Source organism: Rhizobium sophorae (genome assembly GCF_013087515.1).
Taxonomy (GTDB): domain Bacteria; phylum Pseudomonadota; class Alphaproteobacteria; order Rhizobiales; family Rhizobiaceae; genus Rhizobium; species Rhizobium sophorae.
Map to the genome: position 1 here is coordinate 115344 of NZ_JABFCN010000066.1, position 57276 is coordinate 172619.

51 protein-coding genes and 2 tRNA genes (2 of these 53 running past the window's edge) are annotated in these 57276 nt (G+C 60.5%); 25 read left to right on the forward strand and 28 right to left on the reverse strand.

Annotation, left to right across the window (positions count from 1 at the left end; translation table 11 throughout):
- From G9X64_RS36880 to bfr, 5 genes are all read left to right on the forward strand, one after another.
- A protein-coding gene (locus tag G9X64_RS36880) for an ImuA family protein (RefSeq protein WP_246271132.1) crosses the window boundary here: on the forward strand, positions 1-545 show its 3' portion. It extends 400 nt beyond the left edge of the window; the window shows 545 of its 945 coding nt (coding positions 401-945); its start codon lies off the left edge, out of view; the stop codon is at positions 543-545.
- 10 nt (positions 546-555) lie between these two features.
- The gene (locus G9X64_RS32825; protein WP_312864222.1) at positions 556-2001 is read left to right on the forward strand and encodes a Y-family DNA polymerase; all 1446 of its coding nucleotides are present in this window, start codon (positions 556-558) and stop codon (positions 1999-2001) included.
- On the forward strand, positions 1998-5462 hold the full coding sequence (locus tag G9X64_RS32830; protein ID WP_171378232.1) for an error-prone DNA polymerase: 3465 nt from the start codon (positions 1998-2000) through the stop codon (positions 5460-5462). Before G9X64_RS32825 ends, G9X64_RS32830 begins: the two co-directional genes overlap by 4 nt.
- Positions 5463-5584: 122 nt before the next feature.
- Positions 5585-5983, forward strand: coding sequence for a (2Fe-2S)-binding protein (locus G9X64_RS36885; RefSeq protein WP_240603957.1), 399 nt, complete (start codon positions 5585-5587; stop codon positions 5981-5983).
- On the forward strand, positions 5949-6434 hold the full coding sequence (bfr, locus tag G9X64_RS32840; RefSeq protein WP_003543950.1) for a bacterioferritin: 486 nt from the start codon (positions 5949-5951) through the stop codon (positions 6432-6434). Before G9X64_RS36885 ends, bfr begins: the two co-directional genes overlap by 35 nt.
- Positions 6435-6601: 167 nt before the next feature.
- Here the strand turns inward: bfr and G9X64_RS32845 are convergent, their stop codons facing one another.
- The 6 genes from G9X64_RS32845 to rsfS form a co-directional block, all read right to left on the reverse strand.
- Positions 6602-7135, reverse strand: coding sequence for an RNA pyrophosphohydrolase (locus G9X64_RS32845; RefSeq protein ID WP_168309203.1), 534 nt, complete (start codon positions 7133-7135; stop codon positions 6602-6604).
- 36 nt (positions 7136-7171) lie between these two features.
- Positions 7172-8368, reverse strand: coding sequence for a divergent polysaccharide deacetylase family protein (locus tag G9X64_RS32850; RefSeq protein WP_168309202.1), 1197 nt, complete (start codon positions 8366-8368; stop codon positions 7172-7174).
- A gap of 76 nt (positions 8369-8444) precedes the next feature.
- Complete coding sequence (locus G9X64_RS32855) at positions 8445-9767, reverse strand: S41 family peptidase (RefSeq protein WP_003543943.1); 1323 nt, start codon at positions 9765-9767, stop codon at positions 8445-8447.
- Entirely contained in the window at positions 9757-11172 is a 1416-nt protein-coding gene (locus G9X64_RS32860) for a murein hydrolase activator EnvC family protein (RefSeq protein ID WP_168309201.1), read from the reverse strand. Before G9X64_RS32860 ends, G9X64_RS32855 begins: the two co-directional genes overlap by 11 nt.
- A 172-nt stretch (positions 11173-11344) precedes the next feature.
- Complete coding sequence (gene rlmH, locus G9X64_RS32865; protein WP_112905560.1) at positions 11345-11827, reverse strand: 23S rRNA (pseudouridine(1915)-N(3))-methyltransferase RlmH; 483 nt, start codon at positions 11825-11827, stop codon at positions 11345-11347.
- A gap of 116 nt (positions 11828-11943) precedes the next feature.
- On the reverse strand, positions 11944-12387 hold the full coding sequence (gene rsfS / locus G9X64_RS32870) for a ribosome silencing factor (protein WP_032984631.1): 444 nt from the start codon (positions 12385-12387) through the stop codon (positions 11944-11946).
- A gap of 210 nt (positions 12388-12597) precedes the next feature.
- Between rsfS and G9X64_RS32875 the strand changes: the two genes are divergently transcribed.
- Positions 12598-12975: a winged helix-turn-helix domain-containing protein gene (locus G9X64_RS32875; protein WP_168314924.1), complete on the forward strand. Its 378-nt coding sequence runs from the start codon at positions 12598-12600 to the stop codon at positions 12973-12975.
- Here G9X64_RS32875 and modC read toward each other — a convergent pair whose 3' ends face one another.
- The 7 genes from modC to obgE all read right to left on the reverse strand — a co-directional run bounded on the left by modC (position 12976) and on the right by obgE (position 20502).
- Positions 12976-14043: a molybdenum ABC transporter ATP-binding protein gene (gene modC / locus G9X64_RS32880; RefSeq protein WP_168314923.1), complete on the reverse strand. Its 1068-nt coding sequence runs from the start codon at positions 14041-14043 to the stop codon at positions 12976-12978. It lies immediately after the preceding gene.
- Complete coding sequence (gene modB, locus G9X64_RS32885) at positions 14040-14741, reverse strand: molybdate ABC transporter permease subunit (RefSeq protein ID WP_138389362.1); 702 nt, start codon at positions 14739-14741, stop codon at positions 14040-14042. The genes modC and modB overlap by 4 nt, the downstream gene beginning before the upstream one ends.
- Before the next feature lie 242 nt (positions 14742-14983).
- The gene (gene modA / locus G9X64_RS32890; protein WP_168309198.1) at positions 14984-15775 is read right to left on the reverse strand and encodes a molybdate ABC transporter substrate-binding protein; all 792 of its coding nucleotides are present in this window, start codon (positions 15773-15775) and stop codon (positions 14984-14986) included.
- Between the two features lie 527 nt (positions 15776-16302).
- Positions 16303-17001, reverse strand: a complete 699-nt coding sequence (locus G9X64_RS32895) for a nicotinate-nucleotide adenylyltransferase (protein ID WP_168314922.1) — start codon at positions 16999-17001, stop codon at positions 16303-16305.
- On the reverse strand, positions 16976-18259 hold the full coding sequence (locus G9X64_RS32900; protein WP_168309196.1) for a glutamate-5-semialdehyde dehydrogenase: 1284 nt from the start codon (positions 18257-18259) through the stop codon (positions 16976-16978). The genes G9X64_RS32895 and G9X64_RS32900 overlap by 26 nt, the downstream gene beginning before the upstream one ends.
- Entirely contained in the window at positions 18252-19421 is a 1170-nt protein-coding gene (proB, locus tag G9X64_RS32905; protein WP_168309195.1) for a glutamate 5-kinase, read from the reverse strand. Before proB ends, G9X64_RS32900 begins: the two co-directional genes overlap by 8 nt.
- Entirely contained in the window at positions 19408-20502 is a 1095-nt protein-coding gene (gene obgE, locus G9X64_RS32910) for a GTPase ObgE (RefSeq protein ID WP_168309194.1), read from the reverse strand. Before obgE ends, proB begins: the two co-directional genes overlap by 14 nt.
- A gap of 84 nt (positions 20503-20586) precedes the next feature.
- Here obgE and G9X64_RS32915 point away from each other — a divergent pair, with 84 nt between their 5' ends.
- On the forward strand, positions 20587-21453 hold the full coding sequence (locus G9X64_RS32915; RefSeq protein WP_168309193.1) for an endonuclease/exonuclease/phosphatase family protein: 867 nt from the start codon (positions 20587-20589) through the stop codon (positions 21451-21453).
- A gap of 37 nt (positions 21454-21490) precedes the next feature.
- On the opposite strand, the gene G9X64_RS32920 is transcribed toward G9X64_RS32915, so the two are convergent.
- The 4 genes from G9X64_RS32920 to rplU all read right to left on the reverse strand — a co-directional run bounded on the left by G9X64_RS32920 (position 21491) and on the right by rplU (position 23478).
- Positions 21491-22078 carry a GNAT family N-acetyltransferase gene (locus G9X64_RS32920; protein WP_168309192.1) on the reverse strand — a complete coding sequence of 196 codons (588 nt, stop codon included), beginning with the start codon at positions 22076-22078 and terminating at the stop codon, positions 21491-21493.
- The gene (locus tag G9X64_RS32925; protein WP_027668026.1) at positions 22075-22731 is read right to left on the reverse strand and encodes a GNAT family N-acetyltransferase; all 657 of its coding nucleotides are present in this window, start codon (positions 22729-22731) and stop codon (positions 22075-22077) included. The genes G9X64_RS32920 and G9X64_RS32925 overlap by 4 nt, the downstream gene beginning before the upstream one ends.
- 126 nt (positions 22732-22857) lie before the next feature.
- Positions 22858-23127, reverse strand: coding sequence for a 50S ribosomal protein L27 (gene rpmA / locus G9X64_RS32930; protein WP_003543909.1), 270 nt, complete (start codon positions 23125-23127; stop codon positions 22858-22860).
- 33 nt (positions 23128-23160) lie between these two features.
- Complete coding sequence (gene rplU / locus G9X64_RS32935; protein WP_003543907.1) at positions 23161-23478, reverse strand: 50S ribosomal protein L21; 318 nt, start codon at positions 23476-23478, stop codon at positions 23161-23163.
- 304 nt (positions 23479-23782) lie between these two features.
- On the opposite strand from rplU, the gene G9X64_RS32940 reads away from it, so the two are divergent.
- A tRNA-Ser gene (locus G9X64_RS32940) sits at positions 23783-23872 on the forward strand.
- Between the two features lie 83 nt (positions 23873-23955).
- Here the strand turns inward: G9X64_RS32940 and G9X64_RS32945 are convergent.
- The 4 genes from G9X64_RS32945 to G9X64_RS32960 are packed head-to-tail and all read right to left on the reverse strand — an operon-like array spanning position 23956 to position 27066.
- The gene (locus G9X64_RS32945) at positions 23956-24591 is read right to left on the reverse strand and encodes a hypothetical protein (protein ID WP_168309191.1); all 636 of its coding nucleotides are present in this window, start codon (positions 24589-24591) and stop codon (positions 23956-23958) included.
- 16 nt (positions 24592-24607) lie between these two features.
- Positions 24608-24934 carry a hypothetical protein gene (locus G9X64_RS32950; RefSeq protein ID WP_168309190.1) on the reverse strand — a complete coding sequence of 109 codons (327 nt, stop codon included), beginning with the start codon at positions 24932-24934 and terminating at the stop codon, positions 24608-24610.
- Positions 24935-24987: 53 nt separating this feature from the next.
- Entirely contained in the window at positions 24988-25752 is a 765-nt protein-coding gene (locus tag G9X64_RS32955; protein ID WP_168309189.1) for an LEM-3-like GIY-YIG domain-containing protein, read from the reverse strand.
- Positions 25753-25761: 9 nt separating this feature from the next.
- Complete coding sequence (locus tag G9X64_RS32960) at positions 25762-27066, reverse strand: PAN domain-containing protein (protein ID WP_246271134.1); 1305 nt, start codon at positions 27064-27066, stop codon at positions 25762-25764.
- Positions 27067-27555: 489 nt separating this feature from the next.
- Between G9X64_RS32960 and G9X64_RS32965 the strand changes: the two genes are divergently transcribed.
- Positions 27556-27825 carry a hypothetical protein gene (locus G9X64_RS32965; protein ID WP_210259761.1) on the forward strand — a complete coding sequence of 90 codons (270 nt, stop codon included), beginning with the start codon at positions 27556-27558 and terminating at the stop codon, positions 27823-27825.
- 114 nt (positions 27826-27939) lie between these two features.
- Positions 27940-28029, forward strand: a tRNA-Ser gene (locus tag G9X64_RS32970).
- 120 nt (positions 28030-28149) lie between these two features.
- Here G9X64_RS32970 and G9X64_RS32975 read toward each other — a convergent pair.
- The 4 genes from G9X64_RS32975 to G9X64_RS32990 all read right to left on the reverse strand — a co-directional run bounded on the left by G9X64_RS32975 (position 28150) and on the right by G9X64_RS32990 (position 34074).
- Positions 28150-29598, reverse strand: a complete 1449-nt coding sequence (locus tag G9X64_RS32975; protein WP_168309188.1) for an adenylate/guanylate cyclase domain-containing protein — start codon at positions 29596-29598, stop codon at positions 28150-28152.
- Between the two features lie 513 nt (positions 29599-30111).
- Positions 30112-31740: an ArnT family glycosyltransferase gene (locus tag G9X64_RS32980; protein ID WP_168309187.1), complete on the reverse strand. Its 1629-nt coding sequence runs from the start codon at positions 31738-31740 to the stop codon at positions 30112-30114.
- Between the two features lie 300 nt (positions 31741-32040).
- Positions 32041-32601: a DsbA family protein gene (locus G9X64_RS32985; protein WP_168309186.1), complete on the reverse strand. Its 561-nt coding sequence runs from the start codon at positions 32599-32601 to the stop codon at positions 32041-32043.
- Between the two features lie 36 nt (positions 32602-32637).
- The gene (locus G9X64_RS32990) at positions 32638-34074 is read right to left on the reverse strand and encodes a DUF6880 family protein (RefSeq protein ID WP_168309281.1); all 1437 of its coding nucleotides are present in this window, start codon (positions 34072-34074) and stop codon (positions 32638-32640) included.
- A 200-nt stretch (positions 34075-34274) separates the two neighbouring features.
- Between G9X64_RS32990 and G9X64_RS32995 the strand changes: the two genes are divergently transcribed.
- Positions 34275-34529: a DUF2934 domain-containing protein gene (locus tag G9X64_RS32995; protein ID WP_130718321.1), complete on the forward strand. Its 255-nt coding sequence runs from the start codon at positions 34275-34277 to the stop codon at positions 34527-34529.
- Positions 34530-34562: 33 nt separating this feature from the next.
- Here G9X64_RS32995 and G9X64_RS33000 read toward each other — a convergent pair whose 3' ends face one another.
- Positions 34563-35132 (reverse strand): GNAT family N-acetyltransferase, encoded by a 570-nt coding sequence (locus G9X64_RS33000; protein WP_168309185.1) that lies wholly within the window; start codon positions 35130-35132, stop codon positions 34563-34565.
- Positions 35133-35189: 57 nt separating this feature from the next.
- Complete coding sequence (locus G9X64_RS33005) at positions 35190-35834, reverse strand: ThuA domain-containing protein (RefSeq protein ID WP_168309184.1); 645 nt, start codon at positions 35832-35834, stop codon at positions 35190-35192.
- 247 nt (positions 35835-36081) lie between these two features.
- On the opposite strand from G9X64_RS33005, the gene galE reads away from it, so the two are divergent.
- On the forward strand, positions 36082-37065 hold the full coding sequence (gene galE, locus G9X64_RS33010) for a UDP-glucose 4-epimerase GalE (RefSeq protein WP_168309183.1): 984 nt from the start codon (positions 36082-36084) through the stop codon (positions 37063-37065).
- On the forward strand, positions 37043-38587 hold the full coding sequence (locus G9X64_RS33015) for an alkaline phosphatase family protein (RefSeq protein ID WP_168309182.1): 1545 nt from the start codon (positions 37043-37045) through the stop codon (positions 38585-38587). Before galE ends, G9X64_RS33015 begins: the two co-directional genes overlap by 23 nt.
- A gap of 110 nt (positions 38588-38697) precedes the next feature.
- Here G9X64_RS33015 and G9X64_RS33020 read toward each other — a convergent pair whose 3' ends face one another.
- Entirely contained in the window at positions 38698-39195 is a 498-nt protein-coding gene (locus tag G9X64_RS33020) for a DUF1993 domain-containing protein (RefSeq protein WP_168309181.1), read from the reverse strand.
- 374 nt (positions 39196-39569) lie between these two features.
- Here G9X64_RS33020 and G9X64_RS33025 point away from each other — a divergent pair, with 374 nt between their 5' ends.
- From G9X64_RS33025 to G9X64_RS33080, 12 genes are all read left to right on the forward strand, one after another.
- Positions 39570-40499 (forward strand): sugar ABC transporter substrate-binding protein, encoded by a 930-nt coding sequence (locus G9X64_RS33025; RefSeq protein ID WP_168309180.1) that lies wholly within the window; start codon positions 39570-39572, stop codon positions 40497-40499.
- 69 nt (positions 40500-40568) lie between these two features.
- Positions 40569-42110 carry a sugar ABC transporter ATP-binding protein gene (locus G9X64_RS33030; protein WP_168309179.1) on the forward strand — a complete coding sequence of 514 codons (1542 nt, stop codon included), beginning with the start codon at positions 40569-40571 and terminating at the stop codon, positions 42108-42110.
- 34 nt (positions 42111-42144) lie between these two features.
- On the forward strand, positions 42145-43170 hold the full coding sequence (locus G9X64_RS33035; protein ID WP_011653996.1) for an ABC transporter permease: 1026 nt from the start codon (positions 42145-42147) through the stop codon (positions 43168-43170).
- Between the two features lie 148 nt (positions 43171-43318).
- Positions 43319-44377: a dipeptidase gene (locus G9X64_RS33040; protein WP_168309178.1), complete on the forward strand. Its 1059-nt coding sequence runs from the start codon at positions 43319-43321 to the stop codon at positions 44375-44377.
- A gap of 98 nt (positions 44378-44475) precedes the next feature.
- Positions 44476-46119 (forward strand): ABC transporter substrate-binding protein, encoded by a 1644-nt coding sequence (locus G9X64_RS33045; protein WP_168309177.1) that lies wholly within the window; start codon positions 44476-44478, stop codon positions 46117-46119.
- 18 nt (positions 46120-46137) lie between these two features.
- Entirely contained in the window at positions 46138-47205 is a 1068-nt protein-coding gene (locus tag G9X64_RS33050) for an ABC transporter permease (protein WP_168309176.1), read from the forward strand.
- Positions 47202-48137 carry an ABC transporter permease gene (locus G9X64_RS33055; RefSeq protein ID WP_171378234.1) on the forward strand — a complete coding sequence of 312 codons (936 nt, stop codon included), beginning with the start codon at positions 47202-47204 and terminating at the stop codon, positions 48135-48137. Before G9X64_RS33050 ends, G9X64_RS33055 begins: the two co-directional genes overlap by 4 nt.
- Positions 48134-48967: an ABC transporter ATP-binding protein gene (locus tag G9X64_RS33060; RefSeq protein WP_168309174.1), complete on the forward strand. Its 834-nt coding sequence runs from the start codon at positions 48134-48136 to the stop codon at positions 48965-48967. Before G9X64_RS33055 ends, G9X64_RS33060 begins: the two co-directional genes overlap by 4 nt.
- Positions 48964-49713, forward strand: coding sequence for an ABC transporter ATP-binding protein (locus G9X64_RS33065; protein ID WP_168309173.1), 750 nt, complete (start codon positions 48964-48966; stop codon positions 49711-49713). Before G9X64_RS33060 ends, G9X64_RS33065 begins: the two co-directional genes overlap by 4 nt.
- Before the next feature lie 162 nt (positions 49714-49875).
- Complete coding sequence (locus tag G9X64_RS33070; protein ID WP_168309172.1) at positions 49876-50064, forward strand: hypothetical protein; 189 nt, start codon at positions 49876-49878, stop codon at positions 50062-50064.
- Positions 50065-50191: 127 nt separating this feature from the next.
- Positions 50192-50356, forward strand: coding sequence for a hypothetical protein (locus tag G9X64_RS33075; RefSeq protein WP_168314902.1), 165 nt, complete (start codon positions 50192-50194; stop codon positions 50354-50356).
- Between the two features lie 678 nt (positions 50357-51034).
- Positions 51035-57276 carry the 5' portion of a glycoside hydrolase family 94 protein gene (locus G9X64_RS33080; RefSeq protein WP_171378235.1) on the forward strand. Its footprint extends 2278 nt past the window's final position, so only the first 6242 of its 8520 coding nucleotides appear in the window; it begins with the start codon at positions 51035-51037; the stop codon falls past the right edge of the window.

Consider the following 57276-nt stretch of genomic DNA (forward strand, 5'->3'; position numbering starts at 1 on the left):
GACTGAGCCCGGAGCGGTTTCTCCATGCCGCGCCGCGCAAGCTGGACGAGGCGCTCTGGCTGGCGGAGGTGGCGGTGGAAAGCGCTGCCTTCTCGGCCGTCATCTTCGAAGTGCGGGGCAATCCCGCCCATTTCGGCCTGACCGAAAGCCGCCGGCTCAGTCTCAGGGCGCATGCTGCCCGCCGTCCGCTCTTTCTTGTCCGTCAGGCCGGAGCGGAGGAGGCAAGCAGTGCGGCCTTCCGTCTGCATGTCGAACCAGCCCCGTCCGCTCTGCGGTCGTTGCCGGATGGATCGAAACTTTCCGGCAGCATCGGCAATCCGATTTTCCGTCTGACGCTGGAGAAGAGCCGAAATCCGGCCCCGCTCTCCTTTCTTCTGGAGTGGAATCCCCATGAACGAGAATTTCTCCCTGTCGCCGAACCAAACCTCGTTCGTCCTCCAGGCGAACAGTCAGCGCATTCTGGCGCTCAGCTTCCCACATCTGCCAACGGACCGCATCGCCCGCAAGCGATGGGGGCTCTCCTGGCGTTCGAAAGGGCGTCCTGAGACGCCGCCTATCGTCTGTTCCGGCAAACTCAACAATGCCATGCGGCTGACGGCGCTGGACGAGTTGGCCGAGAGGCTGGGGTTGAAGAAGGAGATGGGCGTTGCCGAAGCGCGCGCCATGTACCCGATGCTCGAGGTCGCGGAAGAGGATCCGGCGGCCGACCGCCGGTTGCTGGAGGCAATTGCCGACTGGTGCGACCGCTATACGCCGCTGGTGGCGTTTGACGGCAAGGACGGCCTGTTTCTCGACATTAGCGGCTGCGCCCATCTTTTCGGCGGTGAAAAGGCGCTTCTCAAGGATGTGCTGTCGCGGCTTTTTCATATGGGGTTCGATGCCCGCGGCGCGATCTCATCGTCGCCCGGTCTTTCCTGGGCCGCGTCCCGCTTCGGGCAAGGCGGCGTGATCGAGGACGAAGAGACGGAACATGTGCTGGTGTCCTTGCCGGTTGCAGCTTTGCGGCTGGAAGGACAAACCGTCGATGCCCTGAAGAAGCTCGGTCTGAAATATATCGGCGACGTCATCGATGCACCGCGAGCGCCGCTGACCCGACGGTTCGGCCCGGAGCCGCTTCTGCGTCTCGACCAGGCGCTGGGACGTGAAGAGGAGCCGGTCTCGCCTCGGCGTCCTGTTGCCAGCCTCTCGGCCGAAAGCCGGCTGATCGAGCCCATCGGGACGGAAGAGCAGATCCTTGCCGTCACCAGGCAGCTCGCCTTATCGCTGCAGCCGTCGCTGGAGGCGCGGGGGGCTGGCGGGCGGGTATTCGAACTGGTGCTGTTCCGCGTCGACGGCAGGGTCTTTCGTATCTCCGTCGGCGCTTCGCAGCCGCTTCGCGAACCAAAATTCATTGCCGGGCTTTTTTCCGAGCGATTGCAGGCGGTCTATGACGATCTCGATGCCGGCTATGGTTTCGAGATCCTGCGGTTGAATGTGTTGCGGCACGATCCCTTCAACGAGGCGCAGGGTGATTTCGAGGGCGGCCGTCAGGGAGAGATCTCGCTTTCGGCCTTCGTCGACCGGGTCTCGGCCCGGCTTGGTGCGGATTGCCTGCAAAGCTTCCAGCTCCGCGAGAGCCATGTGCCGGAACGCGCCGTCATCACGGTTCCTGTGATGGAGAGCCTTCCCAGGCGGAAGGCGGCGCAGGACATTCCTCTTCCTTTCCGCGAAGAGCGCCCGCTGCGGCTCTTTGCAACGCCGGAGCCCGTCGAGACCATACTTGCCGAAGTGCCCGATGGTCCGCCGCAGATCTTCCGCTGGCGACGCATGCAGCATCAGGTGGCAAGAAGCGAAGGGCCGGAACGGATTGCCATGGAGTGGTGGATCGATGGGGATGATGCCGAGGCGCGTGACTATTTCCGCATCGAGGACGAGACCGGACATCGCTTCTGGATCTATCGTCGCGGCTTCTATGGTCAGGAATTCCATCCTCGCTGGTTCATGCACGGTGTTTTCGCATGAAGAGCGAACCCGCATTTTTCGAGATCGGCACGAGAACGAATTTCTCGTTTCTCGAAGGCGCCTCCGGCCCGGAAGAGATGGTCGTACAGGCCGCTCATCTCAGGCTCGGCGGCCTCGGGATTGCGGACCGGAATTCGGTTGCCGGCGTGGTGCGGGCGCATGCACAGGCGGAGCAGCTTGAGGAGAGATACAAAAACAAGGATGCGATTTTAGCCGAGACGAAGAAGAAAGGAAAAACGGAGGTCATTCTCGATCCTATCCGGGTTCAACCGGGCGCCCGTCTCGTCTTTTCCGATGGAACGCCTGATATCCTCGCTTATCCCTGTAATCGGCGAGGCTGGGCAAACCTTTGCCGTCTTCTGAGCGCCGGCAATCTGAAGGAGGAATCGGTCAAGGGAAGTTGCATTCTGACGGAAGCGGAACTCATGGAATGGGGGGACGAGATGATGCTTGCCCTCGTTCCCGATCGGACTCTTGTCGAGAGCCAGGCCGGGCAGTCGGCACTGGAGGATTATCTGGAGCGGTTTCGCAGACGGTTCGGCAAGGCTTTTTTTATGGCGCTGGCGCCAGCCTATGACGGCCGCGATAGGCAGGTCTTTGCGGTGCTTGCCATGCTTGCGGTACGAAATCGTCTGCCGCTGATTGCGACCAACCAGCCGCTTTACCATCATCCTGAACGCCGGCCGCTTTCGGATGTCGTCATCGCGATCCGGGAGCATGTGCAGATACCACAAGCCGGATTTCTGCTGGCGCCGAATGCCGAGCGCTACCTCAAGGATTCACGTGAAATGGTCCGGATCTTCCGGGACTATCCTGATGCGATCGAAAATACGCAGGTATTTTTCGACAGGCTGACCTTTTCGCTGAAGGAACTGGAGCACAATTATCCGCCAGAAAACGATCCCGGCGAAACGCCGCAGGAGACACTCGAAAGGCTGACGAGGGCGGGAGCGGCAAGACGCTATCCCGAGGGTATTCCGCCCAAGGTTGCACCGCAGATCGAGTATGAACTCGATCTGATTGGAAGGAAGAAATATGCCTCCTATTTCCTGACGGTTCACAGGATTATCCAGCACGCCCGCTATGAGCTCAAGGTTTTGTGCCAGGGACGCGGATCGGCGGCAAACTCGGTCATCTGCTATTGCCTTGAGATAACGGAAGTCGATCCTCAAAAGAGCACGCTGCTCTTCGATCGTTTCATTTCGATGGATCGGGATGAACCGCCGGATATCGATGTCGATTTCGAACATGACCGGCGCGAAGAGGTCATCCAGTTCATCTACAAGAGATACGGCATAGAACATGCCGGACTGACGGCGGGGGTGACCACCTACCGGACCCGTTCGGCCGGCCGTGAGGTCGCCAAGGCGTTCGGACTGTCGGAGGATGTGCAATCGGCGATCAGCAGTCTCGTCTGGGGCTGGTCCGAAGACAATCTCTCGGAACGGGATGCCAAGGCAGCTGGCCTCGACATCAAGGATCCTGTGTCACAGAACGTGCTGAAATATGCCTCCGAGCTTCTCGGCTTTCCCCGCCACCTCACCCAGCATGTCGGCGGCTTCGTCATCACACGGGACCGGCTCGACGAGGTGGTGCCGATCATGAAGACGGCGATGCCGGATCGCTACATGATCGAGTGGGACAAGGACGACCTCGACAACGTCAAGATCCTCAAGGTGGATGTGCTGGCGCTCGGCATGCTGACCTGCCTGCGGAAGGCCTTCTCGCTGCTTGAATTGCATTACGACGTGAAGAAGACGCTCGCAGACCTCGGCAACAAGGAGCATGGAGACGAAGGCGAGCCGGTTTACGAGATGATGGGCCGGGCCGATACGCTCGGCGTCTTCCAGATCGAAAGCCGGGCGCAGATGAGCATGCTGCCGCGTCTGAAGCCGAAGCTATTCTACGATCTCGTCATCGAGGTGGCGATCGTGCGGCCAGGGCCGATCCAGGGCGACATGGTGCATCCCTATCTGAAGCGCCGGGAGCAGCGGGCCAAGAACATCCCGATCGAATATCCGAGCAAGGAGCTGGAAACGGTTCTGGAAAGAACCCTCGGCGTGCCCTTGTTCCAGGAACAGGCTATGCAGATCGCCATTACCGCCGCAGGCTTCAAACCGGCGGAAGCCGACAAGCTTCGCAGAGCGATGGCGACATTCAAAAGAACCGGTACGATCGGCAATTTCGAAAAGCGGTTCATCGAGGGAATGGTCTCAAGGGGCTATGCCCAGGAATTCGCGCAGCAGTGTTTCAACCAGATCAAGGGCTTCGGCGAATACGGCTTCCCGGAAAGCCATGCCGCTTCCTTCGCGCTGCTCGTCTATGCCTCCTCATGGCTCAAGGCCTATTATCCCGACGTCTTCTGCGCGGCGATGCTGAACTCTCAGCCGATGGGCTTTTATGCACCGGCGCAGCTGGTGCGGGATGCACGCGAGCACGGGGTAAGGATCCTGCCGGTCGATATCAATGAATCGAACTGGGATTGCGGGCTGGAAGAAGCTGTCTTCGATCAGAATGCCGTCGATTTCCGGCATGAGAAGATGCGCGCGATCATCAAGTCCCGGCATGCGGTGCGGCTCGGCTTCCGGCAAATCAAGGGCCTTTCGACAGACGATGTGGAACAGCTGATCAGTCATCGAGGCGAAGGCTACAGCTCGGTGCGGGATCTCTGGCTACGCTCCGGTCTGCAGAAGTCGGTCATCGAGCGACTGGCGGATGCCGATGCGTTCCAGTCCCTCAAACTGTCACGACGCGACGCGCTCTGGGCGGTACGGGCGCTGGATGTGAAGAGCGCGGCCGAGGAACTGCCGCTTTTCGAGCAGGTCCGTCATGTCGACCTCCAGGCCGAGCCTGTAGCGAAGCTGCCGGAAATGCTACCGGGAGAGCAGGTCATCGAGGACTATCGTTATCTCTCACTGTCGCTGAAAGCGCATCCCGTCTCCTTCCTGCGTGAGGAATTGCGCAAGGCCGGTGTGACGCGCAATGTCGATCTGTTGAAGGTCACGAACGGAAAGAGGGTGACGATCGCGGGCCTCGTGCTGGTGCGCCAGCGGCCGGGTTCGGCCAAAGGTGTGATCTTCATGACGCTGGAAGACGAGACCGGGGTTGCCAATGCGATCGTCTGGAACAAGATATTCGACAAATACCGCTCGGTCGTGATGGGCGCCCGGCTGGTGAAAATCCGCGGCAGGCTGCAAAGCCAGAGCGGGGTGATCCATACCGTCGTCGAGCATATCGAGGACATGACGCCGGCGCTCGGTATCCTGCGACGCGAGGCCCGGCGTTTCGGCGTCTGCAAGCGGGCAGACGAGGTGCTGAGGCCGGGTGCCGATCAGCGGCAGAAAAAGCTTGCGAATGTGCAGGAGATGGCCGAGCTGGAAAAACGGATTGTTGCCACAGGCCGCCATGCTGGCGCGGCAGAAACCGCCCAAGTGATGCCGCGCGGACGCAACTTTCATTAAAAATGCATCGCACCGATAAGGACCATACGGCGCGCCTTTATTTGCTTATGGCGTCATCATCCTGAAACCGCTGCATAATCCCGGACGATATGCATGGAGGTCTCACCGGACACCGCTGTTCAATGATGCAGGACTCGAATTTTTTCTTGACAGCCACCATCTTCTTTAGCAGAAAACACGATAGTCAGTGTCATGTTTGGAATGAAGACGTGCTCGTCTGCAGCTGCAATTATATAACCGATAAAGAAATCCGGGAGGTTATCACCAACCTTCTCGATGAAGACTGTTGGCAGCTTATCGTGCCTGCGAAGGTCTACCACGCCATGGAAAAACGCGGCCGCTGCTGCGGCTGTTTCCCCAACGTCGTCGACATCATTATCCAGACGACCGAGGAATATCACGCCCGTCGCCACTCGACGGAGACCGAAATATTTGATTTCATGTCCCGCTTGAAACAATTCCATGAGGAAAACAGGAGAGCGGACATTGAAAGGCGACAAAAAGGTCATCGAGCGGCTTAACGAGGCGTTGTTCCTCGAACTCGGTGCGGTCAACCAATACTGGGTTCATTATCGTCTTCTTGAGGACTGGGGCTACACCAAGCTCGCCAAGAAGGAGCGCGCCGAATCCATCGAAGAGATGCACCATGCCGACCGGCTTGTCGCACGTATCATCTTCCTCGAAGGCCATCCCAATCTGCAGACTCTTGCACCTCTGCGCATCGGCCAGAACGTCAAGGAAGTTCTGGAAGCCGATCTTGCGGGCGAGTACGACGCCCGCGCGGCCTACAAAAAGTCGCGCGATATCTGTCATGACGCCGGCGACTACGTTTCCATGAAACTTTTCGAGGAGCTGCTGGCGGACGAGGAAGGTCATATCGACTTCCTCGAAACACAGATCGACCTGCTCGAGAAAATCGGCGAGAGCAAATACGGCCAGCTCAACGCCGATTCCGCCAACGAAGCCGAATAGTATTCGAACGAGATACCGGCCGCCTATGGCGGCCGGGGTTACCTATCGAATTATCCGCTGCCAGCCACCGCGATCGGCTGCATCAAACCGGATCGAAACCGGTGCCCCTTATTTCCATTTGCTGAAATCAAAAACGGACCTGATCAATCGCGATCATGCTGTATCGATCAATCTTCGGATTGTAGGGCTGCCAGATGCTGGAACTCGGCCACAACCTGGTCGTAGACGGCGCGCTTGAAGGGCACGATCAGCCCCGGCAGTTGCTGCATCGGCTTCCATTCCCAGGCATCGAATTCCGGCTCGTGGCCGCCAGGCGGCGGATTGATAGCGATCTCGCTGTCATCGCCGTCGAAGCGGAAGGCGAACCAGCGCTGCGTCTGGCCGCGGAATTTCCCCTTCAGCCCGATGCCGATCAGTGCCGGCGGCAGATCGTAGTTGATCCAATCTCTCGCTTCGGCAAGCAGGGTCACCGTCTTGATGCCGGTCTCCTCGTAAAGCTCGCGATAGGCAGCGTCCAGTGGATCCTCGCCCTTGTCGATGCCACCCTGCGGCATCTGCCAGAGCTGCGGCGAGCCGTCATATTCGGAATTGCCGTCGGAGATGCGTCTTCCCGCCCAGACAAGGCCATCGCGGTTCAGGATCATCACGCCGACGCAGGGGCGGTAGGGCAGATCCTCGGCCTTCACGGTCGCCTGGCTCATCTTGTTCTCCGTTCTGGATTCTTCTCAAGGATACTCTCAAGGATTCTTGGGGTCGTTGGAAAGGGCGGCAACGCCGACGATCTCGATGCCGCGCATCGCGGCCTCCTCGCTCCACTTGGCGATGGCGTCAACGCTCTCATCGAAAGCCGAGGCGACGCCGATCGCCTGGCCGTTCTTGCGGGCGATGCGCTCGAGCTCGTCGAGCTTTTTCAGGACAGCGTTGATATCAAGCTGGCCGTCGAGCTGCAGGTCGGCGAAGGCATAAGGCAGTTCGGTTCCCTTGGCGATCGCAGCCGTCTTCGACTGCGCCGATGTGCCGTCGTCGAGAAACAGCAACCCGCGCTTGCCGATGTCGCGCATGACAGGCTCCATGGCGGCGGGATCAGACAGGAAACGGCCGCCGAGATAATTCATGACGCCGGTATAGTTGGTGATCTCGCCCATCGCCTTGTGCAGGTTCTCGATGTTGCGGGCGGCCGGTTTCGTGGTCAGCAGCGTTTCGGGGCCTGGATCGTTCGCCGGGTAATCAAAGGGTTCGAGCGGCACCTGCAAAAGGATCTCGTGACCGCCGCGGCGGGCTTCCTGCATCCAGCGCTGCAGGCTGTTGCCGCTTGCGGCAAAAGCGAAGGTGATCTCTTCCGGCAATTCCGCGATGGCGCGCTGCGTTCCGGTCTGGCTGAGCCCGAGGCCGCTGACGACGATGGCGATGCGGACGCCGCGCGCGCCGGACGAGGGACGCGCATATTGATCCATCGGCCGCCGGCCATCGGGGCCGATGATCGGCAGCCTGCCAAAAGGCGTCTCTTCGAGCAGCGCTTCATTAGGCTGGGCTGCCATGCGCGGATCCTGGCCGATCTGCATGGCGTCGACCAGCACCGGCCCGCCGCCGTCGCGCGAGCGGGGACTGTACTTGGTGACCACCGAGCCGTCGCCAGTGACCATCTGCTCGACATTGGCGCCCGAACGCGGCTCGGCGCGGGGCATGCCGTCTGCCGCTTGGCTCGTGGTGGCCGTCGGCGGCTGAGGGCTATTGGCAGGGGGTGTTGCGGCTTGTTCGGCCGCCGGCGGTTTGGTGCGTTCGAGCCCATCGCCGCGAAATGCCGTATAGAGCGAAAAGCCGCCTATCGCGAAAAGGCAAAGACTGGCGGCGATACGACCGAGGCGCAGGACACCTGGGCGCCGGCGGCCGGTTTTGCGGTTGCGGCCCAAAGGCGCATGCAGGTCCGTTCCCAATTTTTTGCCCGCTCCAAAACCGGGAAACAGCAGAAAAACTCAAGGCCGGGCGAGTGCCCGGCCTTGAGTTGATCGATCACTTGGCGACGACGGCCTTGTCCGGGTTCGGCGGGAAGGCCGGATCGGTCTTCTTGCCGCGCAGAAGGTCGAGCGCGTAGTTCAGCTGAACGTCGTCCTTCGGGTCCGGCGGGACGTAGGCAACGGAGCCCGAACCTTCGTCCGTCTCGCTCTGGCCCTTGATGTGGCCGCGCAGGCTAGATTCGCCTTCGGTCACCATCTTGCCCTGCAGTTCCTCCGGCAGCGGCTCCTCGACCTTGATGTCGGGAGTGATGCCGGTGCCCTGGATCGAGCGGCCCGACGGCGTGTAATAGAGCGCCGTGGTCAGGCGCAGCGCGCCGTTTTCGCCGAGAGGAATGATCGTCTGGACGGAGCCCTTGCCGAAGGAGCGCGTGCCGAGAACGGTGGCGCGGCGCAGATCCTGAAGAGCGCCGGCGACGATTTCCGATGCGGAAGCCGAGCCGCCGTTGATCAGCACGATCACCGGCTTGCCATCCGTCAGGTCGCCCGGGCCGGCATTGAAGCGGCGGGTTTCATCCGGATTGCGGCCGCGGGTCGAAACGACTTCACCACGCTGCAGCAGGGCATCGGAGACGTTGATCGCCTGGTCGAGCAGACCGCCCGGATTGAGGCGCAGATCGAGAACATAACCCTTCAGCTTGTCGGCCGGAACGGTGTCCTTGATCTTCTTGATCGCCTTTTCCATGTCAGGATAAGTCTTCTCGGTGAAGGAGATGATGCGGAGATAACCGACATCGTCCTCGACACGCGACTTGACCGCCTGGACGGCGACGACGTCACGAACGATCGTCAGTTCGATCGGCTTATCGGCACCCTTGCGGATCAGCGTCAGCTTGATCGGCGTGTTGACGGCGCCGCGCATCTTCTCGACGGCGTCTTCCAGCTTCAGGCCGCGCACGGACTGGCCGTCGATCTCGGAGATGTAGTCGCCGGCGAGAACGCCGGCCTTGGCGGCGGGCGTATCGTCGATCGGGGTAATGACCTTGACGAGTTCGTCTTCCATCGTGACTTCGATGCCGAGGCCGCCGAACTCACCCTTGGTCTGGGTGCGCATGTCCTCGGCGTCCTTCGCATTCATGTAGCTCGAATGCGGATCGAGCGACGACAGCATGCCGTTGATGGCGTTCTCGATCAGCTTGTCTTCCGCAGGCGGCGTCACATATTGCGCACGCACACGCTCGAAGACATCTCCGAAAACCGAAAGTTCCTTGTAGGTCGAGGATCCGGCCGCTTCTGCCGGCACACCTGCCGAATAAATGACGCTCATTGCGGTCGCACCCATCAATGCGCCGACCAGAACAAGAGAAGCCCTACGAATCATTGCGTGCCTTTCCAGTGTCTTTGGCGGTCCACCACGGCCGGGAATCGACCGGTTTACCGTCCTTTCGAAATTCAATGTAAAGCGTTGGCCGGTTCGTTTCCAGCGCCAATGCAGTTGCGCTTGCCACTCTTTTCGCGCCCATCACGGCAAGTGGCTCGCCGGAGAAAACGAACTTTCCCTGGCGGGTATTGATCGTATCCATTCCCGAGAGAACCAAGTGGTATCCATCGCCCGCGTCGAGAATGATCATCTGGCCGTAACTGCGGAATGCGCCGGCGAAAACCACCAGACCATCCGCAGGCGCCGTCACCACTGTCTCTGGATTTGTGGCGACCGTCATTCCCATGGCCTCGTGCCCGGTGCCGTCGGCATCGCCGAACTGGCGCAGGATATCGCCCGCAACGGGCACCTCCAATTTCGCCTTCAATTCTCCGAAGGGATATGCGGGCGCAATGCGGTTTTTATCGGGCACGCCGCTGTCGGCAAGCGCCTTGGCCTGGGCGCGCTGCTCGTCGGTCATAAGCTTGCGGTTCTCCTCGGCCTGACGGGCGGCAGCGGCGGCATCCCGCACCGAAGCGATCTCGGATTCCATCGAGGCGACGAGGCCTTCAAGGCTCGTCGCCTTGCCCGCCAGCTCCTCGGAACGTTTTCTTTCGGCCTGGAGTTCAGCAGCATTGTTGCGGCTGAGCTTGTCGTTTTCGGCAAGCAGCAGGTCCATGCGCCGCTCTTCCTCGATGCCATTGGTCATCGTCGCGGTCAGCGAGGCCTTCTCGGCAGCACTTGCAGTCTGCAATGCCGCGAGGCTTGCAAGGTCTGCGGCAAGCTTGTCGGTCTCCTTGCGGATTCCGGGTACGACGGCGCCGAGCAGAATGGCGCTGCGCACGGAGGCAAGCGCGTCATCGGGGGTGACGAGCAGAGCGGGCGGCGGGTTGCGGCCCATGCGCTGGAGTGCTGCCAGCACCTCGGCCAGCAGGCCGCGTCGATCGTGCAGGGAGCGGCGGATGCCATCCTCCTTGACACCGAGATCGGCAAGCTTCTTCTCGCTTTCGAGGATTTGCTTTTCGAGCGTCTTGCGGCGGGCGGCGGAATCGATCAGTGCCTGGCGGATGCTTTCCGTGCTCTTTTCGAGATCGGCGATGCCCTGCTGAAGCGCGCTCACCTTGTCGGTGGAGAGGCTGATCGTTTTTGACAGGATTTCGAGTTCGGCACGGGTCTGGTCACGCTTGGCGGCAAGTTCGGCGGCCGGATCGGGCGGCGGCGGCTCGGCTGCCGGCGGAGGTGCGGCCAGCTCGGTCGAAGGCTGTGCTGCTTCGGGCGCGGCATCCTGCGCCCGGACGCTGAACGGATTTGCCGACACGACAATCGCCGTCACACCGACGCCGGCCGCGATAGCCGGCAGGATCATGCGGTGTCGCCTGGTGGATGCTCTCGTCATGCGTGTTGGGGCACTTTCTCAAATCGCACGGAGACTAAGCTGATTTGGTGCGCTTTGCCATAAGGTTTGCAGGAGAACGGGCTGCCTAGCAAAACACGGCTGCGTGACATTACGATTGTCGACGCATCGGGCCGACGCGGCATCAGACGCGGTGATAGGGGTGGCCGGACAGGATGGTGACGGCGCGATAGAGCTGCTCGGCGATCAGTGTGCGCACGAGTTGGTGCGGCCAGGTCATTTTGCCCAGGCACAGCGTGGCGTCGGCACGGTCGTAAAGGGAAGGATCGAGGCCGTCGGCGCCGCCGATCGCAATTGTCAGCTCGCGCTTGCCCTGGTCGCGATAGGAGCCGAGCAGATTTGCGAAGGCTTCGCTGTCGAGCGCCTTGCCGCGTTCATCGAGAAGAATGAGGATACTGCCATCGGCAAGCGATTTCAGAAGCATCGCCGCCTCTTCGCGCTTGCGGGTCTCCGCGTTGGAGGCCCGGCTTTCGCCAACTTCGGCAACACGGGTCAGTTCGAGACCGACGGCAGGGCCGGCCTTGGCGAAACGGTCGAAATAACGGGCGGCAAGATCCTTTTCCGGGCCGGACTTCAGCCGTCCCACCGCAAAAAGACCTATTCGCATTCATCCGCTCCCGCTCATGCAGCACATCGGGCGCACACCACGCCACCGGCCGGCTTATCTGTTGCCGGCCAGCCAATGCTACGTCTCAGGCGCCGGACAGAATGCCGGCTCGCCTGTCAGTGCCGTGTTTCTTCATCCATATCCGGAGCCGCCCACATCTTTTCGATGTTGTAGAACTCGCGGATTTCGGGCCGGAACACATGCACGATAATGTCACCAGTGTCGATCAGGACCCAATCGCCGCCTTCCTGACCTTCGACGCGAGCCGTACCGAGGCCGTCATCCTTAAGGTCAGTGAGCAGGTGATCCGAGATCGCCATGACATGCCTGTTCGAGCGGCCGGAGACGACGATCATGTAGTCTCCCAGCGCCGATTTTCCGGCAATGTCGATGGTAACGATATCTTCAGCTTTGGAGTCCTCGAGGCTGGCGAGGACGGTTTCTAGGGCACGGGCGGCGGCATCGGCGCCACGTTCCGCACTCTTCGGGATAACGGCGAGCGTTTTTCCCTTGGCGTGTACTGTTGTCAGTGCTTTCCCTTTCCTGGAATGACAAACTATGCACAACACGGATCCGATCGAGACCGGATCATGGTTAAGATAGGCATCAAACCATTAATGTTTCAAGACATGCTAAGGTACGGAACGGCCGAAAATCCGATCTGCCGTTCGAATTGAAGTATTTGACTGCTCGGGGCGGCCTTGTGCGGGCGGTGTACAGTTTCCCTGCCGCAGCGTAAAGTGCGGCAAATTCCACGATCTCCAGATTCAATGACCGACTCAGCCGCAAAAACACTCGTGCCCGTCTTGCGAATCAGCTTCCCGGACGAGGATCGTCTCGGCCATGGCAAGATGGAACTGCTGGAGCATATCCGCCAGACGGGATCGATCTCAGCGGCGGGGCGGGCGATGGACATGTCCTATCGGCGGGCATGGCTGCTGGTCAGCGAGATGAACCGGATGTTTAACGAACAGGTGGTGGAATCGCAGCGCGGCGGGCAAAAGGGCGGCGGCGCGGTGCTGACGCCGTTCGGCGAGGAACTGCTCGAGCGTTTCCGCCGGATGGAAAAGACGGTGCAGACCAGCCTTGCGGAGGACCTCGCCTGGCTCGAGGCCAAGCGCAACCTGCAGCAGGGCGAACGCGGCTGATCAGGCCTCCAGGGCAACCGTCTTGATGACGGCGAAGACCACTCTTCCCGGTCGAAGATCGAGACGCTCGCAGGAGAGCGTCGTGATCCGGGAAAGAATGATATCGCCGTCGCAATCGAGCCGGATTTCCACCGTTCCGTCCTCGGTCGACGACATCCCGTCTATCTTTGCCTCCAGGATATTCAGCGCGCTCAGCCCCTCGGGTCTTGCGGTCGCCAGCATGACATCGCGGGAGGGAATGCGGATGCGGACCGATTTGCCGGGCGCAAGGGCGGCACCCGGAATATGGAGCCGACAGGATTTCAACGCAACCGTCGATAGACGGTGACGCGCATCGAAGCTTTCCACCGTGCCTTCCAGCAGTGCGCCCGCTTCCCGCCGGTCGGCGGAGGTTGAGGGACGGCTCAATATGTCGATAGCGGGGCCCGTCGCTTCCACCGTGCCGTCACGCATGACGACGACCTGGTTTGCGAGCCGGGCCACCTCGGCGATCGAATGGCTGACATAGACGATCGGGATGTCGGTTTCGTCGCGCAATCGCTCCAGATAAGGCAGGATCTCGGCCTTGCGCGCCTCGTCGAGGGCGGCGAGCGGCTCGTCCATCAACAGCAGGCGAGGCGAGGAGAGAAGCGCGCGGCCGATGGCGACGCGCTGCTTCTCGCCGCCGGAGAGTTTCGAGGGGCTGCGCTCCAGCAGCGTCTCGATGCCGAGCAGGTCGACGATGCGATCGAAGCTCTCGCCGCGCGCCGTTCTCGCCGCGAACCAGCGGCCATAGAATAGATTGGCGCGAACGCTGAGATGCGGGAAAAGCCGCGCTTCCTGAAAGACATAACCGAAGCGGCGGCGATGTTTCGGGACGAAGAGGCCGGTTTCGGTTTCGGTCAAGGCCTCGCCGTCGAGGACGACGCGGCCTTCGTCCGGGCGGGCGAGGCCGGCGATGATGCGGATCATCGAGGTCTTGCCGGAGCCGGAGCGGCCGAACAGCGCGGTGACGCCCCGCTCGGAGGTGAAGGCGGCATCGAGCGAAAAGGCACCGAGCCTCTGTTTTGCCGCGACGATCAGCGTCATTCCGGGTCGATCCTCCGGCCGGCGAGACGGGCAAGGAATTCGGAGGCGAGCAGGGCGGCCATGGAAATGACGACGGCGACAAGCGTCAGGCGGAGCGCGCCTGCATCGCCGCCCGGCACCTGGGTGAAGGTGTAGATCGCCGCCGACAGCGTCTGGGTTTCGCCCGGAATGTTGGAGACAAAGGTGATCGTCGCGCCGAATTCGCCCATCGCCTTGGCGAAGGAAAGGATCATACCGGCGATGATGCCGGGCAGGGTCAGCGGCAGGGTGATCGTCAGGAAGACCCAGACCGGGCCGGCGCCGAGCGTTCCGGCCGCCTCTTCCAGCTTGCGGTCGACCGCCTCGATCGACAGGCGGATGCTGCGCACCATCAGCGGAAAGGCCATGACGGCGCAGGCCAAGGCCGCGCCCGTCCAGCGGAAGGAGAGAACAATGCCGAAATACTGGTCGAGCAGGCTGCCGATCGGACCGCGGCGGCCAAACAGAATGAGGAGAAGGAAACCGGTGACCACCGGGGGCAGGATCAACGGCAGGTGAACGACGCCGTTCAGCACCGACTTGCCCCAGAACCGGCCGCGGGCAAGCAGGAGGGCGACGAGGATGCCGAAGGGCAGGCTCGCCAGCATCGCGACAATCGAGACGCGCAGGCTGAGCAGGATCGCCGTCCATTCCTCATTGCTCAAGCCGAAGATGTCCAAATGCGGTGGTCTCCCGGAAAATCGAAGGTTCGCCGAAACGTGCCTCAGTGATGACAAGCCTCGCTCTTCACTCGGCGTCATCCTCGGCCCTGTGCCGAGGATCTGCTGCACCGGCTGCAGATGCTCGGGACAAGCCCGAGCATGACGAAGGAGAAGTTGGCCGACTTTTGTAGTAGTCTGCGCTCGCGAGGCGAGTCTCCACGCTAAGCTGCGACAATCGTTTCTGCAATCACCTCAGCTTATCACTTCAGGATGGTGAAACCCTGCGCCGTGAAGAAGGCGGCTGCCTTTTCGGATTTCAGGAAGTCGAGATAGGCTGTCGCATCCGGGTTCTCGCTCTCGGCAAGAATTGCGATTGGATAGATGATCGGCGGATGGGAATCGGCGGGGAAGGTGCCGACGACGGCGACACCCTTATCGGCTGCCGCATCCGTCTGGTAGACGATGCCATAAGGCGCTTCGCCGCGGGAGACGAGGGCCAAGGCGGCGCGCACGCTTTCGACGCCGGCGACCTTGGTTTCGACCGATTTCCAGACGCCGAGCTTTTCGAGAGCGGCCATGCCGTATTTGCCGGCCGGAACCGATTTTGGCTCGCCTATGGCAAGCCTGCCGTCACCCAAAAGCCCCGCGAGATCGAAGCCTTGCTTGATCTCGACCGGTTTTGCCTTGTCCTTTTCGGCAATGAGCACGATGCGGTTGCCGACTAGGTTGAAACGGGTATCGGCCTTGATCAGTTTCTTCTTGGCGACGTAATCCATCCAGTCGAGGTCGGCCGAGATGAAGATATCGGCGGGTGCGGCGTTTTCGATCTGTTTGGCCAGCGCGCCGCTTGCCGCGTAGGATACGACGGCTTCCTTGCCACTTTCCTTTGCCCAGGCGGCATTGGCGGCGGCGAGCGCATCCCTGAGGCTCGCCGCCGCAAAGACGGTAAGTTTTTCGGCTGCGGCGGCAGGCGCCGGGAGCGCTGCTGCGCCAAGCCACAGGGCTGTGATCGCGGCGGTTGCCAGTTTCATCCATCGGCGGCTGTTTTGCATGATTCATTGCCCGAGTTCGAAATATTGCGAGGAATATAACGGACGAGGCGTCTTGACTAGGGATATATCCAGGAAAATATAACAGTATTGGACCGCGGTGTCCGCAATGACCCAATAGTTGAGCGTTGTCGAAGTGCATGGCTTGAGCCGCAGCGTGAGATCCATAGGGTTGAAATACCCGCGGGACAGCTTGGCAAACCGCAGGGATTCCCGGCGGCAGAGCATCTCCGTCGATTTCTGCCAAGAAAAACGGCAATGCCAAAGCCGCAAGGCTGCACAGGATTGCAGGCAGTGCATTGCTGCAATGCACCAATCGATATTCATCTTCCTGCGAAATATGCTACAACACACTCATCGACACGGCTTCTCCTCCTCCCATAGCCGTTCGATAGGGTCGACAACACTCCTCCTCCCAGTTGTCGATCGAGTTTATAAGCCCGACGGATCTCCTCCCCCGTCGGGCTTTCTCGTTTTCGGGATCTTCTGAAATCAGGCTGGCGCATGCGTCTTGCGGGGCGCGCAGCGCTCTATTCGGCGTCGCCGTGCGAAGAGCCGTTGCGGATTGCCGTCGAGCTCAGGCCGGAGCGCGGCCCGTGGATGAAGGTCCAGGCCGGGGCACGTTTCTTCCAGAGAACACGGGCGTCATCCTCGTCGACACGGGCGAAATCGAAGGTCCTTGTCATTTTCGAGGACAGGAAGGACAGCGTCGCGCCCGGCCGATCGATCACCGCGATCGGGAAGGTGCGGGCAATCTCCTGCCACTTCTGCCATTTGTGAAAGCTCTGCAGGCTGTCTGCGCCCATGATCCAGATGAAATGCACATGCGGATTGCGGGCCTTAACGCGGGCAAGCGTGTTGGCGGTGTAGCTGGTGCCGAGCGTCTGTTCGAAGGCGGTGACCTTGACGCGGGGATCGGCGGCAACACGCTCGCTTTCGGCAATGCGTTCGGCAAGCGGAGCGAGCTGGTTGCGGCTCTTCAGCGGATTGCCCGGGGTGACCATCCACCAAAGCTGGTCGAGGCCAAGCCGCTTGAGGGCGATCTCGGCGACGAGCGCGTGGCCCTGATGCGGCGGATTGAACGAACCGCCGAACAGACCGACGACCATCCCGCGCTCGCTGTGCGGCATGCGGAGATAGTGCCGGTCCACATTCTCAATCACCACGTTAGGCTCAATCGCCACGTCAGGCTCGGTCGTCACGTCAGGGCCGCGTCTGTCCGGCACCATGCACCCGATATTTGAAGGAGGTGAGCTGTTCGACGCCGACCGGGCCACGGGCATGCATCTTGCCGGTGGCGATGCCGATTTCCGCACCCATGCCGAACTCGCCGCCATCGGCAAACTGCGTCGAGGCATTATGCAGCAGGATCGCCGAATCGACCTCGGTGAAGAAACGCGCGACGACGTCAGGGTCTTCGGCGATGACCGCCTCGGTGTGGTTCGAGGAATATGTCTGGATATGGGCGATGGCGCCCGATAGGCCGTCGACGACGGCAACCGAAATGATCGCATCGAGATATTCAGTCGACCAGTCCTCCTCGGTCGCGGGCTTCATGCCGGGTGCAACCTTCAGCACTGTTGGCGAAGCGCGGACCTCGCAGCCGGCCTCCGTCAGAACCTCGAGCAGCGGCGTCAGATGCGTGCCGATCGCAGCACCATCGACGAGCAGGGTTTCGACTGCGCCGCAGATGCCGGTGCGGCGCATCTTGGCGTTGACGATGATCTTTTTCGCCATCTCGATATCGGCCGAGGCATCGACATAGATGTGGCAAAGACCTTCGAGATGGGCAAAAACCGGCACGCGGGCCTCGCTCTGCACGCGGGCAACTAGGCTCTTGCCGCCGCGCGGCACGATGACGTCGATCGCGCCGTCCAGGCCGCGCAGCATGGCGCCGACGGCGGCGCGATCGGTGACCGGCACAAGCTGGATAGCATGCTCTGGAAGTCCCGCCGCCTTCAGGCCCTCGATCAGGCAGGCATGGATAGCCTGCGATGAACGGCGCGAATCCGAGCCGCAACGCAGGATGACGGCATTGCCTGCCTTGAGGCAGAGGGCGCCGGCATCTGCGGTGACGTTCGGCCGGCTTTCGAAGATCACGCCGATGACGCCGAGCGGCGTGCGGACACGCTCGATCTTCAGCCCGTTCGGCCGGTCCCAGGCAGCGATGACTTCGCCGACCGGATCGGCAAGGGCGGCAATGGCGCGGATTCCCTCGGCCATTTCGGCGACGCGTTTGTCGTTCAGCGTCAGCCGGTCGACGAAGGAAGCGAGCATCTCGGTGCCTTCGATGTCCTTCAGGTCCTTGGCGTTCTCGGCAAGAATATGCGCCTTGTTTGCCAGGATCGCATCGGCCATGGCATTCAACGCCCTGTTCTTGGCCTCGGTGGACGCAAAGCCCAGCGGTCGTGCGGCAGCCTTTGCCTTGCGGCCGATGTCGTTCATCAGCACGTCAATGTCAGGGCCTGGCGCAACGGTATCAAGCATAGCTCGCGTCCTTCTTCTGCCTTTCCGATTTCGAACCGATCTGCGCGGTCATCACCATGTCGTCGCGATGGACCATGGCGGCTCGCCCGGCATAACCGAGAATGGCCTCGATTTCCGCCGACTTGCGGCCGGCAATCCGACGGGCGTCGTCGGCATCGTAGCTTACAAGGCCGCGGGCGATCTCGCGGCCGGCCGGGCCGATGATCGCCACCGTATCGCCGCGGCTGAAGAGGCCGGAAACGCTGCGCACGCCGGCCGGAAGCAGGCTCTTGCCGGCACCGAGGGCGACGACGGCGCCGTCGTCGACATGCAGTTCGCCGGCCGGCTGCAGCTGCCCGGCAATCCAGGTCTTGCGGGCGGTAACGGGTGTGCCCGACGGCGCGAACCAGGAGGAACGCGCGCCGTTTTCGATTGCCGACAGAGGGTTGTCGGTCTTGCCGGAGGCGATGATCATGGCGCAGCCTGATGCCGTCGCAATCTTGCCGGCATCGATCTTGGTGCGCATGCCGCCGCGCGAGAGTTCGGAGGCCGCACCTCCGGCCATCGCCTCGATCTCCGGGGTGATTGCGGCAATCGTTTCCAGGAACGTCGCGTTCGGGTCGAGATGCGGCGGCGCGGTGTAGAGGCCGTCGATGTCGGAGAGAAGGATGAGCAGATCGGCGCCGGTCATCGTCGCGACGCGGGCGGCCAGCCGGTCGTTGTCGCCATAGCGGATCTCGCTGGTGGCGACGGTGTCGTTCTCGTTGATGATCGGCACGGCGCCGATCTTCAAAAGCTGATTGATGGTGGCGCGGGCATTGAGATAACGGCGGCGCTCCTCGGTATCGCCGAGCGTCAGCAGGATCTGGCCGGCGACGATCTCGTCGCGTGACAGGCTTTCCGACCAGGCGCGCGCCAGCGCGATCTGGCCGACGGCCGCCGCTGCCTGGCTTTCCTCCAGCTTCAGCGCACCTGACGGCAGGTCGAGCACCGAGCGCCCGAGCGCGATTGCGCCCGAGGAGACGACGAGCACATCGATACCCTTGGCCTTCAGGCCGGAGATATCGGCGCACATGGCGTCGAGCCAGGCCTTCTTCAGCCCGGCCTTGCGATCGACCAGAAGCGCGGATCCGATCTTGATGACGATCCGGCGGTAGCGGCCAAGCGGCTTACGGCTGGTCATCGTCCTCGTCCCCACGCTTGTCCTCGCCCTCATCGGTGACGACCATGTCGCGATGGCGCAGCTTCGGCACCTTGGCCGGCTTCTCCTCGGTATTGGCTTCGACGATGATGTCGCGGAGTGCCCGCAGCACCTCGGTCATGCCCTTGCCGGTGACGGCCGAAATCTGGAACGGCGTCTTGCCGCAGGCCTTGGCCAATTCCTTGGACTTCTTCTTCAGTTCGGCATCATCGAGCACGTCGATCTGCGACAGCGCCACGATCTCGGCCTTGTCGGTCAGATCGTTTCCATAGGCTTCGAGCTCGTGCTTAACCGTCTTATACGCCTTGCCGACCTTTTCCTCCTGGGCGGAGATGAGGTGGAGCAGAACGCGGGTGCGCTCGACATGGCCGAGGAATCGGTCGCCGATTCCGACACCTTCATGGGCGCCTTCGATCAGGCCCGGAATGTCGGCCAGGATGAATTCGCGCTCGTCGATGGTGGCGACGCCGAGATTAGGATGCAGCGTGGTGAAGGGATAGTTGGCGATCTTCGGCCGGGCGCGGGTGACGGCAGCTAGGAAGGTCGACTTGCCGGCATTGGGCAGGCCGACGAGGCCGGCATCGGCAATCAGCTTCAGGCGCAGCCAGATGGTTTTTTCCTCGCCGGGCAGGCCGGGATTGGCCCAATCCGGCGCCTGGTTGGTCGAGGTCTTGAAATGGGCGTTGCCGAAGCCGCCATTGCCGCCATGGGCCAGGCAGTAACGCTGGCCCTCGACGGTCAGGTCGCAGATCAGCGTTTCCTGATCTTCCTCGAAGATCTGGGTGCCCACGGGAACCTTCAACGTCACGTCGCTTCCATTGGCGCCGGTGCGGTTCCTGCCCATGCCATGGGTGCCGATCGTCGCCTTGAAATGCTGCTGATAGCGGAAATCGATCAGCGTGTTCAGGCCGTTGACGGCCTCGACCCAGACGTCGCCGCCGCGTCCGCCATCACCGCCATCCGGGCCGCCGAACTCGATGAATTTCTCGCGCCGGAAGGAAACGCTGCCGCCGCCGCCGTCCCCGGACTTGATATAGACCTTTGCTTCGTCGAGAAATTTCATTTTACTTCCAATATTCAGTGGCAGTTGGACGGCCCGTCTTGGCCCATTCGATATAGGCGGTTCCGACGGAGGTCAAAGATTATCGTGAATTTTGCGAGCTATAACATACAGTACGGCTTCGGTCTCGACGGCAGATACGATCTGGTGCGGATTGCCCGGAGCCTCGAGGGTGCAGATGTCATCGCATTGCAGGAGGTGACCCGCGGCTTCTCCCGCAACGGTTTTGCCGACATCGTGGCCGATGTTGCAGCCTTCTTTGCCGACTATTTCTGGGTCTATGGGCCGGCCTGCGACATGCATATCGAGGCTGATGAAGGCGGGCTCCAGCCGGTGCCCGGCACCCGTTTTCAGTTCGGCAATATGGTGCTGTCGCGCTGGCCGATCCTCTCGACCCGAACGCTGCTTCTGCCGCGCAGCCGGACGATCGGCAAGATCAACCTGCAGCGCGGCGCAACCGAGGCGGTGATCGACGCACCCGGCGGTGCGGTCCGCGTCTATTCCGTGCATCTCGACCATGTCTCCGCCGACGAGCGCATCCGCCAGCTGCAATTCTTGAACACGCATATCAATGCCTTCGTCCAGGAGGGTGGGTCGCTGACGGGAGGTGGTGAATTCGACCTGCCGGAGCCGCCGCTGCCGGAGGATTATATCATCATGGGTGATTTCAACATGGAGCCGGAATCGCCGGAATATTGCGCGCTTGCCGGGGCTGGCGGCGGATATTACGGCCGCGTGGCGAGGATCGGCACGCCGGTCGACGCCTTTGCGGCGCTGGAGGCCTACTCTCCGGAGAGCTACAGCTGGATGGATCCCGAAGATCACGGCAAGCGCATGCATCTCGATTATTGCTTCGTCAGTTGCGGCCTGCAGAGCCGGTTGAAATCCGCCCGGATCGATACGCAATCCGTCGGTTCCGACCACTTCCCTCTATGGGTCGAGATCGGCGATTAAAGGAGACGCCGCCGGTGCGGCGACGTCTCGATCTTGATCAGGCAACCTTCCGCGGCTGCAGCATGCCCGGCTGCAGCACGGTTTCGATGTGCGACACCATGGTGTTGCGGGCGAAACAGTAGATTTCGCCGCAACCCGTCATGCGGAAACCGAGTTTCTCCTGCAGTCGCAGCGAAGCCGGGTTGTCGGCGAAGACGCCGGAATAGATCGGCGTCTCCGGCATGCGGCGCGAGAAGCGCTCGATGATCGCCGTCACCGCCTCGCTCATATAGCCGCGCCGCCAGTAGTAGCGGTTCAGCCAGTAGCCGAGGTGCCAGCGGCCGTGGCGCAGCTCGATCGAGACGTTGCCGATATGGACATCGTCCTTATCGGTGATCGCCAGCGGCCAGTCGGGCAGGGTGCCCGAGGTGACCGGGACCAGCCAGTCCAGCGCATCCTGCCGGTCGAACGGCGCGGGTACGCGGGACAGCATGCGCGTGACCGCGAAATCGGAGAGCGATTCCGCGATCGCAGGCGCATCGCTCAGCCTGTGGGGGCGGAGCGTCAGGCGGGCGGTCGAGATGACCGGCGCGGGGCCGGGCATCATCGGCTTGACCTCGGGCCTTTGCAGCGCAGTCGTGCTCATGCGATGTTCCCCCAGCTTCGGAGGGACATCCAGGTCTTGCGGTCGAGCCTGTACCATTCGACCGGCACGTTGCTGCCGAGCGCCAGCGAGGCGGCGAGCCCCGAACCCTGGAACTGGAAGCCGCACTTCTGGATGACGCGGCGCGAGGCGACATTCATTACCCGGCAACGGGCGTCGATCTGATCGACGTCCTGGCGGGTCCTGAATACCATATCGACCAGGGCATGGCAGGCCTCGGTCGTATAACCCTTGTTCCAATAGGGCTCGCCCAGCCAGTAGCCGATCTCGACGGTCTTGCCGTCCGTCTGCGGTTCCACACCGCAGCAGCCGATAAAGGCGCCGTTTTCCGCCTTGGTGATCGCATAGACGCACTTGCCAATCTCGCCATTTTTCGTGCGACGCACGAAGTCGGCAGCATCATCGGCGGTATAAGGGTGCGGCATACGCGATACCATGGTAGCGACTTTGGCGTTATTGGCGAGATGGGCAAGGGCGTCGATGTCTTCTTCGTGGGGCGCGCGCATGACGAGCCTTTCCGATAACAAGACAGGGCAATCGGTCCTTAACCGTTCCGGCCTCAGCCGCTCCGTGGAAGACCGCTGGTCTTCCCGGGGAGACCGTGATTGGTCTACCCTTAACAATTCGCCTTGCATGGTTCAGTCCTCCTTGAGGGGTAAAGAAAAAGGGGAGATGGCGCCCCATCTCCCCTGTTTTCTAGACTGAACCTGATACGGCCAGCCGGGTCGATGAGACGCCGGCTGTTTTTGAGCGCTACCGGCTTATTCCGCTGCTTCCGCTTTCGGCATGACAGACACGTAGACGCGACCGTTGGCCTTCGTTCGGTAGTTCACATTGCCGGCGGTAAGCGCAAAAATCGTGTGATCCTTGCCGAGGCCGACGTTGGAACCCGGATGCCACTCAGTACCGCGCTGACGCACGATAATGTTGCCTGCGATGACGGCTTCGCCGCCGAACTTCTTCACGCCAAGGCGCTTGGACTGAGAATCGCGACCGTTGCGCGATGAACCGCCAGCTTTTTTGTGTGCCATTGGAGTTCTCCTTTAAACCTTGTCCCGTTGATCTTACTTGGCAGCCACGATGTCCGTGATACGGACGACCGTGTGATGCTGACGATGGCCGCGCGAACGCTTCGAATTCTGACGGCGGCGCTTCTTGAAGGCGATGACCTTCTTGCCGCGGTTCTGTTCGACGACTTCTGCCTTGACAGAGGCGCCGGTTACGAAGGGCGCACCGATCGCAGCGTCGGCGCCTTCGCCGATCACGAGCACTTCGGTGAATTCAATGGAGTCGCCAGCGGTGGCTTCCAGCTTTTCGATGGTCAGCACGTCGTTGGCTGCCACACGGTACTGTTTACCGCCGGTCTTGATGACTGCGAACATTTTTTATCCTTTCATGTTCGTTCCAGCGCTCCCCGCAAATCCAGCAGGTGGCTGTCTTTTTATCAGTCGAAGTTAAGCAGGGATTTCAGAGGTCTAATCCTCGAACTCGTCCTGCCGGTGAAGCCCCGCGCGAGCGCGGGACGGCCAAGGCGCGGATTTCTCCAAACCTATTGCGCAGCCGAGATACGCGAGTGACAAAAAGGTGTCAAGGCAAAAGGATGGAATGCTTCGACTTTTCGGCTTGCCAGCCTGTCATTTGCCCGTTATGAGAACGCCCGCGCCAAACAAGCGCCGACCAGACCGCGGAGAGGTGGCAGAGTGGTCGAATGCACCGCACTCGAAATGCGGCATACCTGCAAGGGTATCGTGGGTTCAAATCCCACCCTCTCCGCCATTCGGTTTCCCTTTCGGATCAAGCGCTTGTGGCGTGACGACTCACTCGGTTCAGGCGACTTTTGAGCGACGTGTCGGCATTCTTCATCGCAGAGCCACGACCCCGGCACTAAACGGGTCTGCGCCGTAGTATTCAACGGCTCCGGTCGCCGAGACAAGCGCTATGGCGATACCTGCCTGATTCGCTCGTGATGTCATCTTGCGTGCGAGATCGCGCGTTGTGATCGTGTTTGGGACCACCGCGATGTTAATCTCACCTTCTCCTGCCCTCGTGAGGAGTTGTCCGGCTGCCTCCTGCAGTCCCTTCCGCAGACGAGAGACCTGCCCGGCGTGACGTGTGTTGATGATGCCGCCTTTGCATTCCGCAATAACCGGGCAACCTCCGATCGTCGCAACGACGTCACCCTGTCCTGGGTTCACATGAACCTCAAGAATCAGGTCGCCGTTCATATACCGACCAGCATAGCTCGTCGTTCCCCAGCCTTTGTGCCAAGTGAAGCCGTGCATAATCAACCAAGCTTGAATCTCGAACCGCTTGCCGTGCTCACCGTCGGGGTGAACGGATACCTTCTGAGCGCCGCGTGAGAATAGATGCATCGCAAAGGCGAGCATGACCGCGGCTTCACTCATATGCCGCTCCATGCTGCCGTCGGCTTTGGATAATCTCTTCTCTGGAGGATCCTTTTCGAGGATGAGATGCTGCAGTTCTACAAAAGCCATCGATGCTCTTCCAAAGCTAAACTTTTAGACCTTTGTGTTCCTCCAAATACTCGAGGACTTCATTCAGCGCGTGAATAATCTGAAGGCGATTGGCGCCGAATGCGTAGTAGCCTGATGATAGAATTTGCGGTGAAACGTCCGTCGCAGCTGGAGAGCTTCTCTTAATCTTCTCGCCGTTCTCATCAATCATTGTTAGGGGATAGCGAAAATCGCGACCGGATCCTTCATAGAATCCACCCGGACCGTAATTCTGTATATTTCCGTTATAGCAATTGCTACCAATGATATGTTCTAGTCTCGCGAGAAGTTGCGCCCGTGGTTTACTTATCTTAAACTTCGCCATTCTGCTGCTCCAATGAAAAACGATAAGTTAATCCGATCATTCAACCATGTCTTTCAGCAATTCCAAAACCGGACGGGATTTTGAACGTGCTTGAGCTCGGGGGCCGTTATCCGCTTGCCTCTCGCGCCAACGTAGAGATCCCATATCTCTTTCGGTGCGTCCCGCCCGACAAAGCCGAGCCTGTGTGCCTCGGATCCATCGGCATAAGGAATGTCAGGGAAGTTGTCGGCAGTTGCGGCCATCCACCTCTCGGCCTCAAAGGCTCCTACAACCACACCGCGGATAACAGCGAGCACATACTGAGCATTCTCAGCGCGTAACCTTGAAATTCTCCAGCAATAGCGGACGAGATTGTAGATTGCTCGACGATCGAACCTATCATCAAGCTTGTTGATGTTGATCAGCACAAGGCGATGCTTAGGGATCGAAGGAAATGTCGGCAGGCTATACTTGTCCACGATCTCGGCATGGTTCATGGGACCGCGGTCGCTGCTGGCGTGGCCACCCTGGATGTTGGTGAGGCCTGGATAGGCATCGATCAATGCAGCCTCGACTTCAAAGATCGCTGCCTCAGGTATCTCATGACGATGGATGACGTGAAGCACCTCAAGCCCAGCGTTCTTTATCGCCCGGATGCGATCGAGCTTTGATCCAAGTGTTTGGCTGTCGTCATCTGTTAAGTCTGCGACGCCAGCGGCATGATCGAATACGCGATTGTTACGACCTTTACCGACGTAAAACGTCTCGCCGTTCCGCGGATCGATGAGGCGATAGACATAGTTGCCAAGCCGCTCGCATACTTCCTCAGAAAATCGCACGGCCGCCCCTTAGTTCAAGCTGATGATCTTCGCGGGCGAGAAGTTCTGAAACTTCTTGAACCCGCTGACCATTCCCTTGCTTGGCATGGGTGTGCCAACCGACCCTTTCAGCCAGCACTGCTTCTTCGCATAGTTATAGGAGAATGCCATGCAGCGATTGTCGTCAACGCAGGCGAGGCGACAGTCGAGCGGCGTCTTGGCGGTGCTATGAGGGCGTGGGGAGAGATCGCCGCCTCGAAAGTCAACGTCGTGAAAGAGTGCGCTCTGCGGGTCGATCGTTCCAAGAGCAAATGTGGGCGGGTCGGCGTCGGCCCCGCTGAGGAATCGGCCTGAGAAGGCGACGCTATTTCCATCTGCCCGGTCCGCACTGGATTTGAGGAAGCAGTTCGGCCCTTTTGTGATCTTTGGGTTGGCGTTGAAAGTGAACGCCTTGCATTGACCGTTCATCACCAGACAACTCTGAGTACATTCCGCAGCGTCGCTTGCGCGGATAGAAGAAATGTCGTCGCCGAAGAGATCGAGGCCGGTATAGACGGCGATTCGGTTTGGGCGCTTCGTGAATTCTTCGATCGTTGAGAGTTTCGCTTGTGTCTGCGGCGTCGGCGTTGTGCTTACCGTTGTTTCTGTCGAGCGCGGCTGCTCCGGTGTCACCGGCTGCGCAGTTGATTCCTTTGTGCTCGTCGCGTTCGGGGCGGGCGGAGATGTATCTGGTGCTGCCGACGTGCCCGCTGCAGAGGGCTTTGACCCATCGCCAGTGCGATTGAGTTTATACCGCTCAATCTCTTCTGGAGTGAAGACGTGCATGTCATTCGGCGGTGTCTTGAACATGACGCTCAACACGTCCACGGGAGTATCGAAGCGGTTGAGGACGTCAATGATGTCCGAAATCGTGAGCTGCGCTCCCACGAGATCCGAGGTATCAGACGAGATCTGGTGCACGCCGAGCTTGCCCTCGACCTTCCGCTCGATACCCGCAAGAAACATATAAGCACATGCGGATAGGCATGCGCTGTCTTTCGGAATGTAGGTCGCGAGCTTTCGCTCATGAATGTCGTCTGCCATCAGCAGACCCATCTGCACGGCGCCGCCTGAGCTGTTCAAGGTAACAAGTTTAGCGCCGGGGGCTGCATGAAGAGCCCGCCGGAAGTTGAGCGCTGAGCCGACGTCGATATCGCCGTTCATCACAATGACATCTGGCTTGGCGTCATCCACGACAAACGGACCAAAGGCCTTCTCAGACGCGGCGGCAGGGCTGACAATTGTCATTCCGCATAGCGCAGCGCTCACCGCGGCAGATCGAAGCAACTTACGCATGAACAAGCTCCCAGCCCGAGATTATCAAACTACATACGCCTGAAGCTGACAAGGTTGTTGCACGCTCAACACTACTTATTCTGGATTGCGGTTAATAGACCGCCTTTGGGCCGGGATATCCTTGGCTCCTTCCACGGGCATTCTACTCGTGATCGTCACCGTCGATGGAGATCATATGGGGATGATCAGAAAGCTCTGATGTCGCTAGCAAGCCCAGGGCGTCGTGGTGGTGTGCTGTGAGCGCCGAGAAGTCGTTCGGCGTGATCAGGCGCCTGACCTCGGGTGGGTAGCAATTTCCACCGCCGATGTAGTCTCGAAAGGTGGCGCACGCCTGGGCGTTAGTCAGCACATAGAACGTTGGCGTGAGAGTTCTGAGATCCAGTTCGATGAAGATGAATAAGTCGGCGTTGAAAGAAAGGTTACAACTGTGCTTTCAATGAATCCAACCATGCTGGCCATATCTGGGATCGACGTGACGCAAACGGAAACATGGGCGCGACTGCTTGCATCGTTGTGTCAAGTTTCTGGGATCGATTCCAGGCGGAAGGCAATTGGCAAAAGATGGCGTGGTGGATTCACGATCATCTGCCCTACTCCGAACTTCAATTCTATCCGCGATATTGGGCGTTCAATATCACTTGGAGTGAAAAGCCGATAAGGCGCATCGACAGTTTTACTAAGCCGACCGGCTGCTTGACAAAGCCGGGCATGGAGAATCACGTTGGATCCCACGAACACCTGTGGGCAGGTATTCGTTGACCTGACTTTCGGCACGCTGCTGCCACATTGCCGTTGCCGCAGCCATTAAAATTGCCAGCCTGTCATTTGCTCGTTATGTGAACGCCCGCGCCGAACAAGCGCCGACCAGACCGCGGAGAGGTGGCAGAGTGGTCGAATGCACCGCACTCGAAATGCGGCATACCTGCAAGGGTATCGTGGGTTCAAATCCCACCCTCTCCGCCATAAACATAATTATCATGCAATGGAGCACGTGCGAAAACGTACGGTTGGCGACGTCACATTCGATTGCAGGGCCGCATCCGCGGCGTGAAGCAACCCGTCCCCAAGAGGCGACGCAGGCGGTTATGGCCCGTTGATGATGCGATACACGGAAGCATTGCCCTCAACTCCGTGGAGTGAGGAACCAAATTCCACGACATGGTGGCCGGTCAGGAGATGAATGACGCCTGGCGCCGTATAGAGCGCTTCCGAGATACAGATCTCGCCAGCATCTGCCAGAGATTGCACGCGGGCGGCAACATTTACGGTCTGACCAAAATAGTCGAGATTATCGTTTAGCGTCACAGCTATCGATGGGCCGCAGTGTGCGCCGATTTTGAGGATGATGCCGGGCTCACCATGTTCGAGATTGAAACGCTCGATTTCCTTTAAGATCTGCAATGCGGCCGAGACTGCGTCTGTTGGGCGAGAGAAGACGGCCATCACCGCGTCGCCGATCGTCTTTACGATGGCGCCGGAATGTTGCTGTGCCGTCAATTCGAGGAGAGCAAAATGCTCCCTCACCAAGGCGTAGGCGTTCAGGTCGCCCAAGCGCTCATACAGAGCCGTTGAACCTTTTAGGTCTGTGAAGAGGAAAGTCACCTGGCGAATGCCGAGCCCTTCCCGCTCGTCGACTCGCTCGGACCGGAACAGGCGCCTGAAGGTCTGCCTTGCCAGCAACATCCCGCCGGAGATATACGGCTCGAATTCGAGCTGCGGCTTGATTGTCAGGGCTGCCACCTCGGGCGGCCAATTTATCAAAAGCAGCGAGCCGCGAACGGGTCCTGTATTTTCCACCTCGATAATACAAGGACCCGGCGATAAAACGGCGAGGGCCGGGGAAAAGCGTTGCCCATCATACCTGACCCGCAGCAGCGTCGGCGCTGTGGCCGGCTCACCCGATATCGGCGTCATGAAGGCGGCCTGCGTTTGGACATTCACGCCGGAGAGAATACCAGGACCCAGCTCCGCCCGTAGCGTGACGCTCGAGTTCGGCGGCAGATAGGTGAGGCCGCGGACCAATCCGCGTAGGTAGTCGAGAAATCGGGCTTGCTGGCCGGGCAGCCTCCCGTCGTTGGCGAAGCGAAGCTTCCAGTGGAAGTCTTCGACCGAGAGCGAGTCGGGATCATGAAACGGCAGCCGCCGAAGATGCGGCGACACGGAGAACGTAACTTCGATGAAGTCATCGAGGTCAGTTTCGCCCGATACGTCGCACAAGCCACAGACATAATGGGTCTTGAGCGTGCGCAACGCGCCGAAGCTGTCGAGCACCATTCCAGATTGCGGACAAAGCACATCCCAGGTCATCTCGAACAGGCCGCATCGGGTGGCATGGAGGAACAGGTCAATGGATTCCGTATCAGTTATCGCGCGGTCACGTGCGAACGCCAGCGGATTGACACGATAAAGGGCGAGGTCGTTGCCGTCCCTGATTAGCGCTTCGAACTTTGAGATCACGCGCGGGCTCCAGGATCGAGCCTGCTCGATCTGGATCATCTTGCTTTCGAGAAGCCGATCGTCGACGCCAGTCATGGTCAACTTGTCCGAAGGCATTACGAGCGGAATTTTGGTGCGCCACCGGGGTCGAGTTCCCAATGACCTGCATACTCGAACCTTCACCTGCCGCTGTAGATTGCCGGCCCCGATTCTACCGAATGAACGCTGCTGACACAAGGTCGTGACCAGAGCGGGGTTTTGCGAATACGCTTCCAGAGGCGCACTATGTGGATCTTCACCAAGTTGTTGGAGACCAGATGGCGGACGATCCGAAAACTAGGAAGCCGCTGGCAAGCCTGGGTCCGGCGGCCTGGCAGGCAGCTACATGTCTGCATGGCTGTTTAGCTTGCGAAACCAGTCTTGAATCAGGGAATAAGCAGATTGGGAAGATCGCGACACATGAGATTCATGGCGGTCGAGAACTGGCAGCAGACAAATAGGCGGGGAGATAGTCACTGGCACACGGCCGGCGTCAGTTGCCCAGCGCCTTCTTCACCCAGACTCGATCATGAAGGTCGGCAAGACATGGATGCCAGACTGTCGCAGCTCTCATGGACGGGTGATCCTATAGATCAGCAAATTATTCAAATCCGCAAGTTTGGTTGCGGTCTTGTCCAGATGGTCGATAACCCCAACATGATGTTCGACGAACAGCCGGCCCTCCTTGTCGGTGGCGTTCTTGGTCACGCCGAACAGATCCGCGCCCTGCGCGCGCAGTTCCTCGAGCTGCGCGATCGCAGTGGCGTCATCCCCAACGAATTTCGACCATTCCGCATCACCTCCGCCAGGCGGGAACACCCAACCGCGCGCCCTGCTGTAGTAGACTGCGACGGGATCGCCGACCTCAGGCGCGATGGCGACGACAAGGTCGCCCGGTTGCGCCAATCGCGCCAGTTCCTCACCTAGCAGCTTGCCGTTCATGGCGATTGGCTTCTTCATCGTCCTGACGAGGGGCAAGGTTGACCAGGCAAGCGCGATGGCCACGATGAAGACCGAGCGAAGCATCACAGCCGGCGTCAGAACGGTTCTCGACCCAAGCGTTGCCAGAAGAAGCGCGCCGTGGCCGCAGAACATCGCGATCGGCACATGGAAGATGTGGAGATTCCACACATTGCTGGTGATCTCGCCGGCCGCCGCCAGATAGAGGATGGTGGCCGCGGCCAGCCACACATAGGGAATTGCCGAAAGGACGCGTTGCTTCGGGTCTTCGGCGGGACTGCGCGGCATCCACAAGCCGACGGCCAGCAGCACCAAGAACGGATAGCCGTAGAACCACAAGACCGAGGTGTTCCACAAGGAATTGAAGTAGAACCTGTCCCTGACATATGTCCAGAAGCCGTCATCCCAGATATAGCCGCCGGTGCCGGCGATATGAAACGGCGGATAGCTGCGGCCGAGATAAATCGCCCAGATGTAATAAGCGCCGATGATGGCCAGGCTCAAAAGCCCCGACAGGAAAACCCAGCTTGCCTGCTTTCGTTTCTTCTCCAGAATCCAGTAGACCATCAGGTAGAAGATGACGGCGCCGGCAGCGATGCCTGGCAGCTTTGACAGCACGCCGAGCGAGAAGCTGAGCGTGGCGAGCGGCAAGAGCCAGCCGCTGCCGCCGGCCCAGTATCTGACGAACAGCCAAACACCAAGAGTGACCAAGGCCAGCATCGCGGGATCGGGAAGAAACGAGCTGTCGATCATGATCGCCGCCGGCATCAGTGCGTAGGCGAGTGCCGCCGCGTGGGCGTGCATCTCGCCCCAGCATAGCGCCGTCAGCCTGTGTAGCGAAAACACCGTCACCAGACCGAAGAAGGCCGAAACCACGCGGCCGAACCAGTCCTGCCAGCCGAAGAGTTGGTAGAGCAAGGCCGTGAGATAGCTGACGATCTGGAACTCGCGGCCCTGATAGCTTGGCCCGGGCCCGGTCCAGCTGACCTCAGGAAAGAAGATGTTCCAGCTGCGCTGCTGGAAATTGTCGGCCATCATTGCGGTGCTTATCTCGCGCCAGCTGAAGCCGTCGACCAACGGCAAGGTGATCTTATGAAACCTGAAGACGATGGCAATAAACAGGATCCCCAGCAAGATCGCAGTGTCGAGGCTCGGGTATTTGCGAGCAACCATGTCCCAGTCGCTCGTCTGCTGCCATTGCGGACCTTTGGCTCGATTCAATTTCGGGTCGTCGCTCATCTGAACCGTGCCCTCCCCACTGACGCCCGACACGGCGCGATACGCGCCGGCATCTGATTGATAGGAAGATTTGGTTGAGCGGGATTAGGCCGTCGGCGCTGTCGGCTGCGAAGTGGCTCGTAGGCTTCACCGAGCAGCGGTTTGAGAGGCTTGCGAGGCGGCTTTTTCATGAGGGCAGTTCACCAGCAAAGCCTTAAAAAGCAATTAGCCCAGATTCATTACTGATTCCATCCCCGTACGAACACAATAAGGGCATCGGTGAGATGGCTCCCCTTGATAGTCTCTGGCACGTGGCCAGCGTCAGCTCCCCAGCGCCTTCTTCACCCAGGATCCAACCTCATCGCCGCTGCTCATGTCAGGCTGCACCAGCCCGTCGATCATGAAGGTTGGCGAGACATGGATGCCGTTCTGCCGGGCATATTTGCAGTGCCATTTGATCTCCCGGTCGAGATCGGGGATTGCGAAGGCTTCCTTCAGCTTGACGCCGCTGTAGGCTTCCAGGCGTTCGATGATCTGGTTCGGCGTCACATCCATATTCGGGCCGCCGGCATGACGCTCGAATTCGAACTCCTCGCGATGGGCTGCGATGGCGGCCATTACTTTCTTTGCTGTCTGCTTGCCGTCTTCCAGCGTCGAGGCTGCGATGATGCAGCGGACGAGGACGCCGGAATACATGTGCCAAGGTTGCGACTGCAGGCGGATCTTCACGGTGATCTTGTCTTCGCCCGCCTGGCTCAGCAGTTCGTCGAGCTTGTTGAACGCCCTGACCGAATAGGGGCAAGTCGGCTCCAGAAAGGCTTCGAAGATGCGGGGGCCGGTTCCCCAGTTGAGCGGATCGGCGTGCCAGGAAGGGGTCGTCATGGGATTCCTCTCTGAAGGTAAAACATCCGAAGCGACTTAAGGTACCAGTCTCCAGAAGCCATGCTTCTTGCCGTGCCGGCGCTTGAGTTCCGCGACATAGGCGTCATGGGATCTTATGTTGCTGAAGTCATCGATATGAGGCGCAAGCGACGCGCAGTCCGCAAGATGCCTCGCCGCGTGTTTATAGCGGCTGGGCCGGCTGTTATCGAGCGCGAAATCAATCATGGAGCGCAAGACGATGGTCGCTGCGAGCGGATGTTTCTCCGCCAGAGCTTCGGCCGCCGGCGTCATCAGCTCATAGAGATCGCCGTTCAGTTCCGCTTTCCTGATCGCCACCAGTTTTGCCGCCTCGGCAAGTGCCGGCCAATTCAGAAAAAAGACAAGTGCCTGGTGGACGTCCGGGAAAGCCCGGGCATGGGCAAATGCCTTCTCCTCGGCCTCAAGATCGTCGAAATCCGGCAATCGCTTGAGGAAGGCCTTGAGGTGCCCGGCATGCAGCGACCGCTCGAAGCACGCCCATCGATAGGTCTGTGCCTCCTCTGCGCGCCCCAGAGCCTCAAGCGTCTCGACGCGAGCAAGCTGCCACTCGAATGGCATTTCGGCCCAGCCTCTCCTGTCGGCCCCATCCAGCGTCTGCAGCGCTTCCTTCGCCCGCCCGGCCGAAAGCAGACGATTGGCGATGTCGGCCGCAATCATCGGCGCCTTGCGTGTCTCCTCGGGATGCTGGCCAATGTAGGCATCAACATCGCCCTGAGCGTCGGCAATTTGCTGCAAGGCTATGCGCACCGTCAGATCCCGGTGAGTGCCGGCGATCTCATCTTGGTAAATCGCGCCGCCGCTGCCCCAGCCAATGACCTTGCGCTCCTCTTCCGCCGGCTTGTCTTTCGGCTCCTTGGACCATTGGGCGACGAGGGTTTTCAAGCGATCGAGACCATCCTTGCCGAGGGCTGGCACCATCGCAGCAATCAAGTTGTCGTACTGGCCGTAGCTATCGTCCTGCACGGCTTTGAACACCTTATCGGCCAGAACATGGGCGTCGATTTTGGCGGACCCAGCAATTGCAGCAGCATCCTCGCAAGCCTGGTGAAAACTTTGGATAAGCGAACCGCCGCGGTCGTTGGACCTCTCAAAGATCGAATCGGCCAGTGCGAGGAACTGCCATATCAGTTCGAAAGCTTCCTGGGGATCATCGGCGGCAACCGTCTCTGCGATCGTCTTGCGCTGGGTTTCGAGATCGTTCTTCAGCGCCTTCACTTTGTGCCAGTTGATGAGGGTGCGAGCCCGGGCAATGCTCGCAAGCCGCTTTCGCACCTCACGCGCCACCTCGGCGCTGCCGTGATTGCCGGCAAGCTCCATTCGAAGCCGTCGCTTGTGGGCGGCACTGCCCATGCTGACCTCGATCAGCAGCTCGGCAAGGCGCTGCGCTCCAAGGGATTCGAGATTTTTCGCATTGAGTGTCGTCTTGGCTGCCATCGTCATCGCTGTCGTTTCTGCGGGTGACCCTACCCTGCAGGCAGTACGAGGCCAAGGTCCGGGAATGTGTACACGGGATAATCCTTCGGCGCCTCGCTATTAGCTAAAAACTAACGCTGCCTCGTAACGACTCCTAAAGCCGGTTTTGGCACCTTGTTGCCTGTCGAATATTGCTTCCAAATTTCTCGCTGGGGTTGATTATGAGTCATAATAAAGACGCCTGGGTCAGCCAGCGCGCTTATTCGTTGTGGGAATCGGAAGGCAGGCCGGATGGCCGCGGGGAAAGCCATTGGGCGCAGGCGTTGAGGGAGTTCGAGCAGCTTGAGCTGACGAAGGCCTCGCCTGACGGAAACGATCTCATCGAGAAGCTGAAAGCAGCCGGGCGGCTGATGCGGATCTATGATCAGGCAGCGCCCGCCGTCGAGAACGACCGGCAGATCAAAGCGGCTCGCTAGACCATGTTGCCACTCCCCTGAATGCCGAAATGTTCAGCGGCATTCCAGGCGGACGATCGGCCTTGCCGGCAGGCGTCTTGCCACTTCGGCGAAACCGGCATCGAGAAACATCGAGAGCGCTCCCGGATAGAGCTCGGCTCCGTTCGAAGCACGGGCGGCCTGATCAACAGGGTAGGCTTCGAGACATTCGGCTCCGTTCGCGCTTGCGAATTCGACGGCGTGTTTCAATAACAGTCGCGACAGGCCCCGCCGCCGGAACGGCTTGCGGACGATGAAGCAATTGATCGACCAGGCCGGCCTGTCATCGACCGGAGCAAAGGGTTTTGAACGGCGCAGCCGGTCGAATACGGCGCGTGGCGCGACACCGCACCATCCGGCCGGCTCATTCTCGTGATAGCCGAGAATGCCCGGCGGGCGCGGCCCGGCGAGCAGGCTTCGGAACCAGTTGCGATTTCCCTCGCCCCAACCTGCCTTGTAGTCGGCATTCGGACGATACCAGTAGGCGCAGCGACAATTCCGGCCGCCGGAGCAATCGTCGAAGACTGCTTCTATATCGGTCAAGCGGTCGGCAGTGGCGGGAAGGAAAGAGAAGCGATCCGGCATACGGGGAGATTAGTCGCGGGTGGGCGATTGGCAAGACTGCTCACCCGCCCTCCAACGCTACTGACGGGCGGCCCAGCTCAGACCACGCCGCAGGATGAGCGGCATGTAGGGATGGTCGAATTCGGCCGCGACATGGCCGAGGGCGGAATAAAAGATGCGGCCGGCGCCGAAATGGCGCTTGAAGACGACGGGCATCACGACATTGCGGGCTGCCGGATCGTAGGCGCCGGTGAAGGTGGTCGTCGCCAGGATTTCGACGGTCGGATCATAGTGGAGATAATATTGCTCCGAACGATAGTCGAAGTCCGGAATGCCCTCCATGACGGGATCGTTCTGGCGGGTGACGGCGACGCGGAAGTCGATGATGTTGCCGGGATGGGCGACCCAGGTGACGCCGGAGACATAGCGGAAATGCGCGCTTTCCTTGAAGGATGTGGCGAGCGCGCCGTGATGGCCGGCAAGCCCGAGCCCGCCACGCACGGCTTCGACGAGGGCAGTGGCATGTTCCCTCTCAAGCTTTTCGCCGGTGATGATGGGCACCAGCAGATCGGCTTTCGCCAGCGTCGGAGATCCGAATACGCCGAGATCGCTGGTCACCTCGACCGTAAAATCGTCCTCGCGCAGGAGATCGGCGACGATATGAGCGCATGGCTCCGGCTCGTGGCCGTGCCAGCCGCCCCAAACGACCAATGCCTTCCTCATTCGCGCTCTCCCTGCCTGATGGCTGCAGACCGTTGATCATCACATGGTGGTGCAAGCCCCTTAGATCGGGCGGCTATGCAAATCACGCGAATAATTCATGAATATTGCCGACCCGGCACAAAGGACACGGGCGGGCGGCTTCGGCATTTGACGTATTGTCCGTTGACGCCGATCGCAGTTCCTTCTTTTTATTGACGTGTATCTCGTCTAGGTTTCTCTCATCTCTCGTGAAGAATAAGGGTGGTGTATGGCAGGTGAAACGGTTCTTGTCGTCGGCGGTGCCGGCTATATCGGCTCGCATACGTGCCTCGACCTGGCGAACAAGGGCTATAGGCCTGTCGTCTTCGATAATTTTTCGAACGGTCATCGCGAGTTCGTCAGATGGGGGCCGGCCGAGGAAGGCGATATTCGCGACCGCGCCCGGCTGGATGAGGTGCTGGCCAAACACAAGCCGGCGGCGATCCTGCATTTTGCGGCGCTGATCGAGGTCGGCGAATCGGTCAAGGATCCGGTTTCCTTCTACGAGAACAATGTGATCGGTACTTTGACGCTGCTTTCAGCAGCCCAGGCGGCTGATATCAACGCCTTCGTCTTCTCCTCTACCTGCGCGACCTACGGCCTGCCGCAGAGCGTGCCGCTCGACGAAACGCACCGGCAGGTGCCGATCAATCCCTACGGGCGGACGAAATATATCGTCGAGCAGGCGCTTGCCGATTACGACCAGTACAGGAGCCTGCGCTCGGTGGTGTTGCGTTATTTCAATGCGGCTGGCGCCGATTTCGAAGGCCGGATCGGCGAATGGCATCAGCCGGAAACCCATGCGATACCGCTAGCGATCGACGCGGCGCTCGGCCGCCGCCAGGGTTTCAAGGTGTTCGGCAGCGACTACGAGACCCGCGACGGCACCTGCGTGCGCGACTATATTCATGTGCTCGATCTTGCCGATGCGCATGTGCGCGCCGTCGAATATCTGCTGAAGGGCGGCGATTCCGTCGCGCTCAACCTTGGCACCGGCACCGGCACGACAGTCAAGGAATTGCTGGGCGCCATCGAGGACGTGTCGAACCGGCCTTTCCCGGTCGAATATATCGGCCGTCGCGAAGGCGATTCGCATACGCTGGTCGCCAATAACGACAAGGCGCGCGACGTGCTCGGCTGGGTGCCGCAGTATGATCTGTCCGAGATCATCCGCTCCGCCTGGGACTGGCATGCAAAATCCAACCAGCATTGAAAAGGCGCGTCGGCCGAACATCCTGCTGATCACGGCGGACCAGTGGCGCGGCGATTGCCTGTCGGCCGTCGGTCATGCCTGCGTGAAGACGCCTGGTGTCGATGCGCTGGCGCGTGAAGGCACGCTCTTCCGGCGGCACTATGCCGGGGCGGCACCATGCTCGCCGGCGAGGGCCACACTCTATACCGGTCTCTATCAGATGAACCACCGGGTCTGCCGCAACGGTTCGCCGCTCGATGCCCGCTTCGACAATTTGGCACTGGCGGCCCGGCGGGCGGGATACGACCCGACGCTGTTCGGCTATACGGATACGGCGCCTGATCCGCGCGGCATGGATGCCGGCGATCCGCATCTGACGAGTTATGAAGGCGTGCTGCCAGGTTTTACCGCCCGCCAGCTTCTGCCCGAACATGAGAAACAATGGCTCTCCTGGCTCAGGTCCCGCGGCCATGCGGATGCCGTCAGCCGCGATATCCATATTCCTGTTGGTGCCAGAGCTGGAGAAATTTCCGATACGGCGCCGGCCTATTCCAGCGACGAGACCCAGACGGCGTTCCTGGCCGGCGAGTTCATCCGCTGGATGGGCGAACAGGACGGCCCGTGGTTCGCGCATGTCTCCTTCTTACGTCCGCATCCGCCATTCTCCGTGCCGGAGCCGTTCAACCGAATGTTCAAGCCGGGGGACGGACCGGTTTTTGCACGCGCGGAAGACCGCGAAGCGGAAGAGAACAGTCATCCCTATCTCGCCTATGCCATGCCGCGCGTTGAGAAGGGCAACTTCATCCACGGCGCAACGGGACCGCTCGGCGACTGGAACGCCGAGGATTTCGCCATGATAAGGGCGATCTATTACGGGATGATATCGGAGGTCGATGCGCAGCTCGGCCGCATCTGGCAAGCCCTGAAGGATGCGGGCGCTTGGGACGACACATTGATCGTCTTCACCTCCGACCATGCCGAGATGGCGGGCGATCACTGGACGCTTGGCAAGGGCGGCTTCTTCGACGGCAGTTATCATATTCCGCTTGTTATTCGGGATCCCGCAAGCGGTGCTCGGGGCGGGATCGTCGACGATTTCACCAGTGCTGCGGATATTTTTCCGACCCTTTGCCAAAGGCTCGGCATCGACGCGAAGAACGGGCTCGATGGCCGGTCGCTCATGCCGTTCGTCAACGGCGGTAGCGGACAGGGTTGGCGGGATGCGGCATTCTGGGAATTCGATTTCCGCGACATTGCGCATTGCGGGGCCGAGCGGCATTTCAGGCTCCGGTCCAACCAATGCAATCTCGCGGTGATCCGCGACAGACAGTTCAAATATGTGCATTTTACCGCATTGCCGCCGCTGCTCTTCGATCTTCGCAACGATCCGATGGAGCTCGACAATGTCGCAGCGGATCCGGCCTATGCGGCGATACGGCTCGCCTATGCCGAGAAGCTGCTGTCGCTGCGGGCACGGCATCTCGACCAGACGCTTGCCTATACCGAGCTGACGGAAAGAGGGCCGGTGACGCACCGGCCCTGACATTACAGCGCCGCGCGTCTTTTCAGACGCGCAGAGGACGCTGTAACACTTTGAATCGCTGCATAATTTTATCCTTAAATCGATTCCGATTTAAGGAATTATGCAGTGGCTCAGCCGAGATAATCGCGCTTGCCGATCGGGACGCCCTGGTTGCGCAGAATGGCGTGAGCCGTTGCGACGTGGAAATAGAAGTTCGGCAGGGCGAAGGTGGCGATATATTCGTCACCGGGGAGCACGATACCGCTCTTTCCCGGCAGGGTGATCTCACGGTTTTCCGCGCCTTCCAGCGCTTGGGCCGAGAAGCCGGCGAGATAGGCTTCGGTTTTTGCCAGGCGCTCGCGCAGGGCATAGAGCGTCGTTTCGTTGTCTTCGAACTTCGGGGCGTCGGTGGCGGTCAGGCGGGCGAGCGCGAATTTGGCGCTGTCGCTGGCGCGCTGATACTGGCCGGAGAGCGGCAGCATGTCGGGCGCAAGGCGAGCGGCGACCAATATGGCAGGATCGATATTCTTTTCCGTGGCATAGGCTTCGGCCTTGTCGAGGTAGGTTTTCAGGCCGGCGAGGCCGCGCTGGAACATCGGAACGGTGAGGCGATAGATCGAAATGGACATCTGTCCTGTCTCCAAAATCTTCAAATGATTGGGGCCGCAGCGAGAGATCAAAGACGCCTGCGACTCTCGGCCTGTCTTCGACCACGCATAGATGGATGCTCGCTTCGCCTTTCACAACGCAGGAAATGCAGGCGCCGGCCGTGAAGGCCCATGGCATTGCGCTTCATCCGTATCTGGTCGCCGCTAAAGAGACTTGACGCCGTTCCCAGAAAATGGAATGAATATTCCGCAGAGCGGATTTGACGGTTTGTTTGTTCCGTTTTGCGGAGCGCCGCGGGAGAGGTGGCGCGGGGAAATTGCGGCTTCAGAGCAAATGCCTGGAGCTCCGGCGTGAGGAGGGTGCAGCCGGGCACCGCTTTGTGGAGGAAGTGAAAATGAAAAAGTTTATCCTGGGCACTGCGATGGCGCTCGTCCTGTCGACGGCCGCTCACGCAGAAACCGTCGGCGTCTCGATGGCGAAATTCGACGACAATTTCCTGACCGTTCTGCGCAACGGCATGACCGATTATGCAAAGACACTGAGCGGCGTGACGCTGCAGGTCGAAGACGCGCAGAACGACGTTTCCAAGCAGCAGAGCCAGATCCAGAATTTCATCGCCTCCAAGGTCGATGCAATCATCGTCAACCCTGTCGATACCGATGCGACCACGGCAATGTCGAAGCTCGCGGCCGATGCCGGCATTCCGCTGGTTTACGTCAACCGTCAGCCGGTCAACGTCGACACGCTGCCGGACAATCAGGCCTTCGTCGCTTCCAACGAGCAGGAATCCGGCACGCTGGAAACCAAGGAAATCTGCCGCATTCTCGGCGGTAAGGGCAAGGCCGTCGTCATCATGGGCGAGCTCTCCAACCAGGCTGCGCGCATGCGGACCCAGGACGTTCATGACGTCATCAAGACGGATGAATGCAAGGGTCTGGAGATCGTTGAAGAGCAGACGGCGAACTGGGACCGCACCCAGGGCGCCGACCTGATGACCAACTGGCTCTCCAGCGGTATCGAATTCGACGCCGTGATCTCCAACAACGACGAAATGGCGATCGGCGCCATCCAGGCGCTGAAGGCGGCTGGCAAGGATATGAGCAAGGTCGTCGTCGGCGGCGTCGACGCCACGCAGGACGCGCTTGCCGCCATGCAGGCGGGTGATCTCGACGTCACCGTCTTCCAGGATGCTGCCGGCCAGGGCAAGGGCTCGCTCGATGCAGCGCTCAAGCTTGCCAAGGGCGAAAAGGTCGACAAAAAGGTCTACATTCCCTTCCAGCTCGTGACGCCTGAGAACGTCAAGGACTTCGTCACCAAGAACTGAGGCGAATGCCAAGCAGGATGCGGGCTTTGCCCGCATCCTTTCCGCCTGTCCGTATCCGGAGGAGATGATATGGCCGTCAGCCCGACAACCATGGCCGCCGTGCGCGCGAGTGGTGCAGTTCCGAATGCGGAATATCTCTTGAGCGCCGAGGGCGTTCGCAAGGAATTTCCGGGTGTCGTCGCACTCGACGACGTGCAGTTCCGGCTGAAGCGCGCCTCCGTGCATGCGCTGATGGGCGAAAACGGCGCCGGCAAATCGACGTTGATGAAGATCCTCGCCGGCATTTATATCCCCGACAAGGGCGATATCCGCCTGAAAGGGATCGAGATCCGGCTGAAATCTCCGCTTGACGCGCTGGAGAACGGGATTGCCATGATCCATCAGGAACTGAACCTGATGCCATTCATGACGGTCGCGGAAAATATCTGGATCCGCCGCGAACCGAAAAACCGCTTGGGTTTCATCGATCACGGCCGCATGCATCGCATGACCGAGGAGCTGTTTGCCCGGCTCAATATCGACATTGATCCCGATATCGAGGTTCGGCACCTCTCGGTCGCCAACCGGCAGATGGTTGAGATCGCCAAGGCGGTTTCCTATAATTCCGACGTGCTGATCATGGACGAGCCGACTTCGGCACTGACGGAGCGCGAGGTCGAGCATCTTTTCCGTATTATCCGCGACCTCAGGGCCCAAGGCATCGGCATCGTCTACATCACCCACAAGATGAACGAGCTTTTCGAGATCGCCGACGAGTTCTCCGTCTTCCGCGACGGCCGATATATCGGCACCCATGCCTCGACCGACGTCACCCGCGACGACATCATCCGCATGATGGTCGGGCGCGAGATCACCCAGATGTTCCCTAAGGAAGAGGTGCCGATCGGCGAGGTCGTGCTCTCGGTCAAGGATCTTTGTCTCAACGGCGTCTTCAAGAACGTCTCCTTCGAGGTCAGGGCCGGCGAAATCCTCGGCGTGGCCGGCCTCGTCGGTTCCGGGCGGTCGAACGTCGCCGAAACGCTGTTTGGGGTGACGCCGGCAAGTTCCGGCTCGATCGAGCTCTACGGCAAGCCGGTCACCATTTCTTCGCCGACCGAGGCCATCCGCAATCGGATGGCGTTCCTGACCGAGGACCGGAAAGATACAGGCTGCCTGCTGATCCTCGATATTCTCGAGAACATGCAGATCGCCGTTCTGCAGGACAGATATGTCAAGGGTGGCTTCGTGCAGCAGGGCGCAGTCGAGGCAACCTGCGAAGACATGGCAAAAAAGCTGCGCGTGAAAACGCCCAATCTTTACGAGCGGGTGGAAAATCTTTCGGGCGGCAATCAACAGAAGGTGCTGATCGGGCGCTGGCTGCTCACCAATCCGCGCATCCTCATCCTCGACGAGCCGACGCGCGGCATCGATGTCGGCGCCAAGGCGGAAATCCACAGGCTGGTCGTGGAGATGGCGCGAGACGGTGTGGCGGTGGTCATGATTTCTTCCGAAATGCCCGAGGTCCTCGGGATGAGCGACCGCATCATGGTCATGCACGAGGGGCGCGTGACCGGTTTCCTCAATCGCGACGAAGCAACGCAGATCAAGGTGATGGAGCTGGCTGCGCAGTGATGCGTTGACGGCGATCGTCCAAGGGAGGTTTGACATGACTACCAAGGCAGCAGAGGGCGCGGCTCCGCTCGCAACCCGGCAAAGGCGGCGGCGCATACCGACGGAACTCAGCATTTTCCTCGTGCTCGTCGGCATCGCGCTCATCTACGAAGTGCTCGGCTGGATGTTCATCGGCCAAAGCTTCCTGATGAATTCGCAGCGTCTGACGATCATGATCCTGCAGGTCTCCGTCATCGGCATTATTGCCGTCGGCGTCACGCAGGTCATCATCACCGGCGGCATCGATCTTTCGTCGGGCTCGGTCGTCGGCATGACGGCGATGATCGCCACAAGCTTCGCCCAGTCCTCGACCTGGGGACGAGCCGTTTTTCCCTCGCTGACCGACCTGCCGGCTTTCGTGCCGATCGTCGTTGGTCTGCTGATCGGGGCGGCCGCCGGTCTCGCGAACGGCGCGCTCATCGCCTACACGAAGATCCCGCCGTTCATTGCAACGCTTGGCATGTTCGTTTCGGCCAGAGGTGTCGCCAAGTGGTATACGAAGGGACAGCCGGTTTCGGGGATCACCGAACAGTTTCATTTCATCGGAACGAAAGCCTGGCCGGTTGTCGTCTTCCTGGTCGTTGCGCTGATCTTTCATATTGCGCTGCGCTATACGCGTTACGGAAAGTTCACCTATGCCATCGGCGCGAACCCGCAGGCCGCACGCGTTTCCGGCATCAACATCGAGGCGCATCTCGTCAAGGTCTATGTGATTGCCGGATTGCTCGCCGGCCTTGCCGGTATCGTCACGGCGGCACGTGCTGAAACCGCACAGGCCAGCATGGGCGTCGGATATGAACTCGACGCGATCGCTGCGACCGTCATCGGCGGCACCTCGCTCACCGGCGGCGTTGGGCGCATCACCGGCACCGTCATCGGCACCATCATCCTCGGCGTCATGACCTCCGGCTTCACGTTCCTCAGGATCGATGCCTATTACCAGGAGATCGTCAAAGGCCTTATCATTGTCGCGGCTGTCGTCATCGACGTCTACAGACAGAAGAAACGCCGCAAGCACTGATCTCCGTCGATCCGTTGGTTTTTGCGGGGGCTTGGGCCCCCGTTTCGTTTTCAGCGCCGATGGATTTCTAAAAAAAGAGGTGGCGAATTCCGTCAGCTTTTCTATTCTGGCCGCTTCATTCGCCCGATCGGGCAGCGCAGGAAGACAGATGCAATTCGTATTTGACGGTCACAACGACGTTCTCCTTCGACTCTGGACACATTCAAAAGACGGCAGCGACCCGATCGCGGAATTCGCAGACGGCACGACGGTCGGCCATATCGATGCGCATCGGGCGAGAGAGGGCGGTCTTTCAGGCGGTCTCTGCGCCATCTACATTCCCTCGGGCGATCTCGTCTTCGCCGATCCGGATGCCGATGGCCGCTATGTGACGCCGATGGCGGCCCCTCTCGATCCGCTGCCTTCCCTTGCCATCGCCAATGAAATGGCGGCCATCGCGCTGCGGCTCGATCAGGCCGGCGCCTGGCGGCTCTGCCGGACGGTGAAGGATATCCGCGGCGCCATGGCGGACGGCATTTTCGCCGCCGTCATGCATATGGAAGGCTGCGAGGCAATCGGCGCCGATCTCGCGGCGCTCGAGGTATTCTATGCGGCAGGGCTGCGGTCGCTCGGGCCGGTCTGGAGCCGACACAACGTGTTCGGTCACGGCGTGCCCTTCGCTTTCCCGATGTCACCGGACACGGCGCCCGGCCTTACCGATGCCGGCTTCGCGCTGGTCAGGGAATGCAATCGCCTCGGTATCTTGATCGACCTTGCCCATATCACAGAGAAGGGTTTCTGGGACGTGGCGAAGAAGACGGACCAGCCGCTGGTCGCCAGCCATTCCAATGCCCACGCCCTGACGCCGGTCGCGCGCAACCTGACGGACAGGCAGCTCGATGCGATCCGCGAAAGCCGCGGGCTGGTCGGCATCAATTATGCCACCGCCATGCTGCGCGCCGACGGCCGCTCGGACAGTGATACGCCGCTTGCCGATATGATCCGCCACATCGACTATCTTGTGAACCGCATCGGCATCGACTGCGTGGGGCTCGGATCGGACTTCGACGGGGCCACCATTCCCGAGGAAATCGGCGATGCAGCCGGCAATCAGAAGCTGATTGCCGCTCTCAGAGAGGTTGGCTATGGTGAAGCCGATCTCACGAAACTTGCCCGTGAAAATTGGCTTCGCATTCTCGCACAAGCTTGGCGGGAGGGTCACGCCTAAAGCGCCGCGCGCGCCTCTGGACGCGCTGAGAAGGCACCATAGTTTTCATGGGTATGACCGCAAACGCTTCGTAATCAATCAAAACAGGGGAACAAACTATGATGATGACCAAGCTCCACCGCAATTTCCGTATGCTTTCCGCGGGAGCTGCACTTTCACTGCTGATGATGGCCGCACCCTCGGCCTTCGCCGAGACGCCGAAAGATACGCTGGTCGAAGGTTTCGCCATCGACGATATCATCACGATGGATCCGGGCGAGGCTTTCGAGCTTTCGACCGCCGAAATTACCAGCAACAGCTACAGCCTGCTCGTCCGTCTCGACATGGACGACACGTCCAAGGTGAAGGGCGATCTGGCCGAAAGCTGGAGCGTTTCCGATGACGGTCTCACCTATACGTTCAAGCTGAAGTCCGGCCTGAAATTCGCCTCCGGCAACCCGATCACCGCCGAAGACGTTGCCTGGTCGTTCGAGCGCGCCGTCAAGCTCGACAAGAGCCCGGCCTTCATTCTCACCCAATTCGGCCTGACCGGCGACAACGTCACGGAAAAGGCCAAGGCGGCCGATGCCGGCACCTTCGTCTTCACAGTCGACAAGGCCTATGCGCCGAGCTTCGTGCTCAACTGCCTGACGGCAACGGTGGCTTCCGTCGTCGACAAGAAGCTGGTGCTGGAGCATGTGAAGGCGATGACGCCCGATGCCGACCACAAATACGACAACGACTTCGGCAATGAATGGCTGAAGACCGGCTATGCCGGTTCCGGCGCCTATAAGATGCGCGAATGGCGCGCCAACGAAGTCGTCGTGCTGGAGCGCAACGACAATTATTATGGCGACAAGGCAAAGCTCAACCGCGTCATCTACCGCTACATGAAGGAAAGTTCTGCCCAGCGCCTGGCGCTCGAAGCCGGTGACATCGATATCGCCCGCAATCTCGAGCCGGGCGACATCGACGCCGTTTCGAAGAATGCCGATCTCGCGACAACGAGTGCGCCGAAGGGCACGATCTATTATGTCAGCCTGAACAACAAGAACGAGAACCTGAAAAAGCCGGAAGTCCAGGAAGCCTTCAAATATCTGGTCGATTACGATGCGATAGGCGCAACGCTGATCAAGGGTATCGGCGAGATCCATCAGACCTTCCTGCCAAAGGGTCAACTCGGCGCGCTCGATGAGAATCCCTACAAGCTCGATGTCGCCAAGGCCAAGGAACTGCTCGCCAAGGCCGGTGTACCCGACGGTTTCTCGATCACCATGGACGTGCGCAACACGCAGCCGGTGACCGGTATCGCTGAATCGATGCAGCAGACGCTGGCGCAGGCCGGCGTGAAGATGGAAATCATCCCCGGCGACGGCAAGCAGACGCTGACCAAGTACCGCGCCCGTACCCACGACATGTATATCGGCCAATGGGGTTCTGACTATTTCGACCCGAATTCCAATGCCGACACCTTTACCAGCAATCCTGACAATTCCGATGCCGGCACGGTGAAGACGCTCGCGTGGCGCAACAGCTGGGAAGCGCCGGAGCTCGACAAGCAAGCCAAGGCAGCACTTCTGGAACGCGACGCCGCCAAGCGTGCCGCCATATATCAGGACATCCAGAAGAAGTATCAGGCAAACAGCCCCTTCGTCTTCATCTTCCAGCAGACCGAGGTGGCCGGCTACCGCAAGAGAGTGAAGGACTTCAAGCTGGGTCCGAGCTTCGACACCAATTTCGTCGGTCCGATCGCCAAGGAATAGTCCGGCAGGATTGGTCGCTTGAGCACCGTCGAAACAACGCAGGAGGCGCGGCCCCGAAAGGGCCGTGCTAGGGCCTTTGCGAAGGCGCTAGGGCGGTTTCTGTTTGCCGCCGTAACCACCTATCTCGGCCTTCTGGCCGTCACCTTCTTCATCGGCCGCGTCGTGCCGATCGATCCCGTGCTCGCCATTCTCGGCGACCGCGCGCCCAACCACGTCGTCGAGCGCGTACGCCAGGAAATGGGCTTCAACCTGCCGCTCTATCAGCAATTCTTTATCTATATCAAAGGCATCCTGTCCGGCGACTTCGGCAATTCAGTGCTGACGACCAATCCTGTCATGGTCGATATCCGCCGTGTCCTGCCGGCGACAATCGAGCTCGCAACGTTCGGAACGATCATCGGCGCCGTCGTCGGCGTACCGCTCGGCGTTCTCGCCGCGGTGCGCCGCGGCAGCATCGTCGACCAGGTGGTGCGCGTCATCGGCCTCGTCGGCTATTCGGTGCCGATCTTCTGGCTGGCATTGATCTCGCTCGTCATCTTCTATGCGCGGCTGCGCTGGGTGGCTTTCCCCGGCCGCATCGACATCGTTTTCGAATATACGTTCACGCCGATCACCGGCCTTTACCTGCTAGACAGCGCCTGGCAAGGGCAATGGGACGTCTTCTATGATGTCTTCCGTCACATCATCCTGCCCGCCTCCCTGCTTGGCTATTTCTCGCTCGCCTATATCAGCCGCATGACGCGCAGCTTCATGCTGAACGAGCTTTCCCAGGAATATATCGTTGCCGCACGCGCCAAGGGGCTTTCGGAAACGCGGGTGATCTGGGGTCATGCGCTGCGCAATGCCGCCGTGCCGCTCGTAACCGTGATTGCGCTTTCCTATGCCGGTCTGCTCGAAGGATCGGTGCTGACGGAGACCGTCTTTTCCTGGCCGGGCATCGGGCTCTACATCACCAATTCGCTGCAGAACGCCGATATGAACGCCGTGCTCGGCGGCACGATCGTCATCGGCACGGTCTTCATCGGCATCAACCTTCTGTCCGATCTTCTCTATCGGACGCTCGATCCGAGGACGCGAAACCGATGACGGTTCCCGCCACCCCATCCCAGCCAATGAGCCGCCGCGAATGGCTGCTTTCCGACCGGCCGCAATCGCGCCTGCAAGCCCGCCTCGGCCGTGCCTATGTCACCTGGCGGCAGTTCACGGCCAACAGGCTCGCCGTCGTCGGCCTGCTGATCATCGTCGCGCTGCTGTTCATTGCCGCCTTTGCCGATGTGCTCGCCACGCACAATCCCGTTGTCGGCGATCTGCGCAATGCCCGCCTGCTGCCGCCCGGGACGGGGGAATTCTGGATCGGTTCAGATGACCAGGGCCGTGATATCTATTCGCGGCTGATCTACGGATCGCGATTGACGCTGCTCGTCGTCGTGCTCGTCGCCGTCATCTCGGCGCCGGTCGGGCTGATCGTCGGTACGGTCTCCGGTTATGCCGGAGGCTGGGTGGATGCGACGCTGATGCGCATCACCGATATCTTCCTCGCCTTTCCGAAGCTGGTGCTGGCGCTCGCCTTCGTTGCAGCCCTCGGCCCCGGCATTCAGAACGCGATCATCGCCATCGCCATCACCTCCTGGCCGCCCTATGCCCGTATCGCGCGCGCCGAGACGCTGACGGTCCGGCGTTCCGATTATATTTCGGCAGTGAAGCTGATGGGCGCCTCGCCTTTCCGCATTATCGTGCGCCATGTCATGCCGCTCTGCATTTCCTCGTTGATCGTGCGTGTGACGCTCGACATGGCGGGCATCATCCTGACGGCCGCCGGTCTCGGTTTCCTCGGCCTGGGGGCGCAGCCGCCGCTGCCGGAATGGGGGGCGATGATCGCCTCGGGACGGCGCTTCATCCTCGATCAATGGTGGGTCGCGGCGATGCCCGGCATCGCCATCCTCATCGTCAGCCTCGGCTTCAATCTTCTCGGCGACGGCCTGCGCGACGCGCTCGATCCGAAGGAGAGCGGCCAATGACGACACTTCTAACCGTGGACAAACTTAAGGTCAGCTACCCCACGCGCACCGGGATGATCGAGGCCGTGCGCGACGTCTCCTTCACGCTCGGCAAGGAGAGGCTCGGCATCGTCGGCGAATCCGGTTCCGGCAAGTCGCAGACCGGCCGTGCAATCATGGGTCTGACGCCGAAACACGGCATCGTCACGGCCGAGAGGCTTAATTTCAATGGCATCGATCTCATCAATGCGTCTGCCGGTGAAAGGCGCAGGCTGCGCGGCAAGCGCATCGCCATGATCCTGCAGGATCCGAAATATTCGCTCGATCCCGTCATGTCGATCGGACGGCAGATCTGCGAAACGCTGCGCACGCATGAGAAGGTGGGCAAGGCGGAGGCGCGCGAGCGCGCTCTCGCCATGCTGGAAGCGGTGCAGATCCGCGACCCGAAACGTGTCTTCGACCTGCATCCGCACGAGGTCTCGGGCGGCATGGGGCAGCGCGCGATGATCGCCATGATGCTGATTGCCGGGCCGGAATTGCTGATTGCCGACGAGCCGACCTCGGCGCTCGACGTAACGGTCCAACTCGACGTGCTGAGAATCATGGACAGGCTGGTATCCGAGCGCGGCATGGGGCTGATCTTCGTCTCCCACGATCTGAGGCTGGTCTCCTCCTTCTGCGACCGCGTCATTGTGATGTATGCCGGAAAGATCGTCGAGGAGCTGGCGGCCGGCGACCTCAAACATGCGCAGCATCCCTATACGCAGGGGCTGCTGAACTGCATGCCCGAGATCGGCGCGAACCGTCATCCTTTGCCGGTGCTCGACCGCAAGCCGGAGTGGGCGGCATGAGCGCAGCTCTCGCGATCGACGATCTCAGCGTCATCTACGACCATTTTCATGCCTTGAAGAATGTCAGCATCACTGTCGAAGGCGGCGAATCCTTTGGTCTCGTCGGCGAGTCCGGCTCGGGAAAATCGACCTTGCTGCGGGCCGTTGCCGGACTTGCGCCGATCAGCGGCGGCGCGATCAACATCGATGGTGAGGCGCTGAAGGGTTCGAATCGCAGCAAAACCTTCTATCGACGCGTGCAAATGGTCTTTCAGGATCCTTATGGTTCGCTGCATCCGCGCCAGACGATCGATCGGCTTCTGCTCGAACCGCTTGCGATCCACGGCATCGCCGATAGCGAGAAGCGTATCGCCCGCGCGCTTGACGAGGTCGGCCTCGGCAATGGTTTCCGTTTCCGCTACCCGCATCAGCTCTCCGGCGGCCAGCGCCAGCGCGTGGCGATCGCTCGGGCGCTGATCGTGGAACCGTCGATCCTGCTGCTCGACGAGCCGACATCGGCGCTCGACGCTTCGGTGCAAGCCGAGGTGCTGAACCTGCTGGAAGAGATCCGACGCGACCGCAAGCTCACCTTCGTGATGGTCAGCCATGATCTCGGTGTCGTCACCCATATGTGTGAAAGGCTCGCCGTGATGCGCAACGGCGCCGTCGTCGAGCGGCTGAGCTCGCAAGAACTGGCGCAAGGCGCGGTTCAGGAGGAATATACGAGAAATTTGATGATCGCGAGCAAGGGTTTCGTCAAAGCCTGAAAGGCAATCTTTTCAAATCATTGAAAAGAAAAGACCAGCGGCGATGTTAAGGATAATGCTTCCCTAAAAGACGACCATTCAACTAGACTATTGACAGCTGCCTTGCTTCTGTCATGATCCCGTTAACGTTTGTTAGCTTTCGTGATCGATGGAGGTTGAAGCATGTTCTTTCTCGGTGGGATGACCATGGGCTACCTCGATCCTCCCATGAGAACCGATCGCCAAGAGCAGGCTTCGGTATCCCTTCCTGCGGAGAAGGACCGCCGGCTGATCGAGACTTCCTCCAACCCGCCTGAGAATGAGAGTGCCGTCGAGCGCTCGTGGATCTGGGCTTGGCGCACGCTCTGCTAAAAGGGCTGGTTGAATTTTCTCTTCCGTTCGCTCTGGACGGAAATTTATCTCTACCTACTTGATAGAGAAAATAAGAATATAAGCGCGAGCCGCACAACCGGCCGCACGAGAACAACGGAGGCGACATATGGCAGATCTGGGTATTTCGCATACTCACGTGAACCAATACGGTTCCGTGGCGACGAAAAAGCCGCTCACAACGCGTCACCGGCTTCAGACGATGCTCCATGGAGCAATCTTCACGGCGGCATTCCTGTTCGTCGTGGCGATGGTTTGCGGCGTCGTCGGATAATCCGGTCGATGATAAGCGTCGGCAGATACCGGCGCTGCGGCGGTTTTCGCCTTTATTGGATTCCGGAACGTTTGATTGTCCCGTCATTCTCCTGACACTCGCCGAATGGAGAGTGGTCATGAGAGCTATCTTGCTCCGGTGGTCGGCATTCCGATCCTCATCGTCCTTCTTCCATATTCTTTTCATACCATCTGAAGCGATCGCATCGAACGTCTTCATGCGATCTGGCTGGGCTTCATATTTCCGCTGCGCACCTGGACGACCGCCATCAGCACTCCTGAGTCCGGCCGGACGAGATAGGTTTTGCCGGTGACGCCACACCCGTTCCTTCCCGAAATCAAAGAGCTCTCGCATTGCCGGAACCAGTGCCGGCATTTTGTCAATCCAGCCGCCCGGACCAGCGCGGGGGTACCGACTCCTGCCTCTTGACTTGAATTATTCCGATGATGGCCAAGTTTTCGCCATGGCTTTTGCGGAGAGGGTATCGATGGTCTCGATTATCCGTTGGGCCGCGCTGAGACCGGGGCTTCGCCCGTTAGCATCGCTTGGCCGTAGCGTCATTTATCCCGATTCATCGATCTTCGAAGAATAGGGCTCCGTTCATGTAGCAGTCATGATAAGCAGTGCAAAAGGCTGAGCAAAACAGCCATAACTTCGTTTGGATCCAGAACCGAACCCATGTCTATTTCTCATCTTTCTCCGAGCCTTCCGCGCGAACCCGAGACGAAGCAGATCGATCACAACGGTTCGATCCGCTCGACCTATCTGTCGAACGAGGACATCAAGGCGATGGGCGATGCGGTCGCCCGCAACGGCGTCGACAAGCTGCCGGCTTTCGCCCCCTTTGATTTCTTTGCTCGGCATAAGGAAAACGAGAAGGAAATCCTGCGCGTCTACCGGACCACGGCGACCGACGTCGAGGCCGGCGAGACGATTACGCCGGCGGCAGAATGGCTGCTGGACAACCATTATATCGTCGAAGAGGCGATACAGGAGGTACGGCGCGACTTCCCCCGCCGCTTCTATCGCGAATTGCCGACCATGGTCGTCGGCGGCGTCGAGGTGCCGCGCACCCTCGTACTTGCCTGGCTCTATGTCGCCCATACCCACAGCACGATCTCACAGGAAAGTCTGACGGCGCTGGTTGACGGCTTCCAGGCCAGCGAGACGCTCAGGATCGGCGAATTATGGGCGTTGCCCTCTCTCGTGCGCTACGTGCTCGTGGAAAACCTTCGCCGCATTTCGAGCCGTGTCGAAGCCAGCCGCCGGCTGCGCCGCCGCGCCAACGAGGCAGCCGACGAATTGGTGCGACTGACCGATCCGGCCGCGGCTGCCGCCTATCTGAAGACGTTGGAACCGCTTGCCGAGGACAATACTTTCTCGACGCAGTTCCTCTATCGCCTGCGCGACGGCTCGCAGACATCGAGCCTGGCGATCACCTGGCTCGACGAGCGGTTGGAAGAGCTCGGCCGCAACACGGAAGAGGCGACGACGGCCGAACACAGCCGGCTCTCTTCCGGCAATGTGACGATGGGCAACATCATCCGCAGCCTTCGCGAGATCGATGATGCCGAATGGTCGGTCTGGGTCGAGCAGGTCAGCCATGTCGACAAGCTGCTCTGGGAGCATTCGGATTACGGCATCCTCGATTCCGGCTCGCGCAACAAATACCGCAAGCAGATCGAGAAGCTGGCCAAGCGCTCGCCGCTGTCGGAAATGGAAATCGCCCAGCTGGCGCTCGACATGACCGATGCCGCCAAGGCCTCCGACGAGCCGCAGCCGCATGAACCCAATGTCGGCGGCTTCCTGTCGGGCGCGCAGCGGCCGAAGCTCGAGGCGCGGGCGAATTATCGCCCGACCGTCACCCAACATTTCGTGCGCGCCGTGCGCCGGTTCAACTGGCTGGCAATTGCGGTGCCCGTCATGCTGCTGACGGTCATCGCCATGGCGATCGTCGGCAAGTTCATGGCGAATGCCGGCATGGGTGCGTTTGAAATCGTCCTGCTGCTGATCATGTTCTCAGTGCCGGCGTCGGAGGGGGCAACAGGCCTCTTCAACACCTTGCTGTCCTTCTTCGTGACGCCGGCGCGCCTCGTCGGCTACGAGTTCAAGGAGGGCATTCCGGAAGATGCGCGCACGCTGCTCGTCGTGCCCTGCCTGATCTCGAACCGCGACAGCGTCGACGACCACGTGCGCAATCTCGAGGTCCATTATCTCGCCAATCCGCGCGGCGAGATCTACTTCGCGATGCTCAGCGACTGGCCGGACAGCGACGTCGAGGAAACGCCCGCCGATCTCGAAGTTCTCGATTATGCGCGACGCGAAATCGCCAATCTCTCCGCCCGCTATGCCTATGACGGCAAGACGCGTTTCTACCTGCTGCATCGCCGCCGCCTCTACAATCCCTCGGAAGGCGTCTGGATGGGCTGGGAGCGCAAGCGCGGCAAGCTGCATGAGCTGAACATGCTTCTGCGCGGCGACCGCGACACGACCTACCTGCCGGGCGCCAATGCTGTGCCGGCCAATGTGCAATATGTCATGACGCTCGATGCCGATACGCGCCTGATGCGCGATGCCGTCACCAAGCTGGTCGGTAAGCTCTATCATCCGATCAACCGCCCGGTCATCAATCCGAAAACCGGCCGCGTCGAAAGCGGCTACGGCGTGCTGCAGCCGCGTGTCACGCCGTCGCTGACGACGGGCAAGGACGCATCGGTCTTCCAGCGCGTCTTTTCGATCAACCGCGGCCTCGATCCATACGTCTTCACCGTTTCCGACGTCTATCAGGATCTCGCCGGCGAAGGCACCTTCACCGGCAAGGGCCTTTACCATGTCGACGCCTTCGAAGCGTCGCTGAAGGGCCGGATCGACGAGAACTCCGTGCTCAGCCACGATCTTCTCGAAGGTTCGATGGCGCGTTGCGCGCTCGTCACCGATCTCGAACTGGTGGAGGATTTCCCGATCCGTTATGAGGTGGAAACCTCGCGGCAGCATCGCTGGGCGCGCGGCGACTGGCAGCTTCTCCCCTACATGTTCAATCCGAAATACGGCGTCACGGCACTTGGCCGCTGGAAGATGTTCGACAATCTGCGCCGCTCGCTGACGCCGATCGCCTGGTTCTTCGCCTCCGTGCTCGGCTGGTATTTCATGGGTCCGCTCGGCGCGCTCATCTGGCAGATTCTGCTGATCTTCTGCCTCTTCGTCGCGCCGACGCTGTCACTCATCAATGGCATTATCCCGCGCACCAGCGATATCATCGCCCGCGCCCATCTCTATACGGTCTGGTCCGATATTACCGCCGCCAATGCGCAGGTTGCGCTGCGCATCGTCTTCATCGCCGATTCGGCTTGCATGATGGCGGATGCGATCGGTCGTTCGCTCTACCGCCTGTTCGTCAGCCGCAAGCTGATGCTGCAATGGCGGACCGCCGCCAGCGTTCAGGCCGGCGGCCAGGGCACGTTGATCTCCTACTACAAGGCGATGTGGCATGCACCGGCGCTGGCGCTGCTGGCGCTCGGTTTCGCAGCCCTTCCCGGCGACAACGCCTTCCTCGTCGGCATTCCCTTCGCGCTGCTGTGGATATTATCGCCGGTTGTCGCCTGGTATGTCAGCCAGTCGGCGGAGACCGAGGACCGGCTCGAGGTCGCCGATTCCGTGTCGAGCGAACTGCGCAAGATCGCCCGGCGCACCTGGCGTTATTTCGAGACCTTCACGACGGCCGAGCAGAACTATCTGCCGCCGGACAATGTCCAGGAAACGCCGCATGTGATCGTCGCGGCGCGCACCTCGCCGACCAATATCGGCGTCTATCTGCTTTCCGTCGTTTCCGGCCGGCATTTCGGCTGGTTCTCCTTCGAGGAGACGCTTGAGCGGCTGGAGCAGACGATCGCCACGATCGATAGAATGGAGAAATTCCGCGGTCACCTGTTCAACTGGTACCACACCGATACACTGCAGACGCTTGGCCCTCGTTACGTCTCGGCCGTCGACAGCGGCAATCTCGCCGGTCATCTGATCGCCATTTCGTCGGCCTGCCGCAACTGGGCCGAGGCGCCGTCCGCCCATATGCAGGGCAATCTCGACGGCGTCGGCGACACGGCCGGCATTCTCGGCGAAGTGCTGGCGGACCTGCCCGACGACCGCAAGACCGTGCGCCCGCTGCGCCGGCGCCTGGAGGAGCGCATCGTCGGCTTCCAGAACGCACTCGCCGCCGTCAAGCGCGAGCACGAATTCGCCTCGATCCGCATCATCAACCTCGCCGTTCTCGCGCGAGATATCGAGAAGCTCGCCGCCAATCTCGACCATGAGGTCAAGTCGAAGCAGAGCGAAGAGGTCACCCTGTGGGCGGCATCGTTGGTGAAGGTCTGCGAGGCGCATATTTCCGACAGCACCTTCGATCTTTCCAAGGTCGATGCGCTGAGGCCGCGGCTGGTGGCGCTGCGCGACAAGGCGCGCGATCTCGCCTTCTCGATGGATTTCGGCTTCCTGTTCCGGCCGGAGCGGCGTCTGCTGTCGATCGGCTACCGCGTCGAAAGCGGTGAACTCGACCAGGCCTGCTATGACCTTCTCGCCTCGGAATGCCGCCTGACCAGCCTCTTCGGTATCGCCAAGGGCGATCTGCCGACGGAACACTGGTACCGCCTCGGCCGCCAGGTCGTGCCTGTGGGGTCACGTGGCGCGCTGGTTTCCTGGTCCGGCTCGATGTTCGAATATCTGATGCCGCCGCTCGTCATGCAGGAGCGCGGCGGGGGGATTCTTAACCAGACGAACAATCTGGTCGTCGTCGAGCAGATGAATTACGCCCGCAAGCTCGGTATTCCCTGGGGCATTTCGGAAGCGGCCTTCAATGCCCGCGACCACAACCTCAATTATCAGTACACGAATTTCGGCGTGCCGACGCTCGGCCTGAAGCGCGGTCTCGGCCACAATGCCGTCATCGCGCCTTACGCCTCGCTGCTCGCTGCCCAGTACGACCCGCCGGGGGCGCTTGAAAACCTGCAGAGGCTGCGCAAGGTCGGTGCGCTCGGCAAGTTCGGCTTTCACGACGCCGTCGACTTCACGCCGACGCGCGTGCCGGAAGGCAAGAAATGCGCGGTGGTCTACAATTATTATGCCCACCATCACGGCATGTCGATCGCTGCCGTCGCCAACGTCGCCTTCAACGGTCATCTGCGCGAGCTCTTCCACGCCGATCCCGTCATCGAGGCGGCAGAGCTCCTGCTGCAGGAAAAGGCGCCGCGCGACATTCCCGTCATGAGCGGCAAGCATGAATCCGACACGCCGGCCAGCATCCAGGACGATCTCCTGCGGCCGGAACTCCGGAAGATCAGCGATCCGGCTTCGCGCGACCGCGAACTCGTGTTCCTGTCGAACGGCCATTATTCACTGATGCTGACGGCGACGGGCGCCGGCTATTCCCGCTGGAACGGTCTTGCCGTATCGCGTTGGAAAGCCGATCCGACCGAAGACCGCTGGGGCAGCTTCATCTTCCTGCGCGATACCGCCACCAACGAATGGTGGTCGACGAGCGCCGAGCCGAAGGGTGTCGAAGGCGAAAAGATCAAGGTCGAATTCGCCGACGAGAAGGCGCAGTTCACCAAGACGGTCGGCGACCTCACCAGCGAGGTAGAGTGCATCATCGCGACCGAGCATGATGCCGAGGCCCGCCGCGTCACCCTGCTCAACATGGGCACGGAAGACCGTTTCATCGAGGTCACCTCCTATCTCGAACCGGTGATTACCTCCGACGATACCGACAATGCGCATCCGGCATTCGCCCGCATGTTCGTCAAGACAGAGATCGGCAAGCGCGGCGACGTCATCCGCGCCGAACGCAACAAGCGCGATCCGAACGAGCCGAACATCAGCATCGCACATCTGATCGTCGACAATGCCGGCGACACCCGCCATACCGAATTCGAGACCGACCGGCGCAAGTTCATCGGCCGTGGCCGCAGTCTTGCCGATGCGGCCGCCTTCGATCCAGGTGCTACGCTTTCCGGCAGCGACGGCTTCATGCTCGATGCCGTCATGTCGCTGCGTCGAACCGTCCGCGTACCCGCCGGCAAGAAAGTCAGCGTGATCTTCTGGACGATTGCGGCGCCAAGCCGCGAGGAAGTCGACAAGGCGGTCAATCGCTACCGTCATCCCGATGCCTTCACTCACGAGCTCGTCCAGGCCTGGACACGCACGCAGGTGCAGATGCGCCATGTCGGCGTCACCTCGCAGCAGGCTGCTGCCTTCCAGCATCTCGGACGTTATCTCGTCTATCCCGACATGCAACTGCGCAAGGATGAGGCGACCGTCGAGGCCGGCCTGCAGTCGCAATCGGCGCTTTGGCCGCTGGCGATCTCCGGCGACTTCCCTATCTTCACGCTGCGCATCAACGACGACATGGATCTCGACATCGCCCGCGAGGCGCTGCTGGCGCAGGAATATCTGCGCTCGCGCGGCGTCACTGCCGATCTCGTCATCATGAACGAACGCGCCTCTTCCTATGCGCAGGACATGCAGCATGCGCTCGATGCCATGTGCGAAAACGTGCGCCGCATGGGCCAGGCCGACGGATTGCGCCAGCATATCTTTGCGGTTCGCAAGGACCTGATGGAGGAAAGCACCTACCATGCGCTGATCGCGGCTTCCCGCGTCACGCTGCATACCAAGAATGGCAAGGTCGTCGACCAGATCAACCGCGCCGTCGCGCTGTCTGCACCCTCCAAGGAAGAGCTGCAGGAGGTGGAACGGGCTGAGCGCAACAAAGCCCCCGTCAAGCGTATCGCGCCGGTGCCGCCACCTGTCGTGCCGGCCGTCGTCATCGAGGAGGAAGGCGATCTCGACTTCTGGAACGGCATCGGCGGCTTTGCCCGCGACGGACGCGAATATGTCGTTCGGCTGCCCGGAGGTCATGCGACGCCGCAGCC

What these genes read in the sequence shown, in the direction of transcription:
- modA (WP_168309198.1), bottom strand. Translation starts at nt 15,775, where the DNA reads ATGCAAAACAGCCGCCGATGGATGAAACTGGCAACCGCCGCGATCACA.
- G9X64_RS32990 (WP_168309281.1), bottom strand. Translation starts at nt 34,074, where the DNA reads ATGGCAGCCAAGACGACACTCAATGCGAAAAATCTCGAATCCCTTGGA.
- G9X64_RS32945 (WP_168309191.1), bottom strand. Translation starts at nt 24,591, where the DNA reads ATGGCTTTTGTAGAACTGCAGCATCTCATCCTCGAAAAGGATCCTCCA.
- G9X64_RS32980 (WP_168309187.1), bottom strand. Translation starts at nt 31,740, where the DNA reads ATGAGCGACGACCCGAAATTGAATCGAGCCAAAGGTCCGCAATGGCAG.
- G9X64_RS32925 (WP_027668026.1), bottom strand. Translation starts at nt 22,731, where the DNA reads ATGCAAGGCGAATTGTTAAGGGTAGACCAATCACGGTCTCCCCGGGAA.
- G9X64_RS32960 (WP_246271134.1), bottom strand. Translation starts at nt 27,066, where the DNA reads ATGCGTAAGTTGCTTCGATCTGCCGCGGTGAGCGCTGCGCTATGCGGA.
- obgE (WP_168309194.1), bottom strand. Translation starts at nt 20,502, where the DNA reads ATGAAATTTCTCGACGAAGCAAAGGTCTATATCAAGTCCGGGGACGGC.
- rlmH (WP_112905560.1), bottom strand. Translation starts at nt 11,827, where the DNA reads ATGCGAATAGGTCTTTTTGCGGTGGGACGGCTGAAGTCCGGCCCGGAA.
- modC (WP_168314923.1), bottom strand. Translation starts at nt 14,043, where the DNA reads ATGACGCTGATCGTCGCGGCAAAACAGAGGCTCGGTGCCTTTTCGCTC.
- G9X64_RS33070 (WP_168309172.1), top strand. Translation starts at nt 49,876, where the DNA reads ATGTTCTTTCTCGGTGGGATGACCATGGGCTACCTCGATCCTCCCATG.
- G9X64_RS32845 (WP_168309203.1), bottom strand. Translation starts at nt 7,135, where the DNA reads ATGAGCCAGGCGACCGTGAAGGCCGAGGATCTGCCCTACCGCCCCTGC.
- G9X64_RS32985 (WP_168309186.1), bottom strand. Translation starts at nt 32,601, where the DNA reads ATGACGACCCCTTCCTGGCACGCCGATCCGCTCAACTGGGGAACCGGC.
- G9X64_RS32860 (WP_168309201.1), bottom strand. Translation starts at nt 11,172, where the DNA reads ATGATCCTGCCGGCTATCGCGGCCGGCGTCGGTGTGACGGCGATTGTC.
- G9X64_RS32900 (WP_168309196.1), bottom strand. Translation starts at nt 18,259, where the DNA reads ATGCTTGATACCGTTGCGCCAGGCCCTGACATTGACGTGCTGATGAAC.
- G9X64_RS32875 (WP_168314924.1), top strand. Translation starts at nt 12,598, where the DNA reads ATGACCGACTCAGCCGCAAAAACACTCGTGCCCGTCTTGCGAATCAGC.
- G9X64_RS32995 (WP_130718321.1), top strand. Translation starts at nt 34,275, where the DNA reads ATGAGTCATAATAAAGACGCCTGGGTCAGCCAGCGCGCTTATTCGTTG.
- G9X64_RS32855 (WP_003543943.1), bottom strand. Translation starts at nt 9,767, where the DNA reads ATGATTCGTAGGGCTTCTCTTGTTCTGGTCGGCGCATTGATGGGTGCG.
- G9X64_RS32920 (WP_168309192.1), bottom strand. Translation starts at nt 22,078, where the DNA reads ATGAGCACGACTGCGCTGCAAAGGCCCGAGGTCAAGCCGATGATGCCC.
- G9X64_RS33030 (WP_168309179.1), top strand. Translation starts at nt 40,569, where the DNA reads ATGGCCGTCAGCCCGACAACCATGGCCGCCGTGCGCGCGAGTGGTGCA.
- G9X64_RS32965 (WP_210259761.1), top strand. Translation starts at nt 27,556, where the DNA reads ATGGGCGCGACTGCTTGCATCGTTGTGTCAAGTTTCTGGGATCGATTC.
- galE (WP_168309183.1), top strand. Translation starts at nt 36,082, where the DNA reads ATGGCAGGTGAAACGGTTCTTGTCGTCGGCGGTGCCGGCTATATCGGC.
- G9X64_RS36885 (WP_240603957.1), top strand. Translation starts at nt 5,585, where the DNA reads ATGATGCAGGACTCGAATTTTTTCTTGACAGCCACCATCTTCTTTAGC.
- G9X64_RS33060 (WP_168309174.1), top strand. Translation starts at nt 48,134, where the DNA reads ATGACGACACTTCTAACCGTGGACAAACTTAAGGTCAGCTACCCCACG.
- G9X64_RS32895 (WP_168314922.1), bottom strand. Translation starts at nt 17,001, where the DNA reads ATGGTGCCGGACAGACGCGGCCCTGACGTGACGACCGAGCCTGACGTG.
- G9X64_RS32950 (WP_168309190.1), bottom strand. Translation starts at nt 24,934, where the DNA reads ATGGCGAAGTTTAAGATAAGTAAACCACGGGCGCAACTTCTCGCGAGA.
- G9X64_RS33040 (WP_168309178.1), top strand. Translation starts at nt 43,319, where the DNA reads ATGCAATTCGTATTTGACGGTCACAACGACGTTCTCCTTCGACTCTGG.
- G9X64_RS33065 (WP_168309173.1), top strand. Translation starts at nt 48,964, where the DNA reads ATGAGCGCAGCTCTCGCGATCGACGATCTCAGCGTCATCTACGACCAT.
- G9X64_RS33015 (WP_168309182.1), top strand. Translation starts at nt 37,043, where the DNA reads ATGCAAAATCCAACCAGCATTGAAAAGGCGCGTCGGCCGAACATCCTG.
- G9X64_RS33020 (WP_168309181.1), bottom strand. Translation starts at nt 39,195, where the DNA reads ATGTCCATTTCGATCTATCGCCTCACCGTTCCGATGTTCCAGCGCGGC.
- G9X64_RS33005 (WP_168309184.1), bottom strand. Translation starts at nt 35,834, where the DNA reads ATGAGGAAGGCATTGGTCGTTTGGGGCGGCTGGCACGGCCACGAGCCG.
- G9X64_RS33045 (WP_168309177.1), top strand. Translation starts at nt 44,476, where the DNA reads ATGATGATGACCAAGCTCCACCGCAATTTCCGTATGCTTTCCGCGGGA.
- rpmA (WP_003543909.1), bottom strand. Translation starts at nt 23,127, where the DNA reads ATGGCACACAAAAAAGCTGGCGGTTCATCGCGCAACGGTCGCGATTCT.
- rplU (WP_003543907.1), bottom strand. Translation starts at nt 23,478, where the DNA reads ATGTTCGCAGTCATCAAGACCGGCGGTAAACAGTACCGTGTGGCAGCC.
- G9X64_RS33055 (WP_171378234.1), top strand. Translation starts at nt 47,202, where the DNA reads ATGACGGTTCCCGCCACCCCATCCCAGCCAATGAGCCGCCGCGAATGG.
- G9X64_RS33000 (WP_168309185.1), bottom strand. Translation starts at nt 35,132, where the DNA reads ATGCCGGATCGCTTCTCTTTCCTTCCCGCCACTGCCGACCGCTTGACC.
- G9X64_RS33025 (WP_168309180.1), top strand. Translation starts at nt 39,570, where the DNA reads ATGAAAAAGTTTATCCTGGGCACTGCGATGGCGCTCGTCCTGTCGACG.
- proB (WP_168309195.1), bottom strand. Translation starts at nt 19,421, where the DNA reads ATGACCAGCCGTAAGCCGCTTGGCCGCTACCGCCGGATCGTCATCAAG.
- G9X64_RS32975 (WP_168309188.1), bottom strand. Translation starts at nt 29,598, where the DNA reads ATGACTGGCGTCGACGATCGGCTTCTCGAAAGCAAGATGATCCAGATC.
- G9X64_RS33075 (WP_168314902.1), top strand. Translation starts at nt 50,192, where the DNA reads ATGGCAGATCTGGGTATTTCGCATACTCACGTGAACCAATACGGTTCC.
- G9X64_RS32830 (WP_171378232.1), top strand. Translation starts at nt 1,998, where the DNA reads ATGAAGAGCGAACCCGCATTTTTCGAGATCGGCACGAGAACGAATTTC.
- G9X64_RS33035 (WP_011653996.1), top strand. Translation starts at nt 42,145, where the DNA reads ATGACTACCAAGGCAGCAGAGGGCGCGGCTCCGCTCGCAACCCGGCAA.